Consider the following 57,671-nt stretch of genomic DNA (forward strand, 5'->3'; position numbering starts at 1 on the left):
CGCCGCGCCTCGCATCCAGCCCGCTGACGCCGGCAACGCAGCCCACGGGGATTCTTGGACAGGCTCCTAGGGCGCGTCCTGCCGGAAGTCGAGCGCGCGCCCCTCGGGGTCGGTGAGGCGCACGGAGTAGAGCCACCACTCGCGGTGGTTGAAGGTCTTGATGAGGAAGCGGCTGGGGCCCTGGCGGAGCGTGACCTCTGTCTTCTGTTCCCCCGAGCCAGGCCGTTCGGCGACTTTCACGCCATTGAGCCAGAGGATGAAGCCGTCGTCGCTCTTGACGGTGATGGAGGCCTTGCTCTCCTCGGGCATCGTGATGTCGGCCACCCCGTAGGCCACTTTGCCGTCAATGGGCGGCGGGTAGAGGTCGTAGAGCGACACCTCGCCGTCAATGCGGCTGGCCTGGTAGCGTTGCCAGGCGAGGCGGCCCTTGGCGTCGGGCACGGCGATGCGCACCGGCGCGCTGTCGGCCAGTTCGAGGAGGCTGGCCAGCACCTGGTCGGCGGCGACGAGGCGCGGGTCAGCCAGCGCCACGTGGTCGTTCTTCGGGCTGGCGAGGGGGTCCACGGCGATCTCGATGGTGGTGCGCTGTCCCGCGAAGGCATCGAGGGGGACCTCGGCGGCCTGCCACCCTTCGGGCTTGGCGAGCTTGCGCTCGAGGAGCTTCTGCCCGTTGACGGAGAACTCGACCACCGCTCCGTCGCTGTCGGCGGCGTCATCCTCGAGCCCCATCGCGGTCGCGAGCTTGAGGCCCTTGGCTTCGGGCAGTTCGAGGCGGAAGGTGGCGATGAGGCGCACGGCGGCGCCGCGGGCGGTGGGCGGCTGCACGAGGAGGGCCCGGCGCTTTTCGCCGCCGCAGGTGGCGTCGCCCACGCGGAAGGTCGCCGTGGGGTCGGCCGCGATGGCGTCGTAGTCCTTGGCGAAGTCCACCTCGTACTCGGGGAAGTAGGCCGGACCGAAGCCGCGGTTGCGGCTGTCGTAGGGGAAGGGGCCGATGAGCATCCAGGACGTGATCATTCCTTGCGCGTGGGCGATGCGTCGGCGCACCGCCTCGTCGCCCACGTGGGCGAGGGCCTTGGCGGCGTACTCGCGCTCGTCCTTGTCCTTGCCGCCGAGGATCGGGGCCAGCAGGGCGACGACCTCCGCCAGGTCGGCTGCGGGCACGCGCTCGCACAGGAGGTCGGTGGCCGCGCGTCGGATGGCCTTGTCGCCCTGGCGGATCGCCTCGGCGAGATACTGCGGGAAGCCCTCGGCGGGCGCGGCGTCGGTGAGGTTGCGGATGGTGCGGAAGGCGGCCACCCGCACGCCGTGGTCGCGGTCGAGCAGGAGGGGGCGGAGGAGCTTGAACTGGTCGGCCTTGGCGCACTTGCCCACGCTCTCGACGGCCTTGCCACGCACCTGGGGCGAGGGGTGGCTCAGGTAGCGAGCGAAGAGGTCGGCGTAGCGGTCGGGGTCCAGCGCGGCGAGGAGCTGGAGGGCCTCGGGCAGCACCTCGCGATAGGCATCGGCCGGCTCGCGCACGAGCGCGGCCACGCCCTCGCAGGCCTCGCGGGTGGGCCGGAGGGCCAGCACCCGCAGGGCTGCGCCGTAGCACTCGCGCCGTTCTCCCCGCAGGGCCGCCAGCATGGGCAGGAAGAGCGCGCCGGGTTCGAAGGCGGCCAGCGCGCGCTCGCAGGCCACGCGCACGCCTGCATCGCCGTCGGCGGCCATGCGGCCCAGCAGAGCGGGGATGGCCTCGGGCACGATGGCCTTGGCGAGAGTCCGCGCCGCCTCCACCCGCACGCCGGCGTCGCTGTGGGCCAGGAGGGCGATGGCCTGCGCATGCGATTCGGGGGTGGGGATGTAGACGAGCGCGCGCGTGGCGTGGAGCGCCAGTTGCGGGTCCTTGTCGTCAAGCAGCGGGCGCACAATATCCCACGCCTTCTCGCGGCGGACTCGCGCGATGGCGACGACGGCCTGGCATCGGACCTCGGGGGCGGGGTCGTTGAGGCGCTGGACGATGGTGGCCTCGGCCTGGGGGGTGGCGAGGATGCCGAGGGCCTCGACGGCCGCCGCGCGCAGCTCGAACGCCGCATCGCCTGCGCGGGCCTGGGCGTCGCCGAGCATCTGGTCGCCGAGCAACTCGGCCAGGGCGACGAGCGCGCGCCCGCGCACCCACGGGGCGTCCTTGCCCGCGAGGACGGCCTTGAGCTGGGGCGCGGCCTCCTTCGCCTTCCAGCGGGCGAGTTGGCTCATGGCGGCCCACTGGAGGATCCAGTCGCCGGACCGGACGTCGTCGAGAGCTTGCTCGATGGCCAGGGGGGTGGCTGCGCCGTTGGCGCGCGGAGGCTCAGGCGGTGCCCCGGCCGAGGCCAGCCCGCAGGCCGCCGCGATGGCCGGCAGCCATGCGGCCCGACGCAGGTGTTTCAGTCTCGCTCCGCTCACACAGTGCTCACTTCGTGTGCCGCGCGGGCTGGCCGTAGAGGCGCAGCACGCGCTTCCAGTACTTCGGGGCTATCTCCACGGCGGCGGCCGGGGGTTGCCCCAGCCTGCGCAGGAGCTTGATGACGTCGAGGAAGGGCGAGAGGCCGTTGTGAAGCAGTACGTCATTTGCCCTGTGCTCGAAGCGCAGGCGCGAGTGCCCGAGGGCCTCGAGCAATGGCACGGCGAAGTTGATCTTCACCTCTTCCTCGCGCTCGCCGATCTGCTCGGGGGTGAGGGTGGCGAGTTGCTTGAGTCGCTCGAAGTCGAGACCGGGCATGTCGCGGCTCCCATCGGCGTTTGCCCCATCATCCATGGGCGGGCACGCGAAGTCAAGCGCAAGCGGCGGAGGCGTCGGCCGCGGGCGGCGGGCGGCAGGCGAGAGAAGCCCGCGGAATATGCGGGCGGATGCGCGGAAGAACGTAGGAAGTGCATACATGCGCGCGGAACATGCTGGCTCAGGCGCTCGGATGTGGGGCACTTCCGCAGATAGTTTCTGCCGCGGCTTCTCGTAGCGACAAGCTTCCCGCTTGTCGAGCAAGTGAGGAGAGCCGCAAGCGGGACGCTCGCGGCCACTTGAAACCACGTACGATTCCGGCCGGCCTCTCCCGTCGCTTGACATGCCTGGCCGCGAGGCATACGATCTCGGCGGTAAGGGGAGCCTGGGCGCGAGGGCGCCACCATATGGAGGCCACGATGGGCAAGGGCCGGTGCGCGGCAGGGTGTGGTGAGCGTGCGAAAGTCGGGCGGCGAGCGTTCCTCGGCGCTGCGTCGGCCGTGGCCGCGCTGCTGCCGCTGCGCGGCTCGGCGCTTGCCGCCGAGGGCGAAGACGCCGGGGAGAAGCCTGCGGGGCCCGGGGCGCGCTGCGTGCCCATCGTGCGGGCGTGCTTCGTGCGCCGAAAGGGCGACTACGGGTTGCGGTGGCCGGGGGCCGTTTACGATGGCGCCGCCGCGCTGCGGAGGTACGCCGAGGAGCTGGGCGCAGCGGCGAAGGAGTTGAACCTGCGCCTCGACCTGCGGGCCGAGCCGCTCTACAGCCAGACGGAGGGGGATGCCTGGGTGGCCGAGGCGGCCGAGGCGAAGCCCGACGGCCTGCTCGTGGTGGTGCTCGACCGCCAGGAGCACGCGTGGCCCACGGCGGGGAAGGCGATTGACACGAAGCTGCCCACGGTGGTCTTCTCGCCCGTGGGCACGTCGTTCACCACGAACACCGCGGCGCCCTCGAGGAAGCCGGGCTGTTTCATCGCCTCGACCGACGACTTCGGCCAGGTGAGGTGGGGGCTGAAGATGCTCGGCGCGGGGGCCAGGATGCGGGCGACCCGCGCCCTCGTCATCGCGGGGGGCAGCGAGGCGGACGCCGAGATGGAACACCTGGGCATCCGCCTCCGGTACGTGCCCGCCAAGACGTTCCTCGATGAGTACGAGAGGACACCGGAGAGCGACGAAATCCGCTCGCTGGCCGAGGACTACATGAAGCGCGCGCGCCGCCTGGCGGGCGCGACGAAGCAGGACGTGCTCAACGGCGTGAGGAGCTACGTGGTGGCGCGCACGCTTCGGGCGCGGGCCGAGGCCGATGCGATCACGATGGACTGCCTGGGCGCGCTGGGCCGCACGAAGGTGAGCCTGCCGTGCATCGCGTGGTCGCGGATGAACGACGACGGGATTCCCGCGGCGTGCGAGGCTGACCTGGGGGCGATGGCCGCGCACATCGTGGTGCAGTACCTGTTCGACCGCCCGGGCTTCCAGCAGGACCCCGTGGGCGAGACGGCGCGCGGGGCGATCATCGGCGCGCACTGTTCGTGCCCCACGCGGCTCAGTGGCTTCGGCCAGCCGCCCGAGCCGTTCGACATCGTGCATCATCACGGGATGCGCGACGCGGTTCCCCGCACCCTGTGGAAGATCGGCCAGAGGGTCACGTGCCTCGACGTCGAGCCCGCGCCCAAGGGCGGCAGGGCGCGCATGCTCATCTCGGTGGGGGAGGTCGTCGAGAACGTGTCGGTGCCGCCTGCCGGCGGCTGTGTGGTGTCGGTGATGGTCAAGTTCGACGGTGCGACCGACGTGCTGGCTTTTCCCGGCTTTCACCAGCTCTTCTTCTATGGGGACTACAAGGCGCAGCTCGTCCAGTTCTGCCGCTTGTTCAACATCGAGCCCGTGGTGGTGTGACGCGCGGGGATTGAGGCGCGCGGCGTCCGTGCCTGGGACCGCGGAGCGGCCGGGGAGTCGCCCCCACGCAGAGCGTAGGGACGAGAGTGCGGCTGTCAGTGAGGAGTGTCTGGATTCGCGTAGATTTGCGTGATTCGCGGCCCAATCCCAACGGGTCTCGGGCTAGCGCTGGTAGATGGGCAGGAAGCGGTAGGGCACGCCGAGGATGAGGATGGACATGGCGGTGCCATAGATGGGGTCGGATTCGCCGCCGTCGCCGAGCCAGGAGCCGTCGCTGCGTTGCTTCCGGAGGAGGGCGTCGTGAATCTTGGGGTACCAGTCCTGATAGTAGTCCTCGCCGGCCTGGTACATGGCTTGGACGGCGTAGTAGTGTCCGTAGTGGTAGAACTTGGTTTTCTCGAACTCCTCCTTGGGGAGGCGGGCGAGGTATTGGATGCCGCGCTTGGCTTCCTTGGTGTCGCGTTCGCCGCACATGAGGAGCGATAGGAGGCCGGCGGCGGAGGAGGAGAGCGAGGGGTCGCGTCCGCCGGGCTGGTAGCCGAAGCCGCCGCTGAGGGGGTTCTGGCACTTCTTGACGTAGTCGGTGGCCTTCTTGATGACGGGGGCAGGGACGAGGATGCCGGCTTCGGCGGCGGAGGCGAGGGCGACGATTTGCATGACAGTGACGGAGACGTCGGCGTCTATGGGCTGGGGCTGGTAGCGCCAGCCGCCTTCGGAGTTCTGGGCGCGGAGGATGATGTTGACGGCGCGCTTGAGGATGTCGCGGACCTCTTCTTTGTTGGTCATGCCCCAGACTTCGGAGAGGGCGAGGGTGGCGAGGGCGTGCTCGTACATTCCCTGGTTGGTGCCGCCGAAGTAGCCGCCGCCTTCCTTGCCGCGCTTGAGGAGCCAGGCAAGGGCTTTGTCCATGGTCTTGGCGTGCTGGCCGTGCTCGGGGAAGTAGCCCTTGAGCATGAAGGCCATCATGGAGAGGCCGGTCATGGCAGCGGGGTAGCGGGCGCCCCAGGAGCCGTCGGGGTTCTGCGACTTGGCGAGGAAGCGGAGGCCCTTGTCTATGGCGGTTTCGGCCTGGGGGCTGAGTTCGGCGACGCCGACTCGCGCGCCGGCTCCGAGGCCCACGCGCAGAGGGAGGGCGATGAACATGAGGGCGAGGGCGGCGCGACGACGCATGGACGGCATCCTATCGCTTGGAGGCTGGACGTGCGGCGTCCTTGGAGAGGGCCTCGTAGTAGCTCTCGAGGAGTTCGCGGTATTCGATAGGGAGCTCGCGCGCGTAGATCTGGAACAGATCGTCACGCTTGCGGTCGCCGAGTGGGTTCCACTTGGCGTCGGTGCGGGCGACATCCTTGCCCTTGGGGTCCGTCTTGTCGCCGAGGGCGCGTTCCTTGTCTTCGGTCTGTTGGGTGGGGCCTTCGTGGGGCATGGGTTGCTGGGTGGGCTGAGCCATCTCGGGCTGGCCGGGCTCGGGCGGGCCAGGCTCGGGTTGGCCGGGCTCGGGCTGCCCCTGCTCCGGCTGGGCCATGGCGGTCTCGAAGGCTTGCTGCGCCTGCTGGAGGGCGGCCTCGGCGGCGGCCTGATGCTGCTGGGCCTCGGGCTGCTGCGCCTGGGCGAGGGCCTCGGCCGCGTGCTGCATCTCGGCGGCTGCCTCGTGGAGCGGCTGAGCGGCCTCGGGCGCGGCCTCCTGGGCGGCCTCGTGGGCCTGCTGGGTGTCGGCCTGGAGGTTCTGCTGCTCCGGCGCCTGCTCGGGGAGGCCCTCGGGCCGCGCGTTCTCGGTGTTCTGGCTGAGCTCCTGCTGACGGCGCAGGAGATCGTTTAGCTGCCGCTGCATCTCCGCTCGGGCCCGAGCCATCTGCTGGTCGCGCTCGCGCGCCCGCTGCAAGGCGGCCTGGGCCTCCTGGAGGGCGTTCTCGGCGCGTTGCTGGGCCTCGGCGGCCCGCTGAGGCTGATTCTGCTGGAGATTCTGGGCCGCTTCGTTCATCGCCTGCTGAGCCTCGTTGAGGGCGTTCTGAACGTTCGGGCGCTGGGCGTTCTCGGCGGCTTGCTGGGCGCGTTCCTGAAGGTTCTGCTGCGGACGGGCGAGTTCCTGAGCGTTCTCGTTGTCGCGCTGACGCTGTTGCGTCTCCTCCCGAAGGGCCTGTTGGTCCTTGAGCATCTCCTGAATCTGGCTCTCGGCGCGCTGGTCGGGTGTCTGAGGAGTCTCGGCTTGAGCGATCTGGCGGTCGAGCTCGTTGATGGCCTGAGCCAGGGCCTCCTCGGCCTTGTGCTGCTGGTCGGCAGTAGTTTCCTTCTGCGCTTGTTCGATGGCCTTCTCCGCCTCCTCCATGCGGTTGTCCGCTTCCTGCATCTTCTCCTGGACGGCATCCTTGCGCTCATCGCGTTTCGCCTCGGCGTACTCCTTCTGGGCCTGCTCGAGGCGGTTCTCGAGGTTGCGCTGCGCGACTTGGGTGTCCTTCTGATCTTGCTTGAATTGCTCTTCGGTCTTCTGTTCGCCCTTCTCGCGAAGGTCCTTCTGGTCCTTCCGGATCTCCTCGAGCTTCTCGCGGAGTTCCTTCTTGGCCTGGAGATCATCCTTCTCGTTGCCCTGAAGCTGCTTCTCGGCCTCGCGCAGGGCCTCGAGCGCCTTCTCCTGCTCCTCGACGGCGGCGACGGGCTTCTTCTCCTCGATCTCGCGCGCGGCCTCCTCCATGCGCTTCTCGACCGGCGTGTCCTTCTTGAGTTCCTGCTCCGCGCGCTCCATGCGCTTGCGGCTCATCGGGTCGGCCTCTTCCTTCACCGCCTCCTGGAGCTGCTTCTGGAACAACTCCGCACGCTGAGCCAGGCGCTCTTGCTTCTCGGCGAGATCCTTCTTCTGCTCATCGGCCTTGTCGGGCTCCTGGAGCACCTTCTTGCCCCACTCCTTCGTCTCGCGCTGGAGCTGCTCCTCCCTGGCAATGAGCTCCTGGAGCTCCCGGCGCAAGTCCTGGATGGCCTGCGACGACGCGGCCTGGAGCAGCACACGCTCGAGCTCCTTCGTCACGATGTCAATCTCCACACCCGCCGCCTGGAGGAACGGCCGCATCGTAGCCAGTTGCTGTCGGGCGTTCTCCAGGTGTTTCGCGGCGTCGGGCACGTGCTGCGTGCTCAGCTTCTTCAGGATCTCGGCGATGCGCAGCAGCTCATCCGCCTTGCCCTCCTTGAGCAGCTCGTTCGACCGCAGGTCCAACACGATCGCTCGGAAGGCATCAATCGTCGTGTCCATGCGCCGGTTCACCATGTGCTGGCGTTCGGCCTCCTGCATGATGGTGTCCGACAGGGCCAGGAACGCCGGATCCTCGGCTGGCTTCGGGTCGGCCGACTCGCCGAAGGCGCTCGGCAGGCAGGCCGCCAGGCAGGACAGCACGATTCCGCACCCGCGTGCAATGCTCATGGCATCACCCCATTCCGTAGACATGGCCGAACCGGAACTTCTCCCACAATTTAGCGCTTCGCCCCCTGCAATGCAACCCCAAATTGGCCCATCGCGCGGGTGTGTGGGGAGGCACCGTTCTGGCGGAAAGGTGCCTCCCCAGACCCCTCCACCAAAGACTCCACTCCTGGGGCGCCTGGCCCGTCGGCCCAAAAAGAAACGCCACACACGGGTGGCGTTTGGGAATCGCTCCACAGAGCGTTGCCTGCGGACGAAAGCCGTCCTTAGCACTCCTCCGGCCGTGGGTACCTTCGCGTTCGTCTGTTCGGTGGGTGACCGCCCGGGCGGCCGGCGCTCGGGTCTTGTGTCGCCGAACGGATACACACTACCCACGCGCCGCTGTGCCGAGCTTCATCCAGAGGCGAACGGCTCACTGTGGTAACAGGGTCGCCGCATCTCGTGGCATTGTCAGGTTGCGGGCATCGGAGAGGGCACCCAGCTATCGCCGTGCCCTGAAACATGCATCAGCCTGTTGGGGTGCGGGCGCAAAGCACCGCTTTCGGGTGACCCAGTGCAAGCTGCTCGCACCACGCGGGCCCGTGGTCTGCGCCAGCCTCGACGGGACTCTACCGCCGGCGTCTTCGCAGCAGGCCCAGACCGGCGAGCGCAAGCACCGCCAGGGTGGATGGCTCGGGAATCTCGCCGTCGCCTCCGCCGCCCCCGCCCTCACCCCGCAGGCGGACGATGACGCTGGTGGGGGTGTACTCGAGCGCGACGTTGAGGCCGAAGGGCGGCCCCTGGACGCTATACCACCAGCTGTCGAAGGCGGAGCCGCCGAAGCCTTGCGTGGCACTGAAGATCTCGAACATGTCGCCGGCCTGGGGCGTCCAAGCCGAGGTGTAGAAGGTCAGCCCCAGGCCCCCGCCGAGGTTGGCGGTGCCCAGGACGTTGACCCGGTCGTGGGTGGTGCCGGGGCCGGGTCCGCCCCAGATGTACCCTGTGCCCCATAGCTCGATGTAGACGCGCGACTCGACGTCGAGCGTCGCGTAGTTCCCGTCAATGGTCAGGGTGCCGCTGTGGTGGGGGTAGACGACTCCGGCGTCGCTCGTGACATGGCCGATGATGGTGCCGCCGCGTAGCTCGCCGCCCAGGAGTTGGACCGTGGGCGCGGTGACGGTGGACGGCGCCTGCACCGCGAGGACGCTGAAGAGGTCGGCGGGTGGGTCGCCGTAGACCACGATGCCGCCAGCGGCCTGGAGGGTGGCGCCGCCACGGACCTGTACGGTGCCGCGGCCGCCGCCTCCGCCGCCGTCGCCTCCAATGTACAGGGTGCCTGTGGTGGTCCACGTGGCGTCGGTGTTGAGGTAGAGGTTGCCGCCCGAAGCCGGCTCTTGGGCAATGTAGCAGTCGCCCACGTGGCTCACCTGCGCGCCCATTTGGCCATAGACGGTGGCGGAGCTGCCTGCCTTGCCGATCGTCAGGAGGCCGTTGAGCGAGGCGGTGCTGGTGTTGCCCTGGACGTAGAGGCCGCCGTAGCTGCCGGGCGCCTCGGCCAGGGTGAGGGAACGCGAGGTGAGATGGCCGTCTGTGGTCACCCATCCGTCGCCCAGGCCGGCTCGCCCGATGACGCAGTCGCCGACGTCGAGGGTCGAGCCGATGCTCGTGGCGAACGCGCCGATCCCGCCCGCCTCGTCGCCCACGACCGTGGTGTTGCTGACGACGCAGGAGCCGCCGCTCTCCACCCGTAGGTTGGCCATTCCCGTGTAGTCGGAGACGGCGCCGATGATGAGGTCCGTGGTGGTGAACTTGCCTCCCTGCACGATCACATCGCGCTCGCCGAAGTAGCTGGCGGGGCCGGCGCCGATGACCGTGGTTCCCAGCACGTCGAGCCAAGTGTTGCTGGAGACCGACACGACGGCCGCCGCGTCGCAGCCCACGTAGAGGGCGCCGGGCGCGGCGAGAGTGCCCACCCTGACCGTGGGCGTCACCGCCCCGCCGCCGCCGCCACCGCCGAGTTGCAGCCGGGCGAACAAGGGGAGGGCCGAATCGTGCTGGTACCCCACCCAGGCCGTCCCGCTGACGGTCAGCGGTATGGTGCCGAGGGGATCGTGCGTGACCTGGACGTGGCCGCTGGCCGTCTGCCCGACGCAGAGGCTCGCGACGACCGCGGGGTAGGCGGAGGGATTGCCCGTCCATGGCAGCACCGTCGCCGGCGCGATCTCGGGAGCGTTCACCGACGCTGATGCAACGGGGCCCGGCGGGCCGGCAGGAGACCAATTGCCGGCAACGAACCAGTCAATGCCACCGGCGCCCGTCCAGGCGTAATCCGCGGGGTCCGGCGCGATCGGGTAGCCGGCCGCTGATACCACGAGGAAGGCGATGGAGATCAGGCAACCCCGTAACACGCTCCCGGCCCGTTCCATGCATGACCCTCCTTCATGGGCTATGGAAACGGAGCGCATCCCTCAGTTGAGTCCAGCACAAGCAAGTCGTGGGCCAGGGGTGGAGGCTCTGCGCGCATCAGGCAGGTTCGCAGTGTATCTTATCCCACTGTCGGCAGTTGCGTGCGTACCGCGAATGGGGGAAAGGGGCCAGAGACCCCGAGGGCGATAGCCTCACGTTGACTCTCGGCAACATGGCCACGCAGTCATCAGTGTCCATGGCTGCCAAGCGCTTATGCCTTGAGTAGTTAGAGCGTGTTGCCATTCGGCAACATTGGGCGAGTGCCTGGAAACATGCTCTGGGCCGATGTTGCGGCGGAGCCGAGGCGGTTGCAGTCTGAACTCTGGCCTGCGCCGAGGGCACAGACTGCGCCTGTGACCGACCCGCGATGCCCCCTCCTGAACGTTCCAGTACGTTCGGGAGGGTAATGACCCCAGCGCTCCCCCTTCCTGTCACCCTCCCGAGTGGATTGCAACCGTCGGGAGGGTGACCTCTGGGGCACCCGGCGGCAGGAAGGAGGCATGGACACGCCTCGGCGGGGCTGGGCGTCACGGCCTCTCGATGAGGAGCACGGGGCGGATGATGCCGCCGAGGAAGAGCTCGGTGATCTTCGAGTGGTCCACGCGCACCGCGACGAGGTTGTCGCCGGGCCTGGCGACCTTGGTGATGTCTATCTCGAAGGGCGCGCGCTTCTTGCCGGGGTCGGTCTCCTTGCCGTTGATGTAGACGATGGGGTTGCCGTCCACCTCGGTGAAGAAGAGCGCGAGTCTGCCGTGCTTCTCGGGCACCTGGAACCGAGTGCGGTACCAGAGGATGGTTTTCTCGTCGGGCAGGCCCTGCGCGTCCAGGGTGTTGGAGTACGTGGCCACGGTCTTCCACTGCGAGTCGTCGAAGTCGGGCTGGGGATAGCCCTTATTGGGGCCGAGTTCGTCGCGGTCGTAGGCGAGACGCCACTGGTCGGGGAGGACGGCGAGCACCTTGGCGGGCGGCGCGGTGGCGGCGGCGCCGGCGTTGACGTGGGCGCCCACGAAGCGCTCGAGGTAGTTGAGGGTGTAGTGGTTGCCGTAGCCCTTCTTGTATTCGGCCTCGTTGCGGGCGTGGAGGGCGTCGTAGAGCTTCTTGGCCTGGGCGAAGTCGCCCTGGTTCATGGCGTTGCGGAGGGCGATGAACTCGGCGGCGTTCCTCCAGCCCTCGAAGGCGATGGCCACGCGGGCAGCAAACCGCGAATCCGGCGAATTGGATTGAGGATTCGCGGGATTCGGGGCATTCGCGGTTTCCTTCAGGGCGGCCTCGGCGGCCTGGTCGAGGAGGGCCTTGGTCCTGGCGAGGAACTCGGGGGTGTAGACCAGGTGGATGGCGAAGAAGGAGCCGGCATGGGCCTTCATCTGGTCGAATGCCCCGTCAACGGCCATCCAGTATTGCTTCATGAGAGGGCCGGCCTTGGGACCGTAGAAGCGGGCGAAGTAGTCGTCCATGATCGCCGCGGCATCGGCGTCGGGGCTGTAGGCGAGGCGGATGCTGAGGTACATGTGCGGGCCGTAGATTTCCCAGTTCTCGAGCGATTCGAGGTTCACGCCGATGCAGCCCTTGGCCTTGAGCCAGGGGATGTCGTGCTTCCAGACGGAGTACATGAAGAAGGGCACGACGCACTCGGCGAGGTTGAAGTTGTAGGTGCGGTAGCCGATGCGGGAGGCCACGGCGGCCCAGCCGTCGAGGAGTTCGGCGAGCTGGGTGCGGCTGGGGCAGCCTGGGTGGCCGATGCGGTGGTAGCGGCAGTAGCGGATGGGGGCGATCCAGACGGCGATGTTGGGCGGCAGCTTTTCCCGGCGGGTGGGCGGCTGCGTGTAGTCGGCGTAGGCGTAGAAGCTGAGGATGGACTCGGGATGCCTGGCGGCGACCTGCTTGCCCAGGAAATCGAAGAAGTCGCAGTAGCGGTTGGTCATGTTCACCTTGCCCGACGAGGGCTCGAGGGAGTTCGGGTCGTCCTGCGCCTTGCAGGCGGGGCATTCGCAGTAGGTCGTGCCGTCGGGCGGCGAAATGGAGGGGTTGGCGGCGCCGCCCTCGATGGCCTTGAGCAGGTTCTCGGCGAAGAGCTTGCGGAGGTCGGGGTTCGACGTGCAGAGCCATTCGCTCTCGACGCGCTTGTCGAGGCGCAGGGGGAAATACTCGGGGTGCTGGGCGAAGAGGTTCTTGCGGACGTAGCCGCCCCAGGAGTGTCCCATGCCCATGCTGAGGCCGCCGGCGCCGTTCCAGACCTTCCAGAGCGAGTGGCCGCTCCACTGCGAGCCCCAGATGGTGCGGTAGAGGAAGCCGGGCTGGTCGGTGATGTCGAGCGTGCCGACGGAGAGGGACCGGCTGCGGGGGAAGACCTCGCCGAGCGGCTTGTCCATGAAGTAGCGGCAGCCGAGTTCCTCGAGGAAGCGGCAGACGGCCTTGACGGTGGCGACGCCGCACTGGCCGGCGAGGAGCACGCGGTCGCCGTCGCAGACGAGCCGCATGCCCTCGTTCGTGGGGCTCTTGATGTCGTCGAGCTTGAGGCCGGCCTTGAGCGCGGCGGCGCCGACGAAGATGGCGGGCTTGCCCGCGGGGGCGGTCTCGGCGATGGGCAGCTCGGCGTCCGTGATCTTCTTCACCCAGTCCACGAACACCCTGGCGGCGGCCGCATCATCCCAGTCGCGGCGGCCGCCCCTGTCGGGGGCTGGGGCCTTCTCGACGACGACGGTGGCGATGGGCTGGCCGTCGCGCACGATCTCCATCGCCTGACCGGCGACCGCTGAGATTGCCAGCAGGCAGGTGGCCGAGAGCTTGAAGCACCGCATGGCGAGATCTCCGCTACCGGGTGAAACGAATGATACCGAGGTTCTGGGCGCCCGTCAGCAGGCCGTCCTCCTTGAGCACAGGCCAGGCGGCGTTAGCCTTGCCGGTGAGGTCCATGCGCTGGAGAGCGATGGCTGCCCGCCAGGCTGCGCCTTCCGCCGGCGCGGCGCCAAGGGCCTCGCTGGGGATGAACGCCTTGACGGTCAGGCGGCCGTTGGCGAAGGCGATAGCGGTCTTGCACCGCTTGTCGTCGTAGATCGTCGCGGCAATGGCATCGCTCCGCTTCCACTCGCCGGCGTAGAGCCACCACTTGCCGTCTTTGAGGGCGGGCGTGAACCAGAACTGGTGCGATGCCTTGCCCCAGCCCTGGTGCGGGCCGGGCGAGGTATCCACGAACAGCTCCAGACACATGTTGTCCCAGAACCACTTCGGGTCGCCCGGCGTGAGGTCCTTTACCGAGAAAGATGCCTGGACGGTGAGGCCCTGAGGCACCCACCCCAGCCAGGCTTCGGGGGCGAAATCGAGGCTCGTCGAGGCGAAGTGCTCGCTGCTCAGCCTGGCAGCCGCCGGCCAGGGGAATAGCCCTTCGTAGTTCATCTGCTGGAGGAACGGTGCGTCGAGGGCGTGTGGCCGCAGCGGGAGGCGTTGGCGGGCGCCGTTCGCGAGGGTGAGCGTGAGGGGCACCGGGCCCTTGGCGGCAGCGGCGGCGGTGAACTCGATCTTCTGAGGCTTGCCGGGCTCCAGGGTCAAGGTGGCCGGCTGCACGGTGCCTGTGCCCTGGGGGGCCTCGATGGTCGCCTCCTGCTGCGTGTCGGCTGCCAGGCGAAGCTCGATTGCCGCCGGCTGGCCGGCCTCGTAGGGCTGAGCCTTGGCCAGCACGGGCGGCTCGATGCGAAGTGTGACGGGCCACGAGCGGCGCCACCCCTGAGCCGAGATGACCGCGCGGATGACATACGAGCCAGCGGGAACGGCCGGATCGCATGTGATGGCGATTGCTGTCGGTCGGCCGGGGCCCTCGGAGTCCCCGAGCAGAGCGACGCCCTTCGGCACACCCTCCCACGAGAGCGTCCCGCCACCAGTCATGACTTGCGCGAGGGCTTTCCCGCCGGGGAAGACACGGAGGGACGTCGAGGACGCCCACTCCGCGTGACGCTGCGCGTCCCAGACGAAGGGGAGCTTCTTGAGTTCGAGGTACGTGACCTCAGGGGTGATCTCCTTGGGGGTGATCTTGTTGCCGAAGAGGTCGTAGGCGGCCTCGGCCGTCTCGGCTTCCTTCGGCATCGGGTGAGCAGCCATCACCGACCAGATGGCGGCGACCCAGCCGTCCGAGGGCCTCTTGAAGAGGAGGCACCAGCGGTCATCCCCCAGGTCCACCGAGCCGTCGGGCTGGGCGTCGGCGGTGAAGGCAGAGAGGGCGGCCATCGCGGCGGCACTGGGCCTCGCCTGGTCGCTGGCGTCAATGAGGCCGCTGGACGAGAACTTGTTCGTGCCCCCCTTCACATCGCGGTCGAAGAACCAGAAGACCTTGTCGGTGCCGCACCAGCGGGCGAGGAGGTAGACGCGGGGCAGGTAGACGGCCTGGAGCCGTTCGCCGACGGCGGGGCCGTAGGTCACGTCCCAGCCGATCTCGGTGAGCCAGGCCTCCTTGCCCGCGGCGTGGGCGGCGCGGTTGATGCGGCGGAGCTGGTCGAGGAAGCTCATGGACTCGCGGCGGCCCTCGGCCCCCGTGTTCACGTCCTCCGTCGCCAGTTCGGGCGGCACGGTGCCCGTGTAGTAGTGGTAGTTGACGACGGCGAAGTCGTCGCGGATGGGCGACTTGAGGAGTTCGAGCGTGTCCTCGTAGTGGATGCCCGCGGTGCCATTGAGGGCGACACGCGCCTTGCCCGCCTCGCGGAGGCCCTTGGCTGCGGCGCGGATCAGGGGCATGTAGTTGGCCAGGCGGAGGCGCTGATTCGGCGAGGCCAGGTCGGCCTCGTTATCCAGCTCCCAGTAGGGCAGCGATGGGAACGCCTTGCCGAGGCGGGCGAAGGCGGCCGCGATGGCCGCCTCGTCCTCGAGGAACGCCTTCTTCGCGTCGTCCCAGAACGACCGCATCGTGATGGGCAGCAGGATGACGCCGCCCTCCTCGGCCGCCTTGAGCGTGAGGCGGAAGTCCACGCCGTTCGGCGCCATCGGCGCCTTCTCGCCGCCCTTGAGCCAGCCCCACGAGTAGTCGCGTCCCCAGTGGATGCCCATGCGGCCCAGGCTGCCCCAGGGGCTTTGATAGTGGCCATTGACGCCCATCGGCGACTTGAGGCGCTGCTCGGGCGTGAGCTTCGGCACGGGCATCAGGCGCACGAGCGTGCGGCTCGCCGTGGCGAGCGGCCTCGCGGCTCCCGCCTCCCACAACTCGGCGTCGAGGCGCACGGGGCCGAAAGCGGGGCAGGGGACATCGAGGTTCTGCTGCCACGCGCCCTTGACGCGCGCCGCGACCGGCTTCCCGGGCGTCTTCTGTCCGTTCCACGCCGTGAGCGAGTAGCGGATCTCGTAGGCCTTCTCCTCGGGCTGCCACGAGGTGAGGCGCAGCGTGACCGCTGCCCTGCCGTCGTCGCCCACGAGGCCGTTCGGCGCCGCAGTGTCCACGGCGAAAAGCGGCCCGCCCCCCTCGGCGATGAGGCGCTGCGACGGGTCCACCACGGCCTCCAGGCGCGTGACGAAGAGCCGCACGTGGTCGCCCCCCGGCAGCCCCCAGTTGTGGGTGACGATGCCTTTCAGGACGAGCGGCTGCTTGACGCCCGCCGGCACCTCCTTGCGCAGCTTCCGCCAGTCCGTGAAGTCCATCGCGCCCAGGCCCACCTTCACCTCCTTGTCGTCGGCGGAGCGGAAGTGAAGCTCGATGAAGTGCCCCGTGCCCGTGCCCTTGACCCACAGGCTCACGCTGAGCACCTTGAACGGGATCGGCCCCATCGCGGGCGGGTCGAGATTGAAGAAGGCGAAGTCCTTGCCGCTTGGCCACTGGATGGTGGCGACGAGGGACTTGCGAGGCGCGCCGGCTTCGGTGACGAGCGACGGCGGGAACTCGTCGCTGAGGGCGGCCGTGCCCTTCGCCTTGTTCCACGGGTGGACCTTCCAGTCGCCCTCCACGCTGAAATCGCTGAGCAGGCGGGTCTCCTGCGCCCAGGCCATGGAAACGAGCGCGGCGAAGGGGAGCAACCACAGGCCAGACCGGTTCATTGTGTTCCTTTCTCCTCGGGTGTGGCTGACAGGATACCAGAAGCCGCCTCGGATTTCGACTCCGCAATCAGGGTTGACATTTGGCGCGTGGCGTCCTATGCTTCAGGCATCACGCCTTTCATTGGAGGACAGGGCATGGCGCTGAAAGTGAGCCGCGTGGACACTTGGGCGGCGAGCATCGTGGACCAGCCGGGCGGCCTGGCGGCGAAGCTGAAGGCGCTGGCCGCCGCGGGCGCGAACCTGGAAATGGTGATCGCCCGCCGCGCGCCCGAGAAGCCGGGCACGGGCGTGGTCTTCGTCACGCCCATCAAGGGCGCCAAGCAGGCCAAGGCCGCCAAGGCGGCCGGCTTCGCCAAGAGCAAGAGCCTGCACACCGTGCGCGTGCAAGGCCCCGACAAGAAGGGCATGGGCGCCAGGATGGCCGAGGCCATCGCCGCCGCGGGCGTGAACCTGCGCGGCCTCTCCGCCGCCGCCATCGGCAAGGCATTCGTCGCGCACGTGGCCGTGGACAAGGCGTCGGACGCGGCCAAAGTGGCCCGCGCGCTCAAGGCCCTGTGAGCGGCGGTCGTCCGAGCATGGGACGCGCCTCGCGAAACGCGCCCCGCCATGGGGAGCCGCGTGTGAAGCCTCGGCGCGTTCTGTGCGCAGCGCTCATCGGCGCGGCCAGCCTGTCGGCCGGATGCGCTGTGTACTTCTACGCCGCCCCGCCCGCGCGGCACCGCGCCCACCCTGCCCGCTCGGCCGTGGGCAAGGCACTCGACTACCTGGAAGCGACCCAGGTGCGCGAGCCGGTGCGCGGCTTCGCCGGCGGCGGCGACTGGCCGGGCAACTGGCCGCAGTACATCTGGCTGCCCGCCTTCGGCCTGCGGGTGCGCGACGTCAGCCCGTTCATCCCGGCGGCCATTCACGCCTGTCTCGGCTATGTGGAGGGTGCTGCGCGGAAGGGGCAGGCCGGCCTCGCCGCGCGCGATGCCGAGCGGGCCAGAACCATGCAGGCGCGCGCGGCGGCGTTTCTGCGGCGCTTCGAGGCCACTGGTGAGGGCATTCCGCCCGGGGCCATCGCCTACTGGCCCCCCGCGTCGGCGGCCCGAGCCTGTCGGAGGCCCTGGCTGTCGGCCCTGCGGGGCGACTGGCTGATCTCGCCGCTCGTGGTGCCCATCGTGCGTGGGCCGTGCCCGTTCGGGGCCTTTGCGCCCCTCAACGTGCCCCAGTTGCCGCGTCGGTTCGGCGTCATGCCGGATGCCGACACGAGCTCGGTGGTGTCGGCCGCGTTGATTGACGAAGCACAGGCCACCGGAGCCCCTCCATGGCGACCGCCGCTGGAGGCGTTCGCCGCCTGGCGCGATCTGGGGCACGTGCCGCTGCGCTACCCCGCCGCCTGGCTCGAGCGCCCGTCGGGCCTCTTCCTCACCTGGTTCGGCGGGGCGGTCAACGATCTCGACCTGGTGGTGAACGCGAACGTGCTGTACCTGCTGGGGCGCTGTGGGGCGCTGGACCTGCCAGGCGCGGCGGAAGCCGTGGCGGCCCTCAACCGCCACGCAGGCCGGGCTACCCAGGAGACTCCGCGCGACCCGAGCGTGCTGTACTACCCGAATCGCTTCGCGCTCCACGGCGCGGTGGCCCGCGCCTACGTGCAGGGGCCTGTGCCTGCGCTGCGGCCCGCCGTCGAGCGGCTTGCGCAGGACATCGAGGAGCGCGCACAGCGGCGGCCCGATGGCACGGTGGTGTGGGACTGTGGAGCGCCGGACCTCGACACGGCGATTGCCGTGCTCGTCCTGGCGGGGTGCCGACGCTCGCCCGAGCTGGCGCGAGGGGGCGCCCGCTACCTGCTACGGACGCAGAACCGCACCACCGGCGCCTGGAGTGACTGCGACCTGGCCAGCGGGCGCACCGAGAGCGGGCTGAACCTCCTGTGGCGGTCGCGGGCCATGACCACGGCCACCGCCCTCTTCGCCCTCGTCGCCACGCGCGTGGAGTTCGGCGAGGAGATGCCCAATGACCGACCTCGACATGAAGGGGAGTGAGGCGAGCAATGGCAGACCTGCCCGATGCGATTGCAGTCAGGGAGTTCCTGGATGAGTTGAGCCCACGCAGGCGGGAGGTCTGCCTGTTGCTGGCCGATGGGCGCAGCCAGGTGGAGGTGGCACGGCGGCTTGGAATCACGCCTCAGTCGGTGCAATACCACGTTCAGCAGATTCGCAAGCGGTTGGCAGATATAGGCTTCGATGTGCCGGGGCTTCAGCGCAAGCAGTCGAAGGCGAGCCGGAGACGGCGTCGGGTGATGGCTGGCGGGCCCCCGTGACATAAAGCTATACACGGAAATGTCTTACGCACAACGATTCATCAGCCGAAAAAAAACCTCGAAAAAACATGAATTCGGGCCCTTATTTGCGCAGGGGCATTGCCATTGTACTGGTGGAGAGAAGAGGACCCGATGCCGGCAAACCCGGGCCCTGTTCCCTCGTAGGAAGCGCGCTCCGAGGCGCGGCGACGATGCGGCCCCTGGCAACCACCAGTCTAAGACACGCCCCGCGCCGCACATGTTCTTTGACAACTAACGTTTGCGGAAATGGGACCGTCGGGCGGGTCAGGAACCGCGCTCGATCAGGTCGCGGACGAGTTGGCGGACGGCATCAGGGCCTCGCTGGCGGAAGAGTTCGAGGGCCGGCTTGTCGGCGAGCGCACGGGCGATGGCGGACCGACGCTGGATGTCGGGCACGGCGACGGCGACCTCGGCCCTGAGCTCGGCGAGGAGGGCGACGAATTCCCCAAAGTCCTGGGGGATTAGCGGCTCAAGCTCAAGGCGCAGCCGCCGCGAGAGGGCGGGGCCGGCGCCCCCGGTCGAGACGCTGATGGTGAGGTCGCCGCGCGTGAGGGTGGAGGGCACGATGAAGTCGCACTCGGCGGGCGTGTCCACCACGTTGACGAGCGCGCCGGCCTTGCGTGCGGCGACGGCCACGGCGCTGTTCACGGCCGCGTCGTCGGTGGCAGCGTAGACGAGGTAAGCCCCTGCGACGTCGCCTTCCTCGAAAGCTCGCGTGATCCGCCGGAGGCCCTCGATCTCAAGCAGCTCTTGGCAGAACTCGGGGCTGACCACGGTGACCGCCGCGCCAGCCTCGAGGAGCGATTCGACCTTGCGTCGCGCGACCTGGCCCCCGCCGACGACGAGGCAGGGCTTTCCCTCGAGCGACAAGCAGATGGGGTAGTAACGGGGCATGGGCCTCAGGCCAGTTGAATCCGCTTGCGCATGTACCACTCGACCGCGGCCATGGCGATGAAGAAGGCGAAGAACAGCGGCGTGTTGTGGAGCGGGAACTTGACGGGCTCGGTGCGCCGCTCCTGGTCGGCGGCGAGGCTGGCCGCCAGGTCCTTGAGGTTGAGCCACGAGCAGTAGGTGCCGCCGGTGCGATCGGCGATCTCCTTGAGGAGCTTCTCATTGAGGCTCAGCTCGGCCATCTCGACGTCGGGCTTGCCGATGGTGAACTGCACGGACTGCGGCTTGCCAAGCGGCTGGTCGCCGAGCCTGGCCTTGAAGATGGCCTCGTGCGGCCCGAAGGTCTGCGGGGTGAGCTTGAGCTCGTACTCGCCGAGGCGGCCTCCGACTTTGGGCACCTCGTGCCTGGCGCGCTCCTTGGAGGGGCCGATGATGGAGACGTAGACGCTGGCGTCGCTCGTGGCCTGGCCCTGGAGGTCGCGCACGATGGCCAGGAGGCGCACGGGCGCGCCGGGCTCGTACTCGCCCTTGTCGGTGTAGGCGGTGAGGCCGGGCTTGTCGTCGCGCTTGACCTCCTCGCTGGCGAGCCAGCGGATGGCCTGGCCCCAGAGTTTGATGAACGGCTGCTCGCGGCCGAGGGCGCTGTTGGGCAGGTACCAGCGGTGAGTGGTGTCGGCGGTGACCAGCATGCTCCGGCCGTTGCCGACGTTGGCCACGGCGACCACGGTGAGCGGCTTGCCGTCGGGCCCCTTGGCGGTCGGGTGGACGGCGAGGACGGAGGCGACCGGCTTGGCCGCGCCCACGCGGGTGCAGCCGGCCAGCTTCTGTATGGGCACCTCGGCCACGCCGCCGCGCCGCGGGAAGAATTGGGTGATGTTGGTGAAGATGGGGTTCACCTCGCCGTCGTCGGTCAACTCCCAGGAGAACTCGCCGTTCTCCTGGCCGATGGTGGCCGGGCCGAGCCAGACGGGCGAGACGTCCTCGATGGGCGTCCCGGCGTACTTGCCGGGGCCCAGGGCGCCCACGCCGCCCAGGAGCAGGAGGCCGCGGCCGTCGAGGATCGCCTCCTTGAGGTCTAGCATCTGGTTCTTGGTGAAGAGGCTGCTGTGCACGTCGCCCAGCACGATCACGTCGAAGCGCTTCCAGGTCTCGAGGTTCGTGGGGATGTTGCTCAGGGAGATGCCCTTGACGGTGCCGCGCTGGAGGAAGTGGCCCTCCTGGCTCTTGACGAGGTAGAGGAGGTCCACGTTGGGGTCGGTCTGGAGGGCGCGCATCAGCCACTTGCCCTCGGCGCGCAGCACGCCCTCGATGTAGAGCACCTTGATGCGAGGGCCGGTGACGTTGATGGTGATCGGCTTGCGGTTGTCGCCGACGCGGTTCTCGTCCTCGAGCTTGGGGATCTCGATCTCGCCGTCAATGCGGCCGATCTCGGTGGGGGTGAACTTGAGGACGACGCGCTGCGCGCCCTTCTTGGTGTCGAGCACGAGCTCCTGCGAGGCGAGTTCTTTGTCCTTCTGCTTGTCGCGGAGGAGGACACGCACGGGCCGGCTGCCGTAGCCCTGGGCATCCACCAGCACCTTGATCTCCGTGGTGTTGTCCTTCGGCACGAAGTCGTCGTGCTCGACGTTGGTGATCGCCACGTTCTTGAAGTCCTTGTCCTCCTCGAGGCGGGAGCCGAAGGCGATGGGGTGGACGGGGACGCCCAGGCCCGCGATCTCCTCGATGGGGCGCTTGCCGCTGTTGTCAATGCCGTCGGTGAGCAGGATGATGCCGGCGACCTGTCCGCCGCGGTGCCGTGCGTTGTCGAGGCTGGCTTTGCAGGCCCCGGGGAGATTGGTGGCCTCCTCGTCGGCCTGGAGTGTTCGGAGATCGCTGTAGGAGATGGGCTGCGCGGTGGCGCCGAAGCGGAAGAGGCTGACGGCGAACTGCTCCTCGAGTTTGCCGAGGAAGCCGCTGTGGCGCAGGTTGGTCTTGGCGAGCTCGATCCGTGGGCCGGTGCCGGGGTCGGCGTGGCTCATGCTGGCCGAGGTGTCTACGAGCACCAGCAGGCGGGGGGCTCGGCTGAAGAAGCGCTTGAAGATCAGCGCCGGCTCGAAGATGAAGAGGAGCAGCACGACGACGATGAGGACGCGCATCGCCAGCAGGATGCCGAAGTACCAGCGGGGCAGCGCTCGGGCGTTGTTGATGTAGAAGTAGACGATCAGCCCGAGGCACACGGCGAGCAGGGCGAAGAAGGCGAAGGTCGAGTGGCCGCGGGATAGGAAGAAGGTCACGGCCAGCGGACACACGGCTCGGCTTCCTCACGATGCGGGCTACACGACGCTGCGCGCGGCCGCCCGGTGCTCGCGCTCGAGCTCCTTGAGGCGGCCGCGAACGCTCAGCCGGCTGGCCGGCGTCATGCGGTCAATGATCAGGCGGCCGTTGAGATGGTCGAGCTCGTGCTGGAACATGCGGGCGAGCAGCCCTTCGGCCACGGTCTCCATCCGGCGGCCCTCGAGGTCGTACCAGCGGGCCGTGAGGCGGGTGAATCGCGGGATGTTGCCGCGCACCTCGGGCAGGCTGAGGCAGCCCTCATCGGCCACCTCCTCGCCCTCGGCCTCGACGATCACGGGGTTCACGCACACGATCTCGAGTGAGCGGTCGTCGGGACGTGGATTCATGACGCAGAGCTGGACGCTCCAACCGACCTGGGTGGCGGCGAGGCCGACTCCGTTGGCCTCGTACATCAGCTCGAGCATCTCGCGGGCGCGCCCGGCGACCTCGGGGGTGATCTCGCGGATCACGGCCCCTTTCCTGCGCAGGAGAGGATGCGGATAGTGCAGTATTTCCACGTCGGGTCCCTGGGCTTTGCCCACGAAGAGGGAACGCTCGCCGCCCTGAGCTACCTGCATTATAGCGCCCGCTGCGCGGGGGCGCAAGCCGCGGAAGGAGCTGTGCTCCCTGCGTTTCCCCTGGCGTTCTTCCACCTCCGGTCTGCTCCCGCTGCGGGGTACGCATGGGGGCTTACGGATTCCCCGTGTTCCCCGCCAGCCCGGCGATCGCGCCAATCACCTTGGCCTTGAACGCATCGGCGTTGAAGCCTTCGGGCGGGGTGCGCTGGTTGAGCTTCACGGCGGCGATGGCGTCGTCGAGGAGCTTGGCAGCCGCCTTGACGGCGTCGGTCTCCTGGCCCGCCTTACGCCTGGCCTCGATGAGCTTCCAGAGGGTGTTGTAGAGATAGAAGTCCTCTGCCCCCTCGCGGCAGCGCTCGAAGTGGATGGTGGGGTAGATGGCCTCGCGGCCATAGCAGATCATGGCCGTGTCGGGCTCGCGGCCGTCGAGGTCGAAGAACTGGTAGCCGTGCAAGACGTTCAGGTGCCACTGCCAGCGGGCGGCGACGCCTTTGCGCCACTCGCTCCACTGGTAGAGGCCGAAGCTGTAGCGGTCGCGGCCCTGGTTGTAGATGTGGACCTCCTTGCCGAGCTTCTTGGCCTCGGCCATCACGCTCTCGTCGTGAAGGTTGAGGCTCGAGATGTCGAGGGCCTCGAAGAAGCGCTGGTGCCAGTAGTTCAGGTCGTCCTTGTCGGTCGGCCGCTGGGTGAAGTGGACGCTGTAGCTGCCGCTCGTGCGGACGGTCGTGGGGAAGGCGGCGGAGACCTTGGCCATGGCTTTCATGAAGGCCAGTTCGCGCTCGGCCACGTCGCGTACGCGGGTCTCGTCGCACATGGCGTATTGGATGGTCGGCCAGCCGTGGGCGCGCGCATGGGTGTCCACGGCCTTCCAGGCGCGCATCAGGGCCTCTTCGTAGGGCAGGCCGCTCTCCTTCTCCGTCTTCTCGCCGGCGGCGCCTTTCTGATAGCCGTCATGGAGGCCGCGGAAGCGCAGGCCGCCGTAGCCGCAGATGGCCTGGGTGAAGCCGTGCTTCTTCAGCAGCTCGAAGAAGCGGTCGCAGTCGCCGAAGTCAACGGCCGGCTCGCCGTTCTTCCAGCCCTTCAGCTCCCAACTCGGCCCGCCGCAGACGGCGTTCATCCCATAGTCACGCAGCATCTTGAGCGTCTGGTCGAGCACGTCCCATCGGTTCTCATCGGGAACCAGGTTAGGCGGCATCAGGCCGAAGAAGCCCATGAGATAGTCGGTTTGGCGGTTGAGCGCGACGGGGTGCAGCGTGAGCGTGAGCGCCGCGCTCCAGACCTCCTTCCCGTCGGGTGAATGGAAGGCGAGCTTGCCGCGCGGCTCGGAGGCCATGGGCGCTTGCACGCGAACCTTGAGGATGAGCAACCGCGTGACGCCCTTCGGGAGCGACACGGTCTGCTGCGGCGAGAGCCGCCGGAGCGTGTGCGGCTTCACCTCGTAGGCGATCTGGCTGAAGCCGCGGCTGGTGTTGTAGGTCACCAGGTTCAGCTCCTGGGCCAACGAGTTCGCCCAGGGCGACCACGCGGTTTGCACCTGGAGGCGAAGGTCCACGAGAGGGCGGATGGCGAGGCAGAAGGTCTCCGCTTCGCCGCCCACCGCCCGCCGCGCGAGGCTCACTTCGTTGGGACCCTTGGCGTCGGGCGGGGGCACCGAATGGGGCATGAGGTCCTCCTCGATGCCGACGGGCCACGCGACGAAGCCGAGCTTCTTCCAGTCGTCGGAGACCTCGAAGGGCGGGGCCGGCTTGTCGAGGCAGATGGCCTTGGAACGGAAGTCGGCGGCGATGGCGTCGAGCTGGCTGGCGAGCCATTTCTCGCCGGTTGCGTCGTCCGCCTTGTGAACGGCGATGCCGGCGACTCTGCTGCCCCAGACCTTGTCGGCCTCGAAGCAGAGCACCAGTCCGTTGGCGCCCGCTTCGGCCTCGAAGGCAGCGGGTTTCGCGATCTCGTCTTTCATGTAGGTGTCCCAGATGTCCACGCCCACCGGCTCAACGTTCTCGAAGCGATAGAGTGCATGGGCGACGCCGTCGGGCCGGTCCTCGCGCCAGACCTGTTTGCCGTTGGCCGCGATCGTGCGCCAGAGATGGCGGGCCTGCTCGCCGCCCCAGTAGCCGCAGTTCTCGTAGAAGACCAGCACCTTGTAGCGGCCGGGGGGCACGTCCACGCGGAAGTTGTAGCCGCCGCACTCCGCGGAGTCCTGGAGGAGCGGGCCGCCGAAGCCCGTGTCGCGTCCCCAGCCGGCGGGCGGCGTGCCGCCCTGCGGCCCCCAGCCGAAGCCGCGTTGTCTCGTGTAGGCCATGTCGTTGCTCACGGCGGTCCAGCCGAGCATGAGCGACTGGCTGGCCGGCCCGAAGTCGAAGGCCCACACGCCCTCGGGCTTGGCGGCCTTGACGAGGCGCAGGTTGTCAATAATCACGCGGCCCGTCGAGCCCTTGTCCCCGAACCCGAAGTCCACGCGCACGATGGCGTCGGGGTCAATGTTCCGCTTGATGTCGTTGTTGCGGCTGCCCGCCTCGCCGCGATAGAGACCTCGGACGGGCAGCACCCACTGGGTCCTGCCGGGGGCGAACGTCGTGCCCTGGTTGTGGCGGTTCCAGTAGCTGCGGTTGCCGTCCACCCAGGCCTGATCGGCGATGAGGACATAGCCCCCGATCGGCTCGGGGTTGGGGTTGGTCACGTCGAGCACGAGGGCGTCGTAGGCCGACCAATCGCGAACCACGCGGTTCCAGTAGATGTAGGCCGGCCGGTACTCGCCCTTGGGGTCGAAGGCGATTTGAAGCGCCCTCGCGCCTTGCGTCACGCCTTCAGAGACGAGGCTGGGCGTGCCGCTGCGGAACTCCCAGGCCTTCACGTCGCGGTCGGTCTCGAAGCCGCAGAGCAGCAGCGCATCCTCTGCGCGGGCGAGGACGGAACCAAGGCACAGAACAATGAAGGCAAGGCGCGGCACGAGCATGCTTGGGCTCCTCTTGCTACAGGGACGGGTGATGGCGACGGCAGAGACAGATCATAGCATGAGGGACACGGGAATCGAGTGGGATTCCGCCCAGGTCGGCGCCTTCGGTTGCCTCGCTCTCCCGAAGGCGCTGGGACCTTCGGGAGGGCGGGATGGGTCACGCCTGAAAGAGGTCCTTGCTGGAGAAGTTGGGCTCGGCGGTGAGGTTGACGCCGAGGCGCTTGAGGCCGGCCTCGTCGCCGGGGCTGGGGATGTGGGTGAGGTGGACCTCGCAACGCGCGAGGTCCTTGAGCTTCTCCATGGCGAGCTGGGCGGTGGGGTTGGTGGCGGCGCCGATGCTCAGGGCGATGAGGGCCTCGTCGAGGTTGAGGCTCACAGTCTTGGCGCTGAGGACTTGCTCCTTCAGGGCGCCGATGGATTCGATGATGGTGGGCGACAGCAGGTGGATGCGGTCGGGGATGCCGGCGAGGTGCTTGATGGCGTTGAGGACGAGGGCGGAGGTGGCGTGCATGAGGGGCGAGTTCTTGCCCGTGAGGATCGCGCCGTCGGGCAGTTCGATGGCGGCGCCGCAGAAGATGCCGCGGTTGCCCTTGCCGCTGGCGTGAGCCTCGGCGGCGGCCTGGCGGGCGGGGGCGACCACGCGGCGGCTGGTGGGCTCGACGCCCAACTCGTCCATCAGCAGTTCCACGCGCTCGACCGTCTCGCGGTCGGCCAGGCCCATGGCGTATTCGCACGAGTAGCGGAAGTAGCGGCGGATGATCTCCTGGGTGGCCGCCTCGCGCACGGCGGCATCGTCGGTGATGGCGAAGCCCGCGCGGTTCACGCCCATATCGGTGGGGGACTTGTAGACCGCCTCGTCGCCCATGATGCGGACCAGGATGCGCTTGAGGACGGGGAAGACCTCGACGTCGCGGTTGTAGTTGATGGCGGCCTGGCCGTAGGCTTCGAGATGGAAGGGGTCAATGAGATTGAAGTCGCGGATGTCGGCGGTCGCGGCCTCGTAGGCCACGTTCACCGGGTGCTTGAGAGGGATGTTCCAGATGGGGAAGGTCTCGAACTTGGCATAGCCCGAGTGGGCGCCGCGCTTGTGATCGTGGTAGAGCTGCGAGAGGCAGGTGGCCAGCTTGCCGCTGCCCGGCCCGGGGCCGGTGACGACGACGAGCGGCTTCGTGGTCTCGATGTAGGCGTTGGCGCCGTAGCCCTGGTCGCTCACGATGGTGTCCACGTCGGTGGGGTAGCCGCGGGTGTGGGCGTGGGTGTAGACGCGGATGCCGCGCCGCTCGAGCTTGTTCTTGAAGATGGTGGCGGCGGGCTGGCCGGCGAAGCGGGTGATGACCACGGCGGCGACCTCGATGTTCCAGTCGCGCAGGTCGTCAATCAGCTTCAACGCGTCCACGTCGTAGGTGATGCCGAAGTCGGCGCGCACCTTCTTGCGCTCGATGTCGCCCGCGTAGATGCATAGGATGATGTCGGCCTTGTCCTGGAGCTTCTGGAGCAGGCGCATCTTGACGTTGGGGTCGAAGCCCGGCAGCACGCGCGCGGCGTGGAGGTCGAAGAGCAGCTTGCCGCCGAACTCCAGGTAGAGCTTATTGTCGAAGCGCGCCACGCGCTCGAGGATGGCCGCGCTCTGCTCTTTCAGGTATTTCTCGTTGTCGAAGCCGATCGGCTTGCCGTTCGGGGCCGTGGGGGTGGGGCCAACGCGCTGCGGTGCCGTCATGTGGTCTCCCTGCTCGCCAAGGGCAGAAGGGTGGAAGGGCCAGGAACCCGACGCCAGAGGATACCCGCGCGGGGCGAAGGCGTCAAGGGCAAGTTCTCGGCGGGCCTGCCGCTCTCTGCGGCCTGGGACGCGGGACAATCGGCATCGCCTGCCTTGCACGACCGGGGGCGGGCTTCTCTTGGCCTGGCTCTTCGCGGACCGAGTGCGGCTACCGGGCGTTGAGGAGCGGCCTGAGGAGGCCGGTCCACAACTCATAGCCCGCGGGGCTCAGGTGCAGGCCGTCCTTGACGAACAGCTCGGGCTTGGGCTTGCCGTCCTCGCCGAGCATGCCGGGCACGATGTCGAGATAGGCGAGGCGCTTATCGGTCTTCACGTGCTCCGCGATCAGGGCGTTGGCGGCCTTCATCTTCTCCCACAGCTTCCAGCGGGCGATGCTGGGCTTGATGGGGATGTAGATGATCGTCGTCTCGGGCAGCTTGTCGTGGACCTTCTTGACGAACGCCTGGTAGTCCTCGAAGACCTTCTCGGGGCTCTTGCCGCTGGCGATGTCGTTGTCCCCCGCGTAGAAGACCACGATCCGCGGCTCGAGGGGGAGCAGGATGCGGTCGGCATACTGTACCGAATCGGCGATCTGGGAGCCGCCGAAGCCGCGGTTCACCGCCTTGAGGTCGGGGAAGTACTTCGCGAGATTCCAGCCGACGATGCTCGAGCTGCCGATGAACACGATCTCGCCCTTGGGCGGCGGGTTCTTTGCGTCGCGTTCCTCGAATGCCTGCATGCTCTTCTCCCAGCGGTCGGCCTTCTTCGCCTCCTCCGCAAGCCCGAGTCCGCAGCACAAGGCCAATGTCGCCACAAGCCCAGTTTCCCAGCCTTTCACGTCGTGTCTCCTGAGGTGAGGGGGGCGAGGCCGTTTCTCTTTGCGGTCTCGTTGAGCAGCTCCACGAGGCGGCCTTCGACCAGGATGCCGTGCGTCTCGGCCTCCTCGGCGGCACGCTGGGCGCGCTCGCCCGGCAGCCGCACCGCGTCGAAGCCGGGGCGCAGGCGGCTGCTCTTGAGGTGGGCGACGAAACGCGCCATCTCCCGGTAATAGTAGTCGCCGCCCGCGAATGCCTCGGGGTCGGTCACGGTGAGGCAGAAGGTCTGGCGGTCGGGCACGTCGGGGTTGTTGGCGCTGCCGCCGGCCATGGCGGTGAGGGCCTCGGCCCACAGCGAAAGGGCGTAGCCGCGATAGCCGTAGCGCTCGCCGCCCAGGTGGAAGATGGTGCCGCCGTCGGGCACGACGCGCGGATCGCGGGTGGGGTGCCCTTCCTGGTCCATGAACAGGTTCTCGGGGGCGGATTCCCCGCGGCGAATCATCGCGCGCACCTTGCCCATCGAGAGAGCCGCCGACGAGAAGTCGCTGAGCATCGGCAAGGCGCCGGTGGGGAAGGTGAGGGCCACCGGGTTGGTCGAGAACCGGGCATCAATGCCGCCCCAGGGAGCGCAGTCCTTGCACGTGTTGTTCTGCACCCAGAGCTGGGCGAACAGACCCGAGCGCGACAGCGGGAGAATCTGGGGGCCGAGGGCGGCGAGCCAGGACAGGTTGGTGCCGGCCACGGTGGCGACGCCGCATTCCCGGGCTTTGTCGGCGGCGAGGTCGCGCGCGAGCGCAAGGGCGAGCTGGCCGAAGCCGCCGGCGCCGTCAATCAGCGCCGTGGCAGGCCGCTCCTTGACCACGCGCGGCTCGGCGCAGGGGTCAATGCGGTCCCCGATGAACTTATCCCAGTAGGGGATGAGCACGAGGCCGTGGGTGTGGATGCCGAAGGCCTCGGTGGCCACGGCGGTCTCGGCCAGGCAGGCGGCCCTGTCGGCGCGCACGCCCCGCTTCACGAGAAACTCGATGGCGAAGTCGAGGAGGAACTGCCTTGGGAAGCGAGTCCAGCCCGATGCGCCGGGCGTTCGGCCCTTGATGTCGGGACAGCTCATCGTCCGATCATCCCCCTGGGACAGGGAGTGGCCCGTCCGTGTCGGCCCATGCCGCTTCGTCGCTCCCTTGGAGAATATATGGCCTTTCCGTCGGCGCGTCAAGGCGGGCCGGGGCGTTGACCCGCGGGCAAGCGCGCGCTACAATCCGGCCGCTGCACCACAGCCTGGACCGCCATCTCGTTGAGGGACCGCCGCATGAACCTCCTCGTCATCGTCAGCGACACACTACGTTGGGACTACCTCGGCTGCTACGGCAACGACTGGATCGAGACGCCCAATCTCGACCGGCTGGCCGCCGAGAGCGCGCTGTTCCTCGATGCCTTTGCCGAGGGTCTGCCGACCATCCCCGCCCGTCGCGTGCTCATGACCGGCCGCAACATCGTGCCCTTCGCCTACCGCCCCCAGGCGAGCGACCCGGTGCAACTCCACGGCTGGCACCCGCTCTTCGATGAAGACGTGACCCTGGCCGAGCACCTCCGCGAGCACGACTACGTGTCGGCCTTCTTCAACGACGTGTACCACATGATGAAGCCGGGGAAGAACTTCCACCGCGGGTTCGACCACTGGTCGTGGATCCGCGGCCAGGAGGGCGACCCGTGGGCGCTGCGCGACCCGGCCCGCGTGCGCAAGGAACTCCGCCGCGCCGCCGCAGGCCGGCCCGTGGACTCCCGCGCGTGGATCATCCAGCATCTCGTCAACCGCCAGAGTTGGAGGTCCGAGGCCGACACCCTTGTCGCCCAGACGATGCGCACGGCTGCCGACTGGCTCCGCGGCTACACCCTCAAGAACCCGTTCTACATGCACGTCGAGTGCTTCGATCCCCACGAGCCGTGGGACCCGCCGCTCGAGTATGCGCGCAAGTACGACCCGAAGATCACCCCTGCCGACATCCTGGACGGCCACATCCCGCCCGGCCACGTGAGCCACATGACGAGGCGGCAGGCGAGGAACTGCCTCACGACCTACGCCGGCGAGGTCACGCTCGTGGACCGCTGGGTCGGCCACCTGCTCGACACGCTCCGCGAGACGGGCCATGACCGCGACACCCTCGTCGTCTTCACCTCCGACCACGGCTGCATGCTCGGCGAGCAGGGCGAGATTCACAAGGGCCAGGATCGGCTGCGCAACCAGTGCACGCGGCTGCCGCTCCTCATCCGCCACCCGAAGCGCAAGGGCGCGGGGCAGCGGGTGAAGGGCTTCGTGCAGCATCAGGACATCATGCCCACGGCCCTCGCGCTGATGGGCCTGCCCGCCCCGACACGTTGCCTGGGCAAGAGCGCCTGGCCGCTCGTCGAGGGCAAGGGCAAGGGACGGAGCCACGTGGTCTCGGCCTTCGGCCCCTACGCCTGCCTGCGCACGCACAAGTGGAACTACGTGTGCCCCTGGACGCCGCTGCCGAAGGGCTGGAAGCCGCGCGTGGACCTCTACGACCTGGCGGCCGACCCGAAGGAGCTGGCGAATGTGGCGGCCGACCATCCCGATGTGGCCGGCGAACTCGCCGCGCGCCTCGAGGCGGAACTGAAGAAGTACGCCCCGTTGACCAGCGGCACGTTCCAGTCGCTGGCCAAGGGCGCTGGACACTCCTTCAGCTTCGACGCTCTGCCGCGGTTCGACCGGAGAAGGTGACGGAGGGCAGGGGGTGGTTGACTTGGCATGGGTGACAGGCTACAATCGGGTCGGTGGCCTCAGAGAGGGTGTCTGATGACGCAGAAGCAAGTCATGCAGAGTCTTCACGGCCTAATGCCGGAACTCCGCGCGAAGTTCGGAGTCACGGGCATCGCGCTTTTCGGGTCATTCGCAAGAGGGGAGGCAGGCCCTACGAGCGACGTGGACCTGGTGGTGGATTTCGACGACAAGGCCACGCTCTTCGAGTTGAGCGGCTTGGGAGCCTTCCTCGAGGAAAGGCTGCAACTCAAGGTGGACCTCGTTCCCCGGCGCGCGATCCGCGCTGAGATCCGCGAGAGCATCCTCAGGGAGGCCGTCTCTGTATGAGGGATGCCAGGCTCTTTCTCGAAGACATCCTCGCCGCCATTGACAGCATCAAGGTATTTGTCGCGGGGATGAACTACCGGGCGTTTGAAAGAGATGACAAGACGCTGAGCGCCGTGGTGCGTAAGTTCGAGATCATTGGTGAAGCCACCAAGGCCATCCCCGACTCGATCCGCCAGCGACACCCCGAAATCCCCTGGAAGGAGATGGCCGGAATGCGGGATCGGCTGATCCACGCCTACTTCGGGGTGGACCCCGTACTGGTCTGGGGGGCCATCCGCAAACGACTGCCTGCCTTGCGGCGCTCCATCGAGGCCATCCTGGAGCCAGGGCGAGGCGTCTCCTAGCGAGAACGCTGGTGGCGGGCCGCCGAATCGTGGGAACCTGGAGGGGTGAGCGCGTGACACGCGGCGCGTGCGCTTTGGCGTTGGCAGTACTGTGGCGCGTCGCAGTATCGGCCGCGCAACTGCCCAGACTCGACCCAGTCGGCCTCTGCTATACGGGCTTCGGCGTGCCAGGGTCGGGGCGGCCCTTTGTTTTCGGCGACACGGCGCTGGTGAACGCGGGGGAGGGGTGCGCCACGGTCATTGATGTCGCGGACAGGCGGCAGCCGAAGATCGTGCGGTACATTCCGTCCTGGCACTTCACCTCGATCATCTATCCGCTGCCTGCGCGGGACCTCGTGTACCTGAGCAGTTCGCGGGGCAAGCTGCTCGCGGTGAAGGGCCTGAGCACGCTGCGCGAGCGCGGCGAGATGAAAGAGATCCCCTGGGATGCAGAGAAGTGGGGCCGGTCATTCCTCGCGGGGCTGCGGCCCGACGGCGTCGGCTATACGGCGACCACGGAGGACATCGTCGTCCTCGACCTCAACGAGCCCGAGGTGCCGAAGGAACTTGCCCGCATCCCCGTGGCACGCCTCAAGGGGGAGGGGATGCCCACGCTGCCCGAGGACCATGCGGCCGGGGCAACGCTCGTCCGCGAGGGCTACCAACTCACCTTCTGCGACGACTACGGCCTGTCGGCGGCCATCCTCGATGGCGGCCGCCGTGTCGCCCTCCTCGAGTGGAAGTCGCCCACCGAGCCCGTCGTGCGCGGCGAGTTCGCCAACGCGGCGGTGCACGACAAGGCGGGCGCCTCCGCCTATGGCCGCGTGCTGGCAATGGACAGGGAGCGCCTGCTCCTCGGCCACCCCGCTTCCACAAGCAAGTACTGGCAGTGCCGCGAGCTGACCCTCTGCGACATTCGAGACCCCGGCAAGCCGGAGCGGATCGCCCACATCGCCTTCGACGACCGAAGCACCCACATACGCGACGTCGCGCTGGCGGGCCGCCATGTCTTCCTGGCCGACGGGCGCAACATCGCCAGCGGACACTGCGTCTCGCGGAACCAGCACAGCCGGCTCTATGTGTTGGACACGCAACAGCTCGTCCCATCCGAAGCCAAGCCCCCGGCGGACGCGACCAAGCTCGAGGACGAGAGGCTGTTGCCCTCGCCGAAGGTCGTCGTGTCCCTGGACGACCCGATGCCGACGGAATACAGCCAGATGAGGCTCGTGGGCGACACGCTCTACGTAAACGACTACAACTTCGGCCTGTGGCTGTTCGACGTGCGCGACCCGCTCAGGCCCGCGAAGCTCGGCGGCGCGCCGACCGCTGCCGAAGGGCATTGGCTCTATCTCAACGGCGACCACGCCTTCATGGCCCACACCTTCGGCGGCACCATCCACGTGATCAGCATCGCAGAGCCATCGAACCCGAAGACCGTGGGCCATTACTGGGACGGCCAGTGGCTGAACTACAAGGCGAAGATTCGCGGCAAGGGCTGCGCGATGTACCTGCCGCAGGAGGACGGCCTCGCGGTGGTAGACATCGCAGAGCCATCGCGCCCACGGAGGGCGGGGGAGTTCCTGGATGCCGATGGCCAGCCTCTGCACGCCCCGTGCCTCGACGTCTCGGACGCGCGCGCCTTCGTCGCGGCCGCGCCGAGAGGCAAGACGCCCTGCCGCCTGCTCGTCTACGACATCGCCCAGCCGCTCCAGCCGCGCGTGCTCTCGACGACGGCGCTCGAAGGCGGCAAGGGGTTCCGCGTGCTTCGCGCCGGCCAGATGCTCTACCTGGTCGGCTACACAGGCAAGCGGATTCTCGCGGTGGATGCGTCCGACCCCAAGCAACCACGCATCACCGCCGACCTGAGCGCGGCCGAGGTGCGAATCGGCGGCAAGGCCCAATCGCTGGAACTGAAGGATGGCGGCGGCAACGGCGCGCCTGGGCTGGCCTTCTCGCGGGGCTATCTCTACGTGACCACGGCTCTCGAAGCGCCCGGCCCCTATGTGCTCATCTTCGACGTTCGCGACCCCGCCAGCATCCGCGCCGTCGGCTCGCTCGACATCGCCGACCGCAAGGGTTGGCAGTACTTCGCCTGCGACGTGCTGGCCGACGACCGCCGCCTGATCCTGGGCGACTACGGCTGCGAGGAGGTCTACGACATCACCGACCCGACCGCTCCGAGGCGGCTGGCGGCCTACCGGCGCTCGTACGCCTGGCAGGCCGGGGTGATTCGGGACGGCTTGCTCTTCGTGCCGAAGCTCGACGGGCTAGAGGTGCTGCGGCTGCCGTGAAGGGGCGGAGCCGCGCTTGCGTTCCGCAGGGCGATTCGATAGTCTTACCGCTCAGTGTGAGCGACCCTGTGGGCATCCTTGGAAAGGAGAGAAGCCGATGAGAAGAGCAGGGCATTGTCTGGCGGTGGCGGCGTGCGCGGCGCTCGCCCTGGCGCTGGTGAGCCAGGCGACGGCTGCCGAGAAGATCAATCTCCTGATCATAGACGGGCAGCACAACCACAACTGGAAGGCCACGACGCCGGTCGTCAAAGACCTGCTCGCGAAGACCGAGCGGTTCAACGTGGACGTGGTGACGACGCCGCCCAAGGGCGCACCGGCCGACGAGTGGGACAAGTTCAAGCCCGACTTCTCGAAGTACCAGGTGGTGCTGATGAACTACGCCGGCGAGGGCTGGGCGCCGGAGATCAACACCGCGCTCGCAAAGTTCGTGGAGGGCGGCGGCGGCCTGGTCTTCTACCACGCCGCGGTATTCGCGTTCCCCCAGTGGCCCGAGTGGAACAAGATGATGGGCATGGGCTGGCGCGCCCCGGGCTTCGGCGACCGCGTGGCGCTGGACGACGACGGGAAGCTCGTCAAGATGGCCAAGGGCGAAGGGCCGGGCGGCGGCCACGGGCCCGCGCACGCCTTCGAGGTGATCGTGCGCGACAAGGAGCACCCCGTGATGAAGGGCCTGCCCGAGAAGTGGATGCACGTGAAGGACGAGTTGTACCACGGCATGCGCGGCCCGTGCGAGAACATGGCCATCCTCGCCACGGCCTTCAGCTCGAAGGAGGGCAAGGGCACGGGCATGCACGAACCGATGGTGTGGACGGTGGCCTACGGCAAGGGGCGTGTGTTCGTGAGCGTGCTGGGCCACGACCCCGCCTCGACTGCCGTGCCGGATGCCGCGACGCTGCTGTGCCGCGGCGCCGAGTGGGCGGCGACGGGCCAGGTGACGATCCCCGTGCCGGCCGAATTCACAACAACGCCCGGGGCGCCTGGAGCGGCGAAGTAGGCGAGGGGAACCGGGATGAGTGTTCCCGCGGCCCTGGCGTCGCTGCCCGGCGGCGCCAGGGCCGGTTCGTTTCGGCGCAGAAACGCCCGATGGCGCCTGCTCAACGAGCTGCGCCGCCTGAGCGTATTCGGCAGGCGTTGTGGGAGGCTACCTGCCCCTTCCACGGCCGCGCCCCCTGCCTTCCGTGTCCTGAGGGACGGTCGGGGAACTGCTCGGGTTGGCGCTCCCAACATCGGCATTGCGGTCACGCGAGCGCACGGCGGGCAGGGGAGCCGGCGGCTGCGACACCGTCGGCGCCGGGCTCAGCCTCGGGGCTGGGGAGGCGCTGAAGGCCGGCTGCGCCTGCCACTGGTTTGCCGACGCGAACGTCGGCTGGCGTTCGCCCTGTATGCGCACGCTCGGGGTCTCGCTCCGTGCCGTTGCAGGAGCGCGGTTGGAGAAGCGGCGGTTTGCAGCATCCTGCGCAACGACCTGCGGTGTGACCTGTGACGGCAGGGGGGGCGGCGTGATGGGCGCCGTGACAGTCACCGCAGGCGCAGGCAGCGAAGCCGTCAGCGCCGGTCTCGACGGTGTGGGGGCCAGCTCGCTTCGGGGCTTGCGCTTGGGCTCGTCCCAGCCCTTGGGCGGCGGGGGCGGCGAGTGGGGGTTTCCCGGCGCGGTCGGGCCGATGGCGGGCGTGGTGGCGCCCGGCGCGGTCTGCTCGAGGCGGCGGAAGGGGCCGATCTGGGGCTGGCGGGTGCCCTCGAGGTTCACGTCCGGTAGCGTGCGCAGCGTCTCGCCATCGCCCTTGTCGCCGCGGCGCCAGGCCGGCTTGGTGCTCTCTTGGATGTTTCGGGCGCCCCCCTTGTCAGGTATGGGGCCAGTGGTCCGATTCCCTTGGAGGAGCTGCTGGAACCGCTCTCGGAGGGTTTGGTCGCGAGCGTCAGGGAGTTGGAGCGCGGTCGAGCCGGGTGTATCGGGCGTCCGTGTGGCAGAGGGGCTCAGCGTGCGCGGCTGAAGCGGCTGGAGTTCGAGCGGCCTGGGCACGATGGGGGTCTTGGGCTGCGGGATGTCTCGGCGGACCTGGCCGGACGTTGAGCCGGGGAAGCCTGGGCTCGTCTGGTTGTGCAGTTCCAGGGGCACGGCGGTCGAGGTGTAGGGCTGGGAGGTGCCCACGAGGCGTGGCCGGCGGGTCGTTTGAACACTTGTCCACGCCTTCGTGTTCTGGATGAAGTCGTCGCGGCGGCGGAGCGACTGGATGGCCTGGGTGACCTCGGTGGGGTTACGGCGCCAGGAGGTACCTGGGTCGCCGAAGCGGTCGCGCAGTTCGCGCTCGAAGGCGTGGCCCTGGTCTACGAGTTGCCGGGCCACCCGCTGCTGGTCCACCACGCGCTCGGGCGGCAGGAAATCGCGGCGCCGGCGAATAAGGTGGTCAAAGTCATCGCTCCGCACGTGGGCCGGGTCCACGCGGAAGCAGCGGCGGTACCAGTCGTCCCGGTAGCGGTCAATATGCGGCTTGACGATGAAGGCGGGCCGATGAATCGCGATGAACGGCCAATGGGAGTAGTGGGCAGGCCGATAGCACCAGGGGTGATAGGTGAAGTAGGCTGCGCGGCGCAGACTCCACTGGTGCCAGAAGATCGGGTCGAAGGAAGTGAGCTGGAAGCACGCATAGTAGCTGCCGTAGGGATAGTAGTTCGGGCCGGCGTAATAGTAGTAGTACGAGTAGTCGTACGGGTTGGGCACATACGCGGCCGGCTCGACGTACTGGATGGGGACGAGCACCACGACGCCGAAGGCGGTGACCTGGACATACTGGGCGTCGAACACCTGCCCCGCTCCGGCCGACAGGTGCACCTCGAGCACGCCGTCAATCACGTGGTTCTCGGTGGCCAGGGTCACGCTGACCCGCTGCTGGTTCGCGGGCAAGAGATACGTGTTTCCGAAGAAGCCCGGCTCCTCGATGGGGCGCTCCCCATCCTTGTTCTGGCCGGCGAACTGGTCCTCGATGGCTTTGTTGCGGACGAAGAGGAAGCCGGCCACTTGCGGATTCGTCGCCGCAGGGTCGGCCTGATAGGCCACCTCGATGGCCACCGATCTTGCGGCGAGGGGCACCTGGAAGAAGTAGGCGGCGGTGGCCACGGCCACCCGGGTGGCGTCGTCCTGTTCCGGGGCGTCCCAGGCGGCGAGGCGCAGCCCTTTGCGGAACTGGGCGCTCTCGGAAACGGCGGCGTCGCCTCGCACGAAGTATTCGTTGAGTTGCGAGGCGTATCGGTATTCGGTCGAGAGCGTGGGGGCGGCGGTGGCCAGGGCGGCCGTCAGAGCCACTGCGAGCGCCACCGTGCCCCGAGCTGCGGTTAGTTGTGTCTTCATTGTGGCTCTCCTCGGCAACAGGGTCGCATCCAACTCCCTCCCCTCCACCTGTTTAGACGAACGGCGTGTGGGATTATTCACGCGCCGACCGGCGAGGTCCGGCCAGCCGAGGGCCGAGGAGCCGGACGGTGCAAGTCGCGTCCAGCACGGCACATGGAGTTCGATGGCCCGCATCAGCTCAGAGCGGTCGGCGCGCCTCGGCAACGCAGGAGACTTCAGTGCCAGACGTTGCCCCGTTTCGCCTGTTCGGACGCCAGAAAGGCCCGCGCGCTTGACAGGCGGCGCCGAAGCGCCTAGACTGCTGAGGAAGACGGGTCGGTCCCATGCCTCACCTTCTTCAGGAGGCTGCGCATGTCCGTTCGCGGAACGATGGGGAGAATCGCCTTCGTGAACCTGGCTCGCGGCTCGGTGCGCCGCAAGAGGCCCGAGGATGAGCTGTACCTGAAGTACCTGGGCGGCTACGGCCTGGGCGCTTATTACCTCTACACCCAGATGAAGCCGCACGCGCGCCCGCTGGGGCCGAAGAACCTGCTCGGCTTCCTCGCCGGGCCGCTCACCGGCACGCCGGCCATCTGCGGCAACCGCTTCCAGGTCGTCGGCAAGTCGCCCAAGACCGGCGGCTTCGGCGACGCCAACTGCGGGGGCGACTTCGGCCCGAAGATGAAGTTCGCCGGCTTCGACGGCGTCTTCTTCAAGGGCCAGGCGAAGGAGCCTGTGTACCTCGTGCTCGCCGACGGCAAGGGCGAGTTGAAGAGCGCGGCCGACCTGTGGGGCCTCGACGTGACCGCCACCGAGGAGAAGCTCAAGGCCCTCTACGGCCCCGAGGCCGCCATCGCCTCCATCGGGCCCGCCGGCGAGGCGATGAGCCTGCTAGCCTGCATCATGAACGACCGCGACCGCGCCGCGGGACGCAGCGGCCTGGGCGCCGTCATGGGCTCCAAGAAGCTCAAGGCCATTGTGGCCGTGCCCACCAAGAAGGTGCGCCTCGCCGACGCCGCCCAGATGAAGGCCCACCGCACCGCCTACATTCAGAAGATGCGCGAGACGGGCCTCTACGAGCTCTTCCACAAGTTCGGCACCTCGGGCCTCACCGCCGGCGCCGTGGCCGGCGGCGACTGCCCCGTCAAGAACTGGGCCGGCACCGTCGAGGATTTCAAGACCGCCTCCAAGATCAGCGACGAGGCCGTGCTCGACGTCGTCACCAAGCCCTACGGCTGCTGGCACTGCCCCATTGCCTGCGGCGGCTTCGTCAAGACCAGCGGCCCCTTCGCCGTCGAGGGCGGCAAGCCCGAGTACGAAACCCTCGGCGTCTTCGGCGCCATGCTGCTCGTGGACGACCTGGCCGCCATCTGCAAGGTGAACGACCTGTGCAACCGCATGGGGATGGACACCATCTCCACCGGCGCCACGCTCGCCTTCGCCTTCGAGTGCTACGAGAAGGGCATCCTCACCAAGGCCGACACCGGCGGCCTGGAACTCACCTGGGGCAATGCCCCCGCCGTGGTGGCCCTCGTCGAGCAGATCGCGCGCCGCCAGGGCCTCGGCGCCATCCTCGCCGACGGCGCGAAGGCCGCCGCCAAGAGGATCGGCAAAGGCGCCAGCAAGTGCGCCATGCAGATCGCCGGCGAGGAACTGCCCATGCACGACCCGCGCCTGAGCCCCGGCCTCGCCTCCAGCTACAAGCTCGATGCCACGCCCGCCCGCCACACCCAGTTCAGCGCCTGGGCCGCCGAGGCCGGCTTCCCGGTCACTGGCCTCGAACACCTCTACGGCGGCTGGACGCCCGAGAAGAAGTACGAGTACGCCGGCAAGGCCAAGGCCCATCGCATCCAGAGCGCCCTCATGCACGTCATCAACGCCGACGGCTGCTGCATGTTCGGCTCCGTGTGCATCCCGGCCCAGGCCCAGGCCGACTTCCTCAACGCCGCCCTGGGCACGAGCTGGACGCCCGAGGACCTGGTGACCATCGGCGACCGCATCGCCAACCTGCGCGTGGCCTTCAACCTGCGCGAAGGGCTGAAGAACGCCGACTTCAAGGTGCCCGGCCGGATTCTCGGCGTGCCGCCCCTCAAGGCCGGAGCCACCAAAGGCGTGCGGGTGGACCTCGAGACGCAGCAGCGCGAGTACTTCGCCGAGATGGGGTGGAGCCCCGACGGCGTGCCCACGGCCGAGACCCTCCAGCGCCTGGGCCTCGACTTCGCTGTGCCCGACCTGCACGGATAGGCCCGCGGCGGAGCCCGGCCGCCCCCGCCGCGCGGGGGCCCATGCCCGGGCGCTGCCGCGGCTCTTCACCCACCCAGAGACGCTCTGAAGGTGCCTCGATGCTCCCGTTCAGCGACGCAATGAAGACCCTGCTCGCCCACGTGCCGCGCCTGGAGACCACGCGCGCGCCGCTGGCCTGCGCCGTGGGCCTCGTGCTCGCCGAGGACGTCGCCAGCGACGTGGACATGCCTCCCTTCGACAAGTCGGCCATGGACGGCTTCGCCGTGCTCGCGAGCGACCTTGCGAGCCTGCCCGCGACCCTGCACGTGGTCGAGGAGGTGCCCGCGGGCGCCGTGCCCACGCGCCGGGTGCGCCCGGGCGACTGCGTGCGGATCATGACCGGCGCGCCCGTGCCCAAGGGCGCCGACACCGTAGTGCGCATCGAGGACACCGAGCCGGGCATCAGCCGGGACCAGGTGCGTGTTCTCAAGGCGACCGAGAAGGGCCAGAACATCTGCCTGAGGGCCGAAGACGTGCGGAAGGGCGACCTGGTGCTCCGTGCGGGCGAGGTCGTCACCCCGCTCCACGTGCCCACCCTCGCCGCGTGCGGTGCGGCGGCCGTGCCGGTCGTCCGCAGGCCCACCGTCGCCGTGCTCTCCACGGGGAACGAGGTGGTGCCTCCAGAGGCCACGCCCAGGGAGGGGCAGATCCGCGACGCCAACGCGCCCTATGTGGCCGCGCGCCTGCGCCTCCTGGGCATCGAGCCCAGACTCCTCGGCATCGCCTCGGACACGCCCAAGGCCCTCAAGAGCGCACTGGCCAGGGGGATGAAGCGCGACGCGCTCATCGTCTCGGGCGGCGTGTCGGCCGGCGACTTCGACCTGGTTCCTGCGATCCTCCGCGAGATGGGGGCGGAGCTCCTCTTCGACAGCGTGGCCATGCAGCCGGGCCGCCCCACCGTGTTCGCCCGGCGCGGCGAGTGCGCCATCTTCGGCCTCCCGGGCAACCCCGTCTCGGTGGTCGTGGGCGCCGAGCTGTTCGTGGTGCCGGCGCTCAAGGCGATGATGGGCTATGCCGAGGTGCACCCCCCACGCCGCCGAGCCCGCCTGCTCGAAACGGCCCGCCACCGGCCCGGCCGCCTTGCGCACATCCCTGGCCGCCTGAGCGAGGGCGCGGATGGCCCCAGCGTGCGCCCCCTGCCGTACCACGGCTCGGCGCACGTTCACGCCCTCAGCAAGGCGAACTGCCTCCTCGTGCTGCCGGGCGACGTGCCAGTGCTCGAGCCCCCGGCCACGGTCGAGGTGGTCGAGCTGAGGATGTGAACGCCGTGCCAGAGACCCCCAACCCCGCGCTGCGCTACCTGCGCATCTCGGTCACCTCGCGCTGCAATCTGAGGTGCGTCTACTGCCGACCCACGTCGGGCGCCGAAGGCGCCGACCTGCTGTCGCGCGACGAGATCGTCCGCTTCGTGCGCCTGGCCGTGGGCTGCGGCATCGAGAAGGTGCGGGTGACGGGCGGCGAGCCGCTAGTGCGCGGCGACCTCGTGCCCATCGTCCGCGACCTCGCCGCCATTCCTGGCCTTCTCGACCTGGGCCTCACGACGAATGCCACGCTGCTGGCCCCGCTCGCCCGCCCACTGCGCGAGGCGGGGCTCCGCCGTGTGAACATCGGCCTCTCTGCCCTCACGCCCACCGTCTACCGGCAGATCACCCGCGGCGGCGAGGTGCGCGACGCCCTGGCCGGGCTGCGCGCCGCGCTCGACGCAGGCTTCGAGCCCGTCAAGGTCAACGTGGTGTTGATGCGCGGCGTCAACGACGGCGAGATCGCCGCCATCGCGGGGCTGACGCGCGAGGACCCCCTCGAGGTGCGGTTCGTGGAGTACATGCCATTCGGCGCGGGGGCCGACGCGGGCCACCACCACGTCGTCCCCGCGGCCGAGGTGCTGGCCCGCTTGCGCGAGCTGGGCGAGTTGGCGCCATTGCCGGGCCAGCGCGGGCCGGCGGCGGCGCGCGGCTTCCGCATCGCGGGCCACCGGGGCTCCGTGGGCGTCATCGCGCCCCACTCCGAGCCCTTTTGCCACGCCTGCAACCGCGTGCGGCTCACGGCCGATGGCCGACTGCGCGCCTGCCTCATCGAGGGGGGGGAGCGGGACATCCTGCCGCTCATCCGGCGGGGGCTCGACCGGCCCACGCTGGAGCGCCTGCTGGCCGAGGCGGCGGCCGCCAAGCCGGCCGCTCACAAGGGCTCATTTCGCGGGGAAATGCACAGGATCGGCGGCTGACCTCAGGCGGTCTGCACCCAGCTCGCCTTGCGGATGAGGCAACGCAGCATGTCGGCCCGCGGCCCGAAGGCGTCCAGACTCGCCAGCGCCTGCTCGGCCAGTTCGCTCGCGCGCGCCTCGGCGCCCTCCACGCCGTAGAAGGCCAGGGCCGTGGGCTTCGCGCCGTCCAGCCCCGTGGGCTTGCCCGCGCGCTCCACGCCGCCGAGCACATCCGCCGTGTCATCGAGAATCTGGTAGGAGAGGCCCAGCTTCATCCCGCACTCGTAGAGGGTGTCGGCCTCCTGCCGGCCGGCCCCGCACAGGATCGCGCCCGCCTTGGCGCTCGATGCGTACAGCGCCCCCGTCTTCAGGCGATAGCATTGCAGCAGCTCCGCGCCGTCGCCCGCCCGGGCCGCCTCGGTCACGTCCATCTCCTGCCCCTCGAACATCTCGCAGGCGGCCTTCGCGAGTTCCAGGGCAGCGGCCACCCGGCGCTCGGCCGACGCCAGGGGGTTTCGCAGGGCGATGCGGTAGCCGAGGTTCACGAGGAAGGCGGGGGCCATGTCCACGGCCCACCGAGGGAAGCGCAGGTGGGCGCACGGCTTGCCGCGCCGCACGGTCGCGTTGTCCATCGAGGGCAGATCATCGAGCAGGAGCGACGCCGCGTGGGCGAGTTCGGCGCCGCACGCGCCGGGCATGCAGATGCTCATGGCCCTGTCGTCAAACACGCACCCGGCCGCCACGGTGGCCATGGCGCGCCAGCGATGGCCCCCGCCCAGCGCCGCGTAGCGGGCCACGCGGCTCACCTGGGTGTCGGCCGTGAGCGCGAAGCCGGCCTCTAACGCCTGCTCCACCTCGCAGCGCACCCGTGCCTTGAAGCTTTCGAACTCGCTCTCGATGCCCACGCGCCGGTCCTGTCCCAACTGCATGGCTCATCCGTCCGCCCCGTCCGGGGCCGATTGCGGCAACAGGGATGTTACCAGGGTGCGCCGCAGGTGTCAACTCGGGATGCCGCGGCACGGCGTCAGAAAGCGAACACCAATATGCCCGCTTCGAGCCGAGCGAGGAGCTGGGAGTGCGGCGTTCCGCTCGGCCCTTGCCATCCTGCGCACCTGGGAGGGGACGATGTGTTCGGAACCAACCCGTCAAGCCACGCGCTGCCTCGGCTTCGCAACACCTCGGCCGAATGAAGTGGGGCCTCAGGCACGCAGCTCAGAGAGCGAGGCAGTTCGCAGTGCGGGCTTCAGCCCGTACTGGACGTCGAGGGTGCGGCCTGAAGGCCGCACTGCAAACTCCGCTTCATTCGGCTGAAGTGTTACTCGGCTTCTTCCATCGTGGCGAACGTGGAGATGAAGGGGGCACGCCCACCTCCCGCCTCCTCCGGCAGAAGCCTCACGGAGAGCCGTTCCGCGGGGGCATGCGCCCATTTCTTGCGGGCAGCATACGGGCCGCGCGTGTCGCAGTCGCCACGGCAGCCGTTGGCGGTGCCTTTCGGGAACGGAGCGGAGTGCTACGCCCATCCGCAAGGTTACAGCCAACGCTCCGCGCCGTCAACCCGTGATTCCCGCAGGAGCGCGGAGCGGCCCATCGCGCGCCGTCCCCGATTTGACACGCCAGGCCGCCGCAAGTACGATCGGCGGGGCTGGTGGAAAGAAGCCTCTTTGTGAAAGGGTCGGGCCGGTGAATGAGATTCTGCGCAAGGAACGCTACTCCGACGCGGTGTTCATGATGGCGATTGACACGCCGCTGATCGCCCGCAAGGCGAAGGCGGGGCAGTTCGTCATCATTCGGGCGACTGAGGAGGGGGAACGAATCCCTCTGACCATCGCCGACTTCGACCGCGAGAAGGGCGAGCTCGTCATCGTGGTGCAGGAGATCGGCAAGTCCACCAAGATGCTGGGCACGATGGAGCCGGGGGAGAAGATTCTCGACATCACCGGCCCGTTGGGCGTGCCCACGCACATCGCCAAAGTGGGCACCGTGTGCTGCGTGGGCGGCGGCGTGGGCATCGCGGCCGTGCACCCCGTGGCCCGGGCCTTCAAGGAGGCCGGCAACCGCGTCATCTCGATCATCGGCGCACGCAACCGGTCGCTGCTCTTCTGGGAGAACGAGATGCGGGCCGCGAGCAGCGAGCTGATCGTCACCACCGACGACGGGTCGTACGCCGCCAAGGGCTTCGTCACCGACCGGCTGAATGAGCTGGTGAGGGCCGGCACGAAGATTGACGAGGTGTTCGCCGTGGGCCCCACCGTGATGATGCGCGCCGTGGCCGAGGCCACGCGGCCCCACCAGATCAAGACCACCGTGAGCCTCAACCCGATCATGGTGGACGGCACGGGCATGTGCGGCGGCTGCCGCGTGCTCGTGGGCGGCAAGGCCAAGTTCGCCTGCGTGCACGGCCCCGATTTCGATGCTCACGAGGTGGACTTCGGCAACCTGCTCTCGCGCCAGCGGCAGTACCTCGACCAGGAGAAGCTGGCCGTGGAGACCGGGCGGCGCGTGTGACCCCGTGAGGGCCGCGTGGAACCCAGCATCGCGCCACAACCCTCGCCGCGACCGGGCTTCCTGAGGCGGCATCGCGCGACGATCCTTCTGGCGGGCGTGGTGCTCTACACCCTGGCCCTCGGGGTGGCCGTGTGCGACGAGGCGTTCCACCTGGGCCTCTTCCCCACGGCCCTCGAGCGCCAGGCCCGCGACCAGATCGCCCTCTTCGACAGCCCCGACGAGGCCACCCGCCGCGAAGCCGCCGACACACTGGTGCGCCGGGTGGATGCGTTCGTGGCCATCCCCGAGCTGATTCGGGCTCTGGGCTCCGGCTCCGCGCCGGTGCGCGAGGGCGCGAGCGCCTGCCTTCGCCGTCTTGCCGCGGGCGGCCCGCCGTTCGACCCCGCCGCGCCGCCGGCCGAACGTCGCGCGGCCGTCGCCGCCTGGGGGCAGTGGTGGCGCGAGAACAAAGGCAGATTCTGAGCGCCTCCCTCATCCTTGAACGCGCCAGCCAAATGGGTATAATCGGCTGGCTGGGCTACACGGACACACACGGACGTGCAGGGACGGGCAGGCTGCCCGCGTGCGAGCCCTCTTCGGTGCGGTCCGTGCGAGTCCGTGTCACTGGGCTTCCTGAGGCCCTTGTGGCTCCGCGGAGCGTTCTCCTGTGCCGAACGATGAGCTCGCATACCTGCGCCTGATGAAGCTCATCCGCGCCTTCGAGGAGCGGGTGGACCGCCTGTTCGTGGAGGCGCGCATCCACGGCACCACGCACCTGTGCATCGGGCAGGAGGCGGTGCCCGTGGGCGCCTGCGCCGCCGTGCGGCCCACCGACCTGGCCAGCGGCAGCCACCGCGGCCACGGCCTCGCCCTGGCCAAAGGTCTCGATGTGAAGCGCCTGATGGCCGAGCTGCTCGGCCGCCGGGACGGCTACTGCCAGGGCAAGGGCGGCACCCAGCACGTGGCCAGCCTCGAGCACGGCTTCCTCGGCACCAACGGCATCACGGGCGGCGGCATCCCCGTCGCCACGGGCGCCGCGCTCGCGGCCAAGCTGCGGCGCACGGGACAGGTCGTGCTCTCGTTCTTCGGCGACGGGGCCTCGAACCAGGGCACGTTCCACGAATCGCTCAACATGGCCGCCGTGTGGCGTCTGCCCATCGTCTACGTGTGCGAGAACAACCTCTACGCGATGTCCACGCCCCTCCACGAGGCCACCGCGGTCGAACGCATCGCCGCGCGGGCCGCCGCCTATGGCATGCCGGGCGAGACGGTGGACGGCAACGACGTGCTCGAGGTGCGCGAGGCGGTGCGCCGCGCCGCCGAGCGGGCGCGCGCGGGCGGCGGCCCCACGCTGCTCGAGTGCACCACGTACCGCCACGTCGGCCACTCGAAGAGCGACGAGCGCGAGTACCGCACCCGCGAAGAGGAGCAGTGCTGGCTCGCCCTCGACCCGATCCTGCGCTCCGAGCGGCGCCTCGAGGGGCAGGGCGCGTTGTCGGCCGAGGCCCTGGGGGCGATGAACGCGGACGTGGCGGCGGAACTGGACGCGGCCGTGGCCTTCGCCGAGGCCAGCCCGCCCCTCGATCCCCGCCTGGCCGCTGAGGGCGTCTACGCCGAGTGAGGCTGCCGTGGCCACGATGACCTACTCCCAGGCGATTCGGGCCGCGCTCGTCGAGGAGATGGAGCGCGACGAGCGGGTGATCCTGCTCGGCGAAGACATCGCGCTCTACGGCGGCGCGTTCCGCGTGACGCGCGACCTCGCGAAGCGCTTCGGCCCCGAGCGGGTGCTCAACACGCCGATCTCCGAGAACAGCTTCGTGGGGGTGGCCGTGGGCGCCGCGCTGGTGGGGCTGCGGCCGGTCGTGGAGATCATGTTCATGGACTTCATCGCCCTGGCGATGGACCAGATCGTGAACCACGCGGCGAAGTTCCACTACCTCTACGGCGGGCAGGCGCGGGTGCCGATGGTGGTGCGCGCCCCCGCCGGGGCGGGCCGCGGCTACGGGGCCAGCCACTCGCAGAGCCTCGAGGCCTGGTTCGTCCACACCCCGGGGCTCAAGGTCGTCGCACCGTCCACCCCGCGCGACGCGCACGGCCTGCTCAAGGCGGCGATCCGCGACGACAATCCCGTGGTGTTCGTCGAGAACAAGCTCCTCTACGGCGCCAAGGGCGACGTGCCCGACCCCGCCGAGGTCCTGCCGCTGGGCCAGGCGGCCGTGGTGCGCGAAGGCGAGGACGTGACGCTGGTGGCCTACTCGCGGATGACGGGGCTGGCCCTCGAGGCCGCCGCGCGCCTGGAGGAGCACGGGATGCGCTGCGAGGTGCTGGACCTCCGCACGCTGGCCCCGCTGGACGAGGCGGCCCTGCTGGCCTCTGTCGCCAAGACGCGCCGGGCGGTGATTGTCGAGGAAGACACCCGCCGCGGCGGCGTGGGGGCCGAGGTGGCCGCCGTCATCGCCGAGGGCGGTTTCGGCCATCTCGATTCGCCCGTGCGCCGCGTGGCGTGCGCCGATGCCCCCATCCCGTGCAGCCCGACGCTCGAGCAGGCGCTCCTGCCGTCGGTCGAGAAAATCGTGGCCGCCGTGGAGAGCCTGATCTGAGGGGATGGATGGATGACCGGATGGCTGGATGAATGCCGGAGCCTGCGGGCTCCTTCACCCATCCATTCATCCACCCATCCGTTTGTCCGCCTGGTTTCGCGCAAGTGCGGGGACGCTACATGGTAACCAAGGTCATCATGCCCAAACTGGCCGCCAACATCGAGGAGGCCACCATCGGCCAGTGGTTTAAGCAGGAGGGCGAGCCGGTGGCGGCCGGCGAGCCGCTCTTCGAGGCCATCACCGACAAGGCCGCCGTCGAGGTCAAGGCCGAAGCGGCCGGCGTGCTCCGCCGCATCGTGGCCCGCGAGAACAGCGTGGTGCCGGTCGGCCAGGTGATCGCGCTCGTGGGCGGCGCCGACGAGCCGCTGCCCGAGGTCGAGGCCCCGCGCGCCGCGCCCAGGCCCGCGGCGACCGCCGTCAAGGCCTCCTTCGGCGCGCGGCGCCTGGCCAAGGAGCTGGGCGTGGACCTCGCGGCCCTCACGCCCTCGCGGCCCGACGGCCGCATCACCGAGGACGACGTGCGGCAGGCCGCGGCCCAGACCCGGGGGCCGGCCATCCGCGAGCGCCTCCCGCTCAGCCCCCTCAAGCGCGCCGTGGACAGCCACCTCGCCCGCATCGCGCGCGAGGTGGTGGCCGCGTTCGTAAGCCTCGACGTGCGGTTCGACGCCGTGCAACGGGCCCTGCCCGGCCTCAGCCGCCAGGCGGGGCGGCCCGTGCTGGCGCGCGACGTGATCCTCCACGAGGCCGCCCGCCTGCTGCCGGCGCACCCCCTGCTCAACGCCTGCTACAGCGACGATGCCATTCTCGTCTACCAGCCCGTCAACATCGGCCTGGCCTTCGACATCGAGCGCGACAACACCGTGCTGGTGCCCGTGATCCGCGATGCCGATCGCAAGCCCCTCGCCGAGCTCGCGCGCGAGGCCGCCGCGCTGGCCGAGCACGCGCGCGGCCACCACCTCGACCTGGGCGAACAGCGGGACGCCACGTTCACCATCGCCGACCAGAGCGCGCTGGGCATCGGCAGCTTCGTGCCGATCCTCAACGAGCGCCAGAGCGCCATCCTGGCCGTCAGCTCGGTCCGCCAGGCGGCCGTGGCGGACGGGCAGGGGATCGTCGCCGCGCCCGTGGCGAACCTCGCCGTGGCCTTCGACCACCGCGTGCTGAACGCCACCGCAGCCGCACGCTTCCTCCACGCCCTCAAGGACGCCCTCGAAGGACTCTCCGCCCCCGCGGACTCCTGCTGACCGCGCTCCCGAAGGTCCAGGACCTTCGGGAGGCGCAGCTGGCTTCTGAAGGCAGTGCCATGCGCGTCTTCTACGTGCGACCCTCGGACAACGGCAACTACGGCATCGAGGCGGCCCTGGCCAACTGCCAGCGGCGGATCGAGGAACTGCACGTCGCCCTCTTCCGCGGGGCGTGTGTGCCGCTCGAACCGCTGAACTTCGACCCCCGAGAGCAGGGCCTGGCCCACCTGAACCGCTACGACGTGGCCATCCTGGCGGGGCTGGACCCCGTGGCGCTGTCGGCGGCCGAGCTGCTGGCCGTGGCGGCCTTCGTCGAGCGCGGCGGCGCCCTGATGCTCCTTGGCGGCAGCCACAGCTTCGGCAACGCCGAGGGCAGCTATCTGCTTCTCGACCCCCTGCTGCCCGTGCGCATCCTGCGAGGGCTCGACGTCGAGGCCGGCGTGCTGCCGACGCCCTCGGTGCACCCCATCGCCCGCGGCCTGCCGGCGCCGCTGGGCTACATCCGCAAGGTGCACCCCGTGGAGCCGAAACCCGGCGCCCACGTGGCCCTGCGGGCCGGCGACCTGCCGCTCGTGGTGGCCGGCGAGTTCGGCTACGGCCGCGTGGTCGTGGTCGCCTCCTATCCCGAGTGCGACGAGGCCGAATACGGCTGGTTCTTCACGGGCGACGCCTTCGACGACTTCCTCCGCAGCGCGCTGGCCTGGATGCGGAAGCAGCACGAGCCGTTCTGGTTCGAGAGCTTCTCGCTGCCCAACCGCCAGGTGGGGGCGGGCAACGAGGAGTTCGGCAAGGCGAGGCTGGCGGGCCCCGAGGCCTTTGCCGTGCGGCTGACCGTGCGGCTCGCCGACGCCCGCGGCCGGATCGTGCACGAGAGTTCCGCGTCGCTGCCCGCGCGCAAGACGCACGAGGCCATCGTCTCATTCCGCGTGCCGGACGGCCCGTGGGCGAGAGGCATCCATTACGTCAGCGTGATCGCCTCCGACGCCGAGGGCCGCGAGGTGGCCCGCCGCGACGTGGCCGTCGAGGTCGTCCACCCCACGCGCCTGTCGCTCGAGATCGAAGACGGGCGACGCGCCTTCGCCCCCGGCGAAACGGCGCGCGTGCTCGCGCGCGTGGCGAGCGACCTCCAGCAGCCCCCGCCCGAGGTGGCCCTCGACCTGTCGCTGCTGGAGGAGGACGGCAACGCGGCCCTGGCGCCGCGCCAACGCACCGTGCGCTGGCGCGACGGGCGCTACGAAGAGGTCGAGCTCCCGCTGCCCGTTCCGCGCCTGAGGCCTGGGGCCTATCGCCTGCGGGCCGAGCTGCGGGTGGGCGGCGAACTGGCCGATGCCGCGGACGAGGAACTCCACATCCTCGCGCCGCCCCCCGCGCGCGCGGGCTTCCCGCTCATCGCCGACGGCGGCTACCACCTGGACCGGGCCTCCACCGAGCGCTCCGTCGCCGAGATCGCCGGCGCCGGGGCCAACACGCTCTCGCTGCCCGGACCGCCCGCCTGGCGGGCCGGCGAAGCGCCCCACCGCGAGGCGATGCTGGCCCACGCGCGCGACTGCGCCGCGCGCGCCGGCCTGGCGCTCGCGCACCACCGATGCGGCCTCGTGCCCGGCCTCAGCCCCGCGGCGCCGCTGCCGTTGTGCGCGCTGACGCCCGAGTTCCGCCACGCGCTCGACCACCGCGTGCGCCCCGTGCTGGCCGCCGCCGCGCGGGTGCCGGGCCTTCATTTCCACGAGGTGGCCAGCCGCGCCGCCGTGAATCCCGAGCAGTTCTGCCGATGCCCCGCCTGCCGGGCCGCTTACGAACGCAACCTCGGAGCGGAACTGCCCGAGGGCGAACCCGAGTCGCTGAGCCCCGCCCAGCGCAAGGCCCTCAGCGCCTTCGTGACATCGTACTGGTGGCACGTGCTCTCGGCCGTGGCGAAGCTGCGCGACGAGGCAGGCGCAGGCGTGCGGCTGTCGCTCACCTTCGATGCCACGAGCTTCCTCCGCGACGGCCCGGCGGCGCCCTACTGCGACGCCTTCGTGTGGGCGCGGGCGTGCGAGACCGCCGAGGTGGCGCCCGAGGCCGACCTCGAGCGCTTCCGTCTCTCGCTCGCCGGGCACCAGGCCATCCTGGCGTCGCTCGGCAAGCCGCTGGGCGCCCAACTGGACCTGGCGGTGGGCCGGCCTCCGGTGGCCGAGGCGGCCTACACGGCCATCGCGCGCGGCGTCGCGCATCTTCGCGTGGCCGACAACCCCCGCTACGTCGGCCGCCGGCGGCAGGCTCCGCTGCCCGAGGCGCTCGGCGGCCTCTTCCTTCGGCTGGGCCGCGGGGGGCCGCTGCTCGCGCGGTCGCACCGGCCGCCGGCTCGGGCCGCGCAACTCTTCCCCTTCACCGAGGTGGCTGTGAACGGCGGGGGCGGCGGCGTGTTGGCCGCCTTCGGCCTGCTGGAGGCCGCCTCGGGCGGGGCGGACCTGCTGCACGAGCGCCTGGTGGCCGAGGGCGTGCCAGCCTCGGTCGGCGCCGTGGCGCTCCTGGGCGTGCGGGTGGTGCCGAAGCGGGTCGCGTGGGCCCTCGTGCGCTTCGTCGAGGCCGGCGGCCTGCTGCTGGCCGACCAGCCCGCCGTGAGCGACGAGGAGGGCGCGCCCGTGGAGTGGCCCGAGGCATTCTTCGGCACGGCCGAAACGCCGGTCTTCGGCGCCTTCACGGTTCGGCGACGGCGCTTCGGCGCCGGGCGGACGCTGTTGTTCTCGCCCGGCATCGCGGAGGCCTACCGGCAGGCGGCGGGGGCAGGGGACGCCGTGGCCACGCGCGAGCTCCGCCGGGGCCTGGCCGACGCCCTGGCCGAGCACGGCGTGCGCCCCATCGCGCGGGCCGACGAGCCGTGCGTGGAGGTGGGCCTCCGAGCCTGTGCGGCAGACACCTGGCTGCTCGTGGCCGTGAACCACAGCGGCGCGCCCCGGAAGCCCAGGATCGAGCTGGACCCCGCCCTGGTGCAGCCGACCTGCGCCTTCGACCTCTCGACCGGCGAGCCCGTGGCCGTGGAGCGCGAGAGCGGCCCGGCGCTCACGCTGGACCTGCCGCCGCACGATGGCGGCCTGTTCGTGCTGCACAGCGAACGCCCCTTCACCCTGCGCCTCGAAGCGCCCGAGGCCATCGCCGCTCGCGGTGGCTCCCTGAGCTACAAGGTCATGGTCCTGAACGAGTCGGGCCGGCCGGCCCACGGCTGCCACATCGTGCGCGTGACGGTCACCGACGCGGCCGGCCGCGAGCGCCCCGAGTACGGCGGCGAGCGGGTGGCCGCCGGCGGCGTGCTGGAGGTCGCCCTGCCCCTGGCCGCGAACGAGCGGCTCGGGGGCTGGACCGTGGAGGCCACCGACCTGCTCACGCGCCGCGTCGTGCGCCGCGCGCTCGAGGTTGTCCACGAAGCGCCGGATTCCCCGCCGAGTCCCGAGTCACAGAGCGAGTTGCCATGAGCCTGCACGAAGAGATCGCCGCCAACCTGACGGGCTACTCGAAGGCCATGTACTCCACGTGGTTCTTCTACCGCCCGTCGCGCATCCTGCTCGATGCGGGAGAGGGCGTGAGCGCGGCGATGGAGAACTTCGTCTTCGCCATCGAGAAGGTCTTCCTCAGCCACGGGCACTACGACCACATCGGCGGGCTGCCGGGGCTGCTCCAGTCGCGCCGCTCGGCCCGCGGCGACAAGGAGAAGCCGCTCGAGGTGTACCACCCCGCCGGCGACGAACTGGTCGCGGTCCTGCGCCAGTACGTCGAGGCGCTCACCTACCGCGTGGGCTACGACCTCTCGTGGCACGCGCTGGAGCCGGGGCAGGCCGTGCCGCTCGGCACCGGGCGCGACCGCGGCACGCTGGTGCCGTTCCGCGCCCGCCACGGCGGCCGCTCGCTTGCCCTGGGCTACAAGGTCACCGAGGAGCGCAAGCGCCTGCACCCGCGCTACGCCGGGCTGGCCGAGGCCGAGATCGCCCGGATCGCGCGCTCGACCCCGCGCGCGGAACTCACCGAAACCTACGAGAAGACCCTGCTCGCCTACAGCGGCGACTCGATGCCGCTGGACCCCGACGTGGTGCGGGACGCCGAGGTGCTGATGCACGAGGCCACCTTCCTCGCGGCCGACGAGCGCGAGGCCCCCGCCCACGCCACGGTGGAGGAGGCGATCCGCGTGGCCGTGGCCGCGCGGGCCAAGCTGCTGGCGCTCTTCCACATCTCGTCGCGCTACCCCGGCCGCGAGGTCGAGCGGCAGGTGCGCGAGCTGGCCGCCGCCCTGGCGCCCGACCTGCCGATCGTGGTCTTCCGCTCGGCCCGGCGGCTCCGCATCGGCCCCGTTTGAGGAAAGCCCTCTCTTGTGCTATAGTTCCTGTGAGCGTCGGGAGCAATGACGCCTGTGGGCGGGCCGTCCCTGGCCCGCGGAAGGCCCTGGCCACAGCGCGGCCACGGACGAGACGAGCTTCAGTCCTTCGCACGCTCCCCGGGGGCGCCCCTTTCGAGCGCCAGGAGGCCGCTGGATGCACAATGCCCGCGCCGTTCGACGACGCGCCCACGCCCTGAGCTGCTGGATGGCCGGATGCGCCCTCATGGCGGCGGCCACGGCCCAGGCGGGCACGACGCCGCCCTCTCCCCCGAAGCTCCTGCTCCACATTCCCTTCGACGGCTCGCCCGACGCCGAGTTCGCCGCGAACGGAGAGCTCAAGACCTCGTGCCTCTACGCCGCCTACCGGCCCGGCGTGCGGGCCCAGGGGGCCGAGTTCGGCTCCGAGCGCTTCCCCACCGGGCTCCTCGTGCGTTGCAGGGGCCTGCTCGACAAGGCGCGCGGCAGCCTGGAGTTCTGGCACATGCCGCTGTGGAACCCCGGCGACCCCACCCAGCAGGGAATCCCCCGCGTGCTCTTCACCGACGAAAAGCCGGCCGGCGCGATGGGCCACTTCTGGGCCCTCATCAGCCAGGGCCGGCTCCTCTTCGGCCTCCAGGGGCCGAAGACGGCCAGCGTGTCGGCCCCCATCCACCGCTGGCGCCCCGAGACCTGGCACCACGTGGTCGTCACCTGGGACGGCGAGACGGGCATCCGCCTCTTCCTCGACGGCGAGCTGGCGGGCGAGCAGGCCCTCCGCTGGCGGCTGCCCGCCTCCGAACTGCTCTACCTCGGCTCGGACCGCTTCGGCGGCTGCCGCGCCGGCGGCCTCTTCGACGAGCTGCGCCTCTACGACCGCGCGCTCACCGCCACCGAGGTCGAACTGGCCTTCATCCACAACCTCGCCGCCGAGCGGGCCCCGGCGCTGCCCGAGCCGGCGGCCCCCGAGCTTCGCCCGCCGCACCCGGCCCGCCTGACCTTCCAGGCCACCTTCGACAACGTGGTGGAGGCCCAGACCGCCGCGGGCAACGCGCGCCCCCTGGTCGCCGAGCGCGCTCGGTTCGCCCCGGGGCTCTTCGGCCAGGCCCTCGTGGCCACCGGCGGCCTCAACCTGGCCTATGACTTCAAGAAGAACCTCTCGCGCGACGAGGGCGCCATCTCCTTCTGGGCCTGCGCCCTCCCCGAGAAGCGCCCCTGGCGCGCCGTGCTGGTCAGCGACGACGTGTTCGGCGGCGACCCCCAGCGCGACAGCCCCGGCGCCCTCGCCGTGTGGCTGGAACGCGACGCCACCAATCTCGGCATCTTCACGCTCTGGCCCCTGCGCTTCCACCAGCCCCTGGTGCGCTGGGACGAGCGCGACTGGCACCACTTCGCCGCCTGCTGGCGGCGCGGCGAGCAGGCGGTCTTCTACGTCAACGGCGTCGAGGCGGGGCGGGCCACCGGCGGGCAGGCCGCCTGGGCCGCCGACCCGCCGGAGCGCATCTACGTGGGCTCCGTGGCCGGCAACGTGCCCGGCTGCGCCCTGATTGACGACCTGCGCTTCTACGACGGCCCCCTCACCCGCGACGAGGTCCAGAAGCAGGCCAGCCAACTCGTCCTCCCCTTCGTGCTCGAACTCGGGCGCTCGCTCTACCTCCGGGGGCAGGCCGCCGACGTCGTGGCGCGCTTCTACAACACCACGTCCGCCGACGCTAAGGCCAAGGTCCTGGTGCGCGTGCTGAACTCCGCCGGCAGGGAAGTGCACGCCGTGGAGGCCCCCCTCGAGGTCGCGCCCCGCGCCTGGACAAGCCTGCGCATGCCCCTCTCGGCCCAGGCGCTGGGCGCCGAGGGCGTCTACCAGGTCGTCACCAGCTCCGAAGGGCGCGTGACCTGTCCCCGATGCGAATTCCTGGTCGTCGCGCCGCCGGCGGGCACCCAGGCGTCGCCCAGCGCCCAGGCGCCGCCCAAGTTCGACTACGTGACCACCGTGGAATGCGCCAAGCAGTCCAGCCCCGACGTCTTCTGCGAGACCGGCGGCTCGCGCATCGTGCGCAGCGACCTGGGCGCCTACCGCGAGGCGGGCAGCTACCCCGACGCCCGGTTCGCCTACAGGTTCCGCGTCACCCGCACCGACGTCCCCCACGTCGCCATCGTGACCTATCCCGCCGACCGCGCACGCAGCGCCGAGATCATCATGACCTCCCGGCGCTACCCCGCCTCGGGCGACGTGGCCACGGGCTACTTCGTCGGGCGGGCCGCCGCCGCTTCGCCCGGCTTGGTGGAACTGCCCCTCTACTTCTGGCCCCGCGAGCTGGAAAACGCGATCATGTTCCGCACGCTCACCAGCGGCGAACCCGCCGCGTGCGCCAAGATCACGGTCCGCCACGCCGGCGGCGGCCTGCCCGCGGCCCCCATCGAGGCCCCGAGCGACGGGGGCAGGACCTTCGGCCTCCACTGGGACGACCCGAACGTCCCCGTGCAGTTCGGCGCCACCGGCCTGCGCCCGCCCGAGGTCTACGAGAGCTTCCGGCGCCTCATCGAGTACCTCAAGTTCACCGGGCAGAACCTCCTGTGCTACCCCGTCATGTGGCACCGCGGCCTCCTCTACCCCGCCGAGCCCGAGGCCTTCCGCCTGGGCATCGGCGCCGAGCGCCACTGCGCCGGCTGGCTCGAGCAGGTCCTCCACCTGTGCGAGCAGGCCGGCGTGCGCTTCCTCCCCGAGGTCATCTTCGACGACGCCGTGGCCCTCGCGAGCGTCTTCAGCTCCCACACCATTGACACGGTGGTCGGCGGCACGCCCAGCGCCCGCATGGTGAGCTGGGACGACACGCTCACGCGCGGCGAACCCGGCGACCCGCCCCGCTACAACCCCCTGCACCCGGCCGTCCGCGCCGCGCTCCTCGACCGCATGACCGAGATCGTCGAGCGCTACAGCGCCTCGCCCGCCCTGGCCGGCGTCTCGCTCGTCCTCGGACCCGAGCAGTCCACCTGGTTCGGCTCGATCCAGTGCGGCTACGACGACCAGACGGTGGCCGACTTCGCCCGCGAGGCCAAGTTCGAGCTGCCCCCCGAATGCCGCACCGGCCCCACCCGCTTCTCCGAGCGCGCCCGCTGGCTCTTGGCGAACAAGTACGACCTCTGGATCAGCTACCGCTGCCGCCGCCTCCGCCAGCTCTACGTGGAACTCGCCAGCCGCGTCCAAAGCAAGCGGCCCGACCTCAAGCTCTACCTGACCATCGGCCTCCCCGACAGCGCCAGCCCGCACCCGCTCCTGAACCTCACCGCGCTGTCGGGACGCATCGGCTCGCTCGACACCCTGTACCGCGAGGCAGGGCTCGACGTGTCGCTCTACAAGGAGCGACCGACCAACCTCGTGCTCCGCCGCGTCGTGCGCCCGACCGACGACCGCCACCTCCTCTACCGATTCGCCTCGCGCGGGCCGAATCCCGCCGTCGCGCTCGCGCGCGACCTGGCCTTCTCCGCCGAAGGCAGCGCCCCGTACGCCGGCTTCGGCCGCGTGGCCCTCGCCGTGGCCTACCGCCCCTTCGAGTCCACCATCGGAGCACTCCAGCCCCTCCGCAGCCACTGGTGGGCCGAGCACCCCGCGCGGGCCTCCTACCCCGCCCCGGCCGGCCGCGAGTTCCTCGAACCCTGCGCCCAGGGCCTCGCCGACCTCGACGCCCTCAGCCTCACCCTCGGCGGCGGCTCGCTCCCCACCGCCGGCCACGAGGAGGCCCTCCGCGAGTTTGCACGCGCCTACCGCGCCTTGCCCGCCGAACCCTTCAGCACCGTGGCCGGCATGGCCGACCCCGTGGCCGTCCGCGAGCTCCAGCGCGCCGACGGCCGCTTCTTCTACCTCGTCAACCGCGCCCGCTTCCCCGTCACCGCCCACGTCGCGCTCTCCGGCAGCGACGTCAAACTGCGCGACTTGGCGGCCGCCGCCGACCTCGTCCTTCCCTCTGTCACGAAGCGCCCGCTGCCCGCCGCGCTCCCCGCCGAATTCGTCAGCGAGCACCGCCTCCCCGACCACGAGGGGCCCCTGCCCCAGGAGCCCGACGCCACCCAGGAGGTCACCGGCGCGCTCCTCACCGTCCGCCTCGAACCCTTCCAGCTCCGCTCGTACCGCATCGAAACCTCCGGCGCCGTCATCACCTATGCCGCCGCCGCCGCGCCGCCCGAGGAGCGGCTGCGCCTCGCCCAGCGCATCGCCTCGGCCCGCGACCTGGTGGCCCAGAGCAACGCGCCGGGCGAAATCGTCGCCTCGGCCCGCCTGACCCTCGACCTCGTGGACCGCGCCTGGCGCAAGCACGAGCTGGCCCGAGTCGCGGCACTGCTCGACAGCTACCCCCTCGAACGCCTCCGCTGAGCCGGGGGAGAGCGCGGAACCCGTTGTCCTGGTCCGCGCGGAGGACCACTGCCCGACGGAGAAGACTGATGAAACACCGCCTGGCCGCCCTCGGGGCCTTCCTCCTGCTCCTCGCCCCCCTCGCCGCCGCCGAGGAATGGCCCGAATGGCGCGGGCCGCGGCGCGACGGCTCGTCGCTCGAATCCGGCCTCCCGCTCCGCTGGAGCGAAACCGAAAACGTCGCCTGGAAGACCCCCATCCCCGGCAAAGGCCACTCCTCGCCCATCGTGTGGGGCCGCCGCCTCTTCCTCACCACCGCCGAGCCGGCCGAGCTCCGCCGCATCCTCCTGTGCCTCGACGCGCACGACGGCAAGCTCCTCTGGAGCCGCGACGTGCTGGTCGCCCCCCTCGAAAAGATCAACAACCTCAACTCCTATGCCAGCTCCACCCCCGCCACCGACGGCTCCCACGTCTTCGTCGCCTTCCAGGACCGCGCCGAGATGTTCGTCGCCTGCTACGACCTCGAGGGCAACAAGGTCTGGGAGCAGCGCCCCGGCAAGTTCTTCGCCGCCCACGGCTTTTGCAGCTCCCCGCTCCTCTACAAAGACCTGGTCATCCTCAACGGCGACCACGACAGTCGCCCCAAGGGCCCCGCCTACCTTGTCGCGCTCGACAAGGCCACCGGCGCCCAGCGCTGGCTCGCGCCCCGACCCGCCGGCGTCCGCTCCTACGTCCCCCCCGTCCTCTTCGACGCCGCCGGCCGAAAGCAGCTCATCCTCTCCGGCTCCGCCTGCGTCGCCTCCTACGACCCCGACACGGGCAAGCCGCTCTGGATCGTGGACGGCCCCACCGAGCAGATGGCCGCCAGCCTCGTGATGACCCAGGGCATCGTCTTCGTCACCGGCGGCTTCCCCACGCTCCACCTCATGGGCATCCGCCCCGACGGCCAGGGAAACGTCACCAACACCCACGTCCTCTGGCACGAGCCCAAGAACCCCAAGGCCGTCTCCTACGTCCCCTCGCCCCTCGCATTCAAGGACTGGTTC

General features: G+C 69.8%; 37 protein-coding genes (1 of these 37 running past the window's edge). 21 read left to right on the forward strand and 16 right to left on the reverse strand.

The window, feature by feature from the left end:
* Positions 1-66: 66 nt before the first annotated feature.
* Positions 67-2,421: a HEAT repeat domain-containing protein gene (locus tag PLE19_15325; protein ID HPD16323.1), complete on the reverse strand. Its 2,355-nt coding sequence runs from the start codon at positions 2,419-2,421 to the stop codon at positions 67-69.
* 7 nt (positions 2,422-2,428) lie between these two features.
* A complete protein-coding gene (locus PLE19_15330; GenBank protein HPD16324.1) occupies positions 2,429-2,737 on the reverse strand; it encodes a hypothetical protein in 309 nt (102 codons plus the stop codon).
* 416 nt (positions 2,738-3,153) lie between these two features.
* Between PLE19_15330 and PLE19_15335 the strand changes: the two genes are divergently transcribed.
* The gene (locus tag PLE19_15335; GenBank protein HPD16325.1) at positions 3,154-4,620 is read left to right on the forward strand and encodes a hypothetical protein; all 1,467 of its coding nucleotides are present in this window, start codon (positions 3,154-3,156) and stop codon (positions 4,618-4,620) included.
* A 162-nt stretch (positions 4,621-4,782) separates the two neighbouring features.
* On the opposite strand, the gene PLE19_15340 is transcribed toward PLE19_15335, so the two are convergent.
* The 5 genes from PLE19_15340 to PLE19_15360 form a co-directional block, all read right to left on the reverse strand.
* Positions 4,783-5,790, reverse strand: a complete 1,008-nt coding sequence (locus PLE19_15340) for a terpene cyclase/mutase family protein (GenBank protein ID HPD16326.1) — start codon at positions 5,788-5,790, stop codon at positions 4,783-4,785.
* Positions 5,791-5,800: 10 nt separating this feature from the next.
* Entirely contained in the window at positions 5,801-8,026 is a 2,226-nt protein-coding gene (locus PLE19_15345; GenBank protein HPD16327.1) for a hypothetical protein, read from the reverse strand.
* Between the two features lie 605 nt (positions 8,027-8,631).
* Positions 8,632-10,428 carry a PEP-CTERM sorting domain-containing protein gene (locus PLE19_15350; GenBank protein ID HPD16328.1) on the reverse strand — a complete coding sequence of 599 codons (1,797 nt, stop codon included), beginning with the start codon at positions 10,426-10,428 and terminating at the stop codon, positions 8,632-8,634.
* A gap of 567 nt (positions 10,429-10,995) precedes the next feature.
* Positions 10,996-13,266 carry a DUF4838 domain-containing protein gene (locus PLE19_15355; GenBank protein HPD16329.1) on the reverse strand — a complete coding sequence of 757 codons (2,271 nt, stop codon included), beginning with the start codon at positions 13,264-13,266 and terminating at the stop codon, positions 10,996-10,998.
* A gap of 13 nt (positions 13,267-13,279) precedes the next feature.
* Positions 13,280-16,477, reverse strand: coding sequence for a hypothetical protein (locus PLE19_15360; protein HPD16330.1), 3,198 nt, complete (start codon positions 16,475-16,477; stop codon positions 13,280-13,282).
* Positions 16,478-16,612: 135 nt separating this feature from the next.
* Between PLE19_15360 and PLE19_15365 the strand changes: the two genes are divergently transcribed.
* From PLE19_15365 to PLE19_15375, 3 genes are all read left to right on the forward strand, one after another.
* Positions 16,613-17,035: an amino acid-binding protein gene (locus PLE19_15365; protein HPD16331.1), complete on the forward strand. Its 423-nt coding sequence runs from the start codon at positions 16,613-16,615 to the stop codon at positions 17,033-17,035.
* Positions 17,036-17,097: 62 nt separating this feature from the next.
* Positions 17,098-18,501 carry a hypothetical protein gene (locus tag PLE19_15370; GenBank protein ID HPD16332.1) on the forward strand — a complete coding sequence of 468 codons (1,404 nt, stop codon included), beginning with the start codon at positions 17,098-17,100 and terminating at the stop codon, positions 18,499-18,501.
* Between the two features lie 8 nt (positions 18,502-18,509).
* On the forward strand, positions 18,510-18,779 hold the full coding sequence (locus PLE19_15375) for a helix-turn-helix transcriptional regulator (GenBank protein HPD16333.1): 270 nt from the start codon (positions 18,510-18,512) through the stop codon (positions 18,777-18,779).
* 285 nt (positions 18,780-19,064) lie between these two features.
* On the opposite strand, the gene PLE19_15380 is transcribed toward PLE19_15375, so the two are convergent.
* The 7 genes from PLE19_15380 to PLE19_15410 all read right to left on the reverse strand — a co-directional run bounded on the left by PLE19_15380 (position 19,065) and on the right by PLE19_15410 (position 29,217).
* Positions 19,065-19,694: a bifunctional precorrin-2 dehydrogenase/sirohydrochlorin ferrochelatase gene (locus tag PLE19_15380; GenBank protein HPD16334.1), complete on the reverse strand. Its 630-nt coding sequence runs from the start codon at positions 19,692-19,694 to the stop codon at positions 19,065-19,067.
* 5 nt (positions 19,695-19,699) lie between these two features.
* A complete protein-coding gene (locus PLE19_15385; protein ID HPD16335.1) occupies positions 19,700-21,979 on the reverse strand; it encodes a hypothetical protein in 2,280 nt (759 codons plus the stop codon).
* A gap of 24 nt (positions 21,980-22,003) precedes the next feature.
* Complete coding sequence (gene def, locus PLE19_15390) at positions 22,004-22,582, reverse strand: peptide deformylase (protein ID HPD16336.1); 579 nt, start codon at positions 22,580-22,582, stop codon at positions 22,004-22,006.
* 112 nt (positions 22,583-22,694) lie between these two features.
* Entirely contained in the window at positions 22,695-25,535 is a 2,841-nt protein-coding gene (locus tag PLE19_15395; protein ID HPD16337.1) for a hypothetical protein, read from the reverse strand.
* Positions 25,536-25,692: 157 nt separating this feature from the next.
* Positions 25,693-27,252 carry a DUF1846 domain-containing protein gene (locus PLE19_15400; GenBank protein ID HPD16338.1) on the reverse strand — a complete coding sequence of 520 codons (1,560 nt, stop codon included), beginning with the start codon at positions 27,250-27,252 and terminating at the stop codon, positions 25,693-25,695.
* Between the two features lie 208 nt (positions 27,253-27,460).
* On the reverse strand, positions 27,461-28,129 hold the full coding sequence (locus PLE19_15405; protein HPD16339.1) for an SGNH/GDSL hydrolase family protein: 669 nt from the start codon (positions 28,127-28,129) through the stop codon (positions 27,461-27,463).
* Positions 28,126-29,217: an Ldh family oxidoreductase gene (locus tag PLE19_15410; GenBank protein HPD16340.1), complete on the reverse strand. Its 1,092-nt coding sequence runs from the start codon at positions 29,215-29,217 to the stop codon at positions 28,126-28,128. Before PLE19_15410 ends, PLE19_15405 begins: the two co-directional genes overlap by 4 nt.
* Positions 29,218-29,412: 195 nt before the next feature.
* Between PLE19_15410 and PLE19_15415 the strand changes: the two genes are divergently transcribed.
* The 5 genes from PLE19_15415 to PLE19_15435 all read left to right on the forward strand — a co-directional run bounded on the left by PLE19_15415 (position 29,413) and on the right by PLE19_15435 (position 34,817).
* Complete coding sequence (locus tag PLE19_15415) at positions 29,413-30,843, forward strand: sulfatase (protein ID HPD16341.1); 1,431 nt, start codon at positions 29,413-29,415, stop codon at positions 30,841-30,843.
* Positions 30,844-30,936: 93 nt separating this feature from the next.
* A complete protein-coding gene (locus PLE19_15420) occupies positions 30,937-31,209 on the forward strand; it encodes a nucleotidyltransferase family protein (protein HPD16342.1) in 273 nt (90 codons plus the stop codon).
* Positions 31,206-31,553: a DUF86 domain-containing protein gene (locus tag PLE19_15425; protein ID HPD16343.1), complete on the forward strand. Its 348-nt coding sequence runs from the start codon at positions 31,206-31,208 to the stop codon at positions 31,551-31,553. The genes PLE19_15420 and PLE19_15425 overlap by 4 nt, the downstream gene beginning before the upstream one ends.
* A 53-nt stretch (positions 31,554-31,606) precedes the next feature.
* A complete protein-coding gene (locus tag PLE19_15430; protein HPD16344.1) occupies positions 31,607-33,823 on the forward strand; it encodes a hypothetical protein in 2,217 nt (738 codons plus the stop codon).
* A gap of 97 nt (positions 33,824-33,920) precedes the next feature.
* Positions 33,921-34,817 (forward strand): ThuA domain-containing protein, encoded by an 897-nt coding sequence (locus PLE19_15435; protein ID HPD16345.1) that lies wholly within the window; start codon positions 33,921-33,923, stop codon positions 34,815-34,817.
* Between the two features lie 147 nt (positions 34,818-34,964).
* On the opposite strand, the gene PLE19_15440 is transcribed toward PLE19_15435, so the two are convergent.
* Complete coding sequence (locus PLE19_15440) at positions 34,965-37,169, reverse strand: hypothetical protein (GenBank protein ID HPD16346.1); 2,205 nt, start codon at positions 37,167-37,169, stop codon at positions 34,965-34,967.
* A gap of 351 nt (positions 37,170-37,520) precedes the next feature.
* Here PLE19_15440 and PLE19_15445 point away from each other — a divergent pair, with 351 nt between their 5' ends.
* The 3 genes from PLE19_15445 to moaA all read left to right on the forward strand — a co-directional run bounded on the left by PLE19_15445 (position 37,521) and on the right by moaA (position 41,652).
* Positions 37,521-39,392, forward strand: a complete 1,872-nt coding sequence (locus tag PLE19_15445; protein HPD16347.1) for an aldehyde ferredoxin oxidoreductase family protein — start codon at positions 37,521-37,523, stop codon at positions 39,390-39,392.
* A gap of 98 nt (positions 39,393-39,490) precedes the next feature.
* Entirely contained in the window at positions 39,491-40,693 is a 1,203-nt protein-coding gene (locus PLE19_15450) for a molybdopterin molybdotransferase MoeA (GenBank protein ID HPD16348.1), read from the forward strand.
* 5 nt (positions 40,694-40,698) lie between these two features.
* Positions 40,699-41,652: a GTP 3',8-cyclase MoaA gene (gene moaA / locus PLE19_15455; GenBank protein HPD16349.1), complete on the forward strand. Its 954-nt coding sequence runs from the start codon at positions 40,699-40,701 to the stop codon at positions 41,650-41,652.
* A 2-nt stretch (positions 41,653-41,654) separates the two neighbouring features.
* Here moaA and PLE19_15460 read toward each other — a convergent pair whose 3' ends face one another.
* The gene (locus tag PLE19_15460; GenBank protein HPD16350.1) at positions 41,655-42,560 is read right to left on the reverse strand and encodes a polyprenyl synthetase family protein; all 906 of its coding nucleotides are present in this window, start codon (positions 42,558-42,560) and stop codon (positions 41,655-41,657) included.
* A gap of 751 nt (positions 42,561-43,311) precedes the next feature.
* Here PLE19_15460 and PLE19_15465 point away from each other — a divergent pair.
* The 9 genes from PLE19_15465 to PLE19_15505 form a co-directional block, all read left to right on the forward strand.
* Positions 43,312-44,136 carry a sulfide/dihydroorotate dehydrogenase-like FAD/NAD-binding protein gene (locus PLE19_15465; protein HPD16351.1) on the forward strand — a complete coding sequence of 275 codons (825 nt, stop codon included), beginning with the start codon at positions 43,312-43,314 and terminating at the stop codon, positions 44,134-44,136.
* A 15-nt stretch (positions 44,137-44,151) separates the two neighbouring features.
* On the forward strand, positions 44,152-44,598 hold the full coding sequence (locus tag PLE19_15470; protein HPD16352.1) for a hypothetical protein: 447 nt from the start codon (positions 44,152-44,154) through the stop codon (positions 44,596-44,598).
* A 184-nt stretch (positions 44,599-44,782) separates the two neighbouring features.
* Positions 44,783-45,736 carry a thiamine pyrophosphate-dependent dehydrogenase E1 component subunit alpha gene (locus tag PLE19_15475; protein ID HPD16353.1) on the forward strand — a complete coding sequence of 318 codons (954 nt, stop codon included), beginning with the start codon at positions 44,783-44,785 and terminating at the stop codon, positions 45,734-45,736.
* 16 nt (positions 45,737-45,752) lie between these two features.
* A complete protein-coding gene (locus PLE19_15480) occupies positions 45,753-46,715 on the forward strand; it encodes an alpha-ketoacid dehydrogenase subunit beta (GenBank protein ID HPD16354.1) in 963 nt (320 codons plus the stop codon).
* Between the two features lie 119 nt (positions 46,716-46,834).
* Complete coding sequence (locus tag PLE19_15485; GenBank protein ID HPD16355.1) at positions 46,835-47,959, forward strand: 2-oxo acid dehydrogenase subunit E2; 1,125 nt, start codon at positions 46,835-46,837, stop codon at positions 47,957-47,959.
* 59 nt (positions 47,960-48,018) lie between these two features.
* Complete coding sequence (locus PLE19_15490; GenBank protein ID HPD16356.1) at positions 48,019-51,408, forward strand: glutamine amidotransferase; 3,390 nt, start codon at positions 48,019-48,021, stop codon at positions 51,406-51,408.
* Positions 51,405-52,283, forward strand: coding sequence for an MBL fold metallo-hydrolase (locus tag PLE19_15495; GenBank protein ID HPD16357.1), 879 nt, complete (start codon positions 51,405-51,407; stop codon positions 52,281-52,283). Before PLE19_15490 ends, PLE19_15495 begins: the two co-directional genes overlap by 4 nt.
* Positions 52,284-52,458: 175 nt before the next feature.
* The gene (locus PLE19_15500; protein HPD16358.1) at positions 52,459-56,646 is read left to right on the forward strand and encodes a hypothetical protein; all 4,188 of its coding nucleotides are present in this window, start codon (positions 52,459-52,461) and stop codon (positions 56,644-56,646) included.
* Positions 56,647-56,714: 68 nt separating this feature from the next.
* Positions 56,715-57,671, forward strand: partial view of a PQQ-binding-like beta-propeller repeat protein gene (locus PLE19_15505; protein ID HPD16359.1) — the 5' portion only. The gene runs 312 nt beyond the window's last position; only the first 957 of its 1,269 coding nucleotides appear in the window; it begins with the start codon at positions 56,715-56,717; the stop codon falls past the right edge of the window.

The organism is Planctomycetota bacterium (assembly GCA_035384565.1).
Taxonomy (GTDB): Bacteria; Planctomycetota; PUPC01; order DSUN01; family DSUN01; genus DAOOIT01.

Coding starts and splice junctions, on each gene's coding strand:
- PLE19_15395 (HPD16337.1), bottom strand. CDS start 25,535: ATGCTCGTGCCGCGCCTTGCCTTCATTGTTCTGTGCCTTGGTTCCGTC.
- PLE19_15495 (HPD16357.1), top strand. CDS start 51,405: ATGAGCCTGCACGAAGAGATCGCCGCCAACCTGACGGGCTACTCGAAG.
- PLE19_15365 (HPD16331.1), top strand. CDS start 16,613: ATGGCGCTGAAAGTGAGCCGCGTGGACACTTGGGCGGCGAGCATCGTG.
- PLE19_15485 (HPD16355.1), top strand. CDS start 46,835: ATGGTAACCAAGGTCATCATGCCCAAACTGGCCGCCAACATCGAGGAG.
- PLE19_15500 (HPD16358.1), top strand. CDS start 52,459: ATGCACAATGCCCGCGCCGTTCGACGACGCGCCCACGCCCTGAGCTGC.
- PLE19_15410 (HPD16340.1), bottom strand. CDS start 29,217: ATGAGCTGTCCCGACATCAAGGGCCGAACGCCCGGCGCATCGGGCTGG.
- PLE19_15375 (HPD16333.1), top strand. CDS start 18,510: ATGGCAGACCTGCCCGATGCGATTGCAGTCAGGGAGTTCCTGGATGAG.
- PLE19_15420 (HPD16342.1), top strand. CDS start 30,937: ATGCAGAGTCTTCACGGCCTAATGCCGGAACTCCGCGCGAAGTTCGGA.
- PLE19_15355 (HPD16329.1), bottom strand. CDS start 13,266: ATGCGGTGCTTCAAGCTCTCGGCCACCTGCCTGCTGGCAATCTCAGCG.
- PLE19_15400 (HPD16338.1), bottom strand. CDS start 27,252: ATGACGGCACCGCAGCGCGTTGGCCCCACCCCCACGGCCCCGAACGGC.
- def (HPD16336.1), bottom strand. CDS start 22,582: ATGCAGGTAGCTCAGGGCGGCGAGCGTTCCCTCTTCGTGGGCAAAGCC.
- PLE19_15435 (HPD16345.1), top strand. CDS start 33,921: ATGAGAAGAGCAGGGCATTGTCTGGCGGTGGCGGCGTGCGCGGCGCTC.
- PLE19_15335 (HPD16325.1), top strand. CDS start 3,154: ATGGGCAAGGGCCGGTGCGCGGCAGGGTGTGGTGAGCGTGCGAAAGTC.
- PLE19_15350 (HPD16328.1), bottom strand. CDS start 10,428: ATGGAACGGGCCGGGAGCGTGTTACGGGGTTGCCTGATCTCCATCGCC.
- PLE19_15445 (HPD16347.1), top strand. CDS start 37,521: ATGTCCGTTCGCGGAACGATGGGGAGAATCGCCTTCGTGAACCTGGCT.
- PLE19_15380 (HPD16334.1), bottom strand. CDS start 19,694: ATGCCCCGTTACTACCCCATCTGCTTGTCGCTCGAGGGAAAGCCCTGC.
- PLE19_15490 (HPD16356.1), top strand. CDS start 48,019: ATGCGCGTCTTCTACGTGCGACCCTCGGACAACGGCAACTACGGCATC.
- PLE19_15425 (HPD16343.1), top strand. CDS start 31,206: ATGAGGGATGCCAGGCTCTTTCTCGAAGACATCCTCGCCGCCATTGAC.
- PLE19_15360 (HPD16330.1), bottom strand. CDS start 16,477: ATGAACCGGTCTGGCCTGTGGTTGCTCCCCTTCGCCGCGCTCGTTTCC.
- PLE19_15450 (HPD16348.1), top strand. CDS start 39,491: ATGCTCCCGTTCAGCGACGCAATGAAGACCCTGCTCGCCCACGTGCCG.
- PLE19_15440 (HPD16346.1), bottom strand. CDS start 37,169: ATGAAGACACAACTAACCGCAGCTCGGGGCACGGTGGCGCTCGCAGTG.
- PLE19_15460 (HPD16350.1), bottom strand. CDS start 42,560: ATGCAGTTGGGACAGGACCGGCGCGTGGGCATCGAGAGCGAGTTCGAA.
- PLE19_15415 (HPD16341.1), top strand. CDS start 29,413: ATGAACCTCCTCGTCATCGTCAGCGACACACTACGTTGGGACTACCTC.
- PLE19_15345 (HPD16327.1), bottom strand. CDS start 8,026: ATGAGCATTGCACGCGGGTGCGGAATCGTGCTGTCCTGCCTGGCGGCC.
- PLE19_15330 (HPD16324.1), bottom strand. CDS start 2,737: ATGCCCGGTCTCGACTTCGAGCGACTCAAGCAACTCGCCACCCTCACC.
- PLE19_15480 (HPD16354.1), top strand. CDS start 45,753: ATGACCTACTCCCAGGCGATTCGGGCCGCGCTCGTCGAGGAGATGGAG.
- PLE19_15340 (HPD16326.1), bottom strand. CDS start 5,790: ATGCGTCGTCGCGCCGCCCTCGCCCTCATGTTCATCGCCCTCCCTCTG.